The organism is Arthrobacter jiangjiafuii, from assembly GCF_018622995.1.
Classification (GTDB): domain Bacteria; phylum Actinomycetota; class Actinomycetes; order Actinomycetales; family Micrococcaceae; genus Arthrobacter_B; species Arthrobacter_B jiangjiafuii.
The window spans coordinates 223,866-277,631 of the sequence record NZ_CP076022.1 but is presented as its reverse complement, the minus strand read 5'-3'; the positions used below and the strand labels follow the sequence as shown (position 1 = coordinate 277,631).

66 protein-coding genes and 1 pseudogene (2 of these 67 running past the window's edge) are annotated in these 53,766 nt (G+C 62.5%); 58 read left to right on the top strand and 9 right to left on the bottom strand.

Going from position 1 to position 53,766, the window contains the following annotated elements; all coding sequences use genetic code 11:
• Positions 1 to 354, top strand: the end of a protein-coding gene (locus KKR91_RS01495; protein WP_210231450.1) for an SCO1664 family protein. Its footprint begins 414 nt before the window's first position; 354 of the gene's 768 nt are visible here — the last part of the coding sequence; its start codon lies off the left edge, out of view; its stop codon occupies positions 352 to 354.
• A gap of 10 nt (positions 355 to 364) precedes the next feature.
• On the opposite strand, the gene KKR91_RS01490 is transcribed toward KKR91_RS01495, so the two are convergent.
• Entirely contained in the window at positions 365 to 1,099 is a 735-nt protein-coding gene (locus KKR91_RS01490) for a GntR family transcriptional regulator (RefSeq protein WP_237687562.1), read from the bottom strand.
• Between the two features lie 157 nt (positions 1,100 to 1,256).
• Here KKR91_RS01490 and KKR91_RS01485 point away from each other — a divergent pair, with 157 nt between their 5' ends.
• The 7 genes from KKR91_RS01485 (at position 1,257) to KKR91_RS01455 (ending at position 8,165) form a co-directional block, all read left to right on the top strand.
• Positions 1,257 to 2,414: a TIGR03364 family FAD-dependent oxidoreductase gene (locus KKR91_RS01485; protein WP_210231451.1), complete on the top strand. Its 1,158-nt coding sequence runs from the start codon at positions 1,257 to 1,259 to the stop codon at positions 2,412 to 2,414.
• A gap of 11 nt (positions 2,415 to 2,425) precedes the next feature.
• A complete protein-coding gene (locus KKR91_RS01480) occupies positions 2,426 to 3,160 on the top strand; it encodes a phosphonatase-like hydrolase (RefSeq protein ID WP_210231452.1) in 735 nt (244 codons plus the stop codon).
• Between the two features lie 32 nt (positions 3,161 to 3,192).
• Positions 3,193 to 4,392, top strand: coding sequence for an ABC transporter ATP-binding protein (locus KKR91_RS01475; RefSeq protein ID WP_210231453.1), 1,200 nt, complete (start codon positions 3,193 to 3,195; stop codon positions 4,390 to 4,392).
• Entirely contained in the window at positions 4,389 to 5,300 is a 912-nt protein-coding gene (locus KKR91_RS01470; protein ID WP_210231454.1) for a 2-aminoethylphosphonate ABC transporter permease subunit, read from the top strand. The genes KKR91_RS01475 and KKR91_RS01470 overlap by 4 nt, the downstream gene beginning before the upstream one ends.
• Positions 5,290 to 6,096 carry an ABC transporter permease gene (locus KKR91_RS01465; protein WP_210231455.1) on the top strand — a complete coding sequence of 269 codons (807 nt, stop codon included), beginning with the start codon at positions 5,290 to 5,292 and terminating at the stop codon, positions 6,094 to 6,096. The genes KKR91_RS01470 and KKR91_RS01465 overlap by 11 nt, the downstream gene beginning before the upstream one ends.
• A 74-nt stretch (positions 6,097 to 6,170) precedes the next feature.
• Entirely contained in the window at positions 6,171 to 7,250 is a 1,080-nt protein-coding gene (locus KKR91_RS01460; RefSeq protein WP_210231456.1) for a 2-aminoethylphosphonate ABC transporter substrate-binding protein, read from the top strand.
• Positions 7,251 to 7,505: 255 nt separating this feature from the next.
• Entirely contained in the window at positions 7,506 to 8,165 is a 660-nt protein-coding gene (locus tag KKR91_RS01455) for a TetR/AcrR family transcriptional regulator (protein ID WP_210231457.1), read from the top strand.
• A gap of 23 nt (positions 8,166 to 8,188) precedes the next feature.
• On the opposite strand, the gene KKR91_RS01450 is transcribed toward KKR91_RS01455, so the two are convergent.
• Complete coding sequence (locus KKR91_RS01450; RefSeq protein ID WP_210231458.1) at positions 8,189 to 8,992, bottom strand: alpha/beta hydrolase; 804 nt, start codon at positions 8,990 to 8,992, stop codon at positions 8,189 to 8,191.
• A gap of 65 nt (positions 8,993 to 9,057) precedes the next feature.
• Between KKR91_RS01450 and KKR91_RS01445 the strand changes: the two genes are divergently transcribed.
• Positions 9,058 to 10,443 (top strand): flavin-containing monooxygenase, encoded by a 1,386-nt coding sequence (locus KKR91_RS01445; protein WP_210231459.1) that lies wholly within the window; start codon positions 9,058 to 9,060, stop codon positions 10,441 to 10,443.
• A 1-nt stretch (position 10,444) separates the two neighbouring features.
• Positions 10,445 to 11,275, top strand: a complete 831-nt coding sequence (locus KKR91_RS01440) for an SDR family oxidoreductase (protein WP_210231460.1) — start codon at positions 10,445 to 10,447, stop codon at positions 11,273 to 11,275.
• An 85-nt stretch (positions 11,276 to 11,360) separates the two neighbouring features.
• Here the strand turns inward: KKR91_RS01440 and KKR91_RS01435 are convergent, their stop codons facing one another.
• Together KKR91_RS01435 and KKR91_RS01430 are read right to left on the bottom strand one after the other, a co-directional pair.
• Positions 11,361 to 11,963, bottom strand: coding sequence for a response regulator transcription factor (locus KKR91_RS01435; RefSeq protein WP_210231461.1), 603 nt, complete (start codon positions 11,961 to 11,963; stop codon positions 11,361 to 11,363).
• The gene (locus KKR91_RS01430) at positions 11,960 to 13,183 is read right to left on the bottom strand and encodes a sensor histidine kinase (RefSeq protein ID WP_210231462.1); all 1,224 of its coding nucleotides are present in this window, start codon (positions 13,181 to 13,183) and stop codon (positions 11,960 to 11,962) included. The genes KKR91_RS01435 and KKR91_RS01430 overlap by 4 nt, the downstream gene beginning before the upstream one ends.
• Positions 13,184 to 13,337: 154 nt before the next feature.
• On the opposite strand from KKR91_RS01430, the gene KKR91_RS01425 reads away from it, so the two are divergent.
• A complete protein-coding gene (locus tag KKR91_RS01425) occupies positions 13,338 to 13,895 on the top strand; it encodes a small multidrug efflux protein (protein WP_210231463.1) in 558 nt (185 codons plus the stop codon).
• Positions 13,896 to 14,380: 485 nt separating this feature from the next.
• On the opposite strand, the gene KKR91_RS01420 is transcribed toward KKR91_RS01425, so the two are convergent.
• The 3 genes from KKR91_RS01420 to KKR91_RS01410 all read right to left on the bottom strand — a co-directional run bounded on the left by KKR91_RS01420 (position 14,381) and on the right by KKR91_RS01410 (position 17,921).
• Positions 14,381 to 15,778: a P-loop ATPase, Sll1717 family gene (locus KKR91_RS01420; protein WP_210231464.1), complete on the bottom strand. Its 1,398-nt coding sequence runs from the start codon at positions 15,776 to 15,778 to the stop codon at positions 14,381 to 14,383.
• Between the two features lie 764 nt (positions 15,779 to 16,542).
• Positions 16,543 to 17,232, bottom strand: a complete 690-nt coding sequence (locus KKR91_RS01415) for a DUF3800 domain-containing protein (protein ID WP_210231465.1) — start codon at positions 17,230 to 17,232, stop codon at positions 16,543 to 16,545.
• Positions 17,229 to 17,921 carry a hypothetical protein gene (locus KKR91_RS01410; RefSeq protein ID WP_210231466.1) on the bottom strand — a complete coding sequence of 231 codons (693 nt, stop codon included), beginning with the start codon at positions 17,919 to 17,921 and terminating at the stop codon, positions 17,229 to 17,231. The genes KKR91_RS01415 and KKR91_RS01410 overlap by 4 nt, the downstream gene beginning before the upstream one ends.
• Positions 17,922 to 18,314: 393 nt before the next feature.
• Between KKR91_RS01410 and KKR91_RS01405 the strand changes: the two are divergent.
• Positions 18,315 to 18,802, top strand: a pseudogene (locus KKR91_RS01405) (protein kinase family protein); the annotation flags it as partial.
• Between the two features lie 321 nt (positions 18,803 to 19,123).
• Here KKR91_RS01405 and KKR91_RS01400 read toward each other — a convergent pair.
• A complete protein-coding gene (locus KKR91_RS01400) occupies positions 19,124 to 20,815 on the bottom strand; it encodes a hypothetical protein (protein ID WP_210231468.1) in 1,692 nt (563 codons plus the stop codon).
• 1,358 nt (positions 20,816 to 22,173) lie between these two features.
• Here KKR91_RS01400 and KKR91_RS01395 point away from each other — a divergent pair.
• The 9 genes from KKR91_RS01395 to KKR91_RS01355 all read left to right on the top strand — a co-directional run bounded on the left by KKR91_RS01395 (position 22,174) and on the right by KKR91_RS01355 (position 33,228).
• Entirely contained in the window at positions 22,174 to 23,070 is an 897-nt protein-coding gene (locus tag KKR91_RS01395; RefSeq protein WP_210231469.1) for a hypothetical protein, read from the top strand.
• A gap of 590 nt (positions 23,071 to 23,660) precedes the next feature.
• Positions 23,661 to 25,160, top strand: coding sequence for a DUF3375 domain-containing protein (locus KKR91_RS01390; RefSeq protein ID WP_210231470.1), 1,500 nt, complete (start codon positions 23,661 to 23,663; stop codon positions 25,158 to 25,160).
• Positions 25,157 to 25,924, top strand: coding sequence for a DUF4194 domain-containing protein (locus KKR91_RS01385; RefSeq protein ID WP_210231471.1), 768 nt, complete (start codon positions 25,157 to 25,159; stop codon positions 25,922 to 25,924). Before KKR91_RS01390 ends, KKR91_RS01385 begins: the two co-directional genes overlap by 4 nt.
• Positions 25,921 to 29,274, top strand: coding sequence for an ATP-binding protein (locus KKR91_RS01380; protein WP_210231472.1), 3,354 nt, complete (start codon positions 25,921 to 25,923; stop codon positions 29,272 to 29,274). The genes KKR91_RS01385 and KKR91_RS01380 overlap by 4 nt, the downstream gene beginning before the upstream one ends.
• A gap of 42 nt (positions 29,275 to 29,316) precedes the next feature.
• A complete protein-coding gene (locus KKR91_RS01375; protein WP_210231473.1) occupies positions 29,317 to 30,225 on the top strand; it encodes an oxygenase MpaB family protein in 909 nt (302 codons plus the stop codon).
• A gap of 196 nt (positions 30,226 to 30,421) precedes the next feature.
• Positions 30,422 to 31,111: a DsbA family protein gene (locus KKR91_RS01370; RefSeq protein ID WP_210231474.1), complete on the top strand. Its 690-nt coding sequence runs from the start codon at positions 30,422 to 30,424 to the stop codon at positions 31,109 to 31,111.
• Positions 31,112 to 31,247: 136 nt separating this feature from the next.
• Positions 31,248 to 32,321, top strand: a complete 1,074-nt coding sequence (locus tag KKR91_RS01365) for a phosphatase PAP2 family protein (RefSeq protein ID WP_210231475.1) — start codon at positions 31,248 to 31,250, stop codon at positions 32,319 to 32,321.
• A gap of 438 nt (positions 32,322 to 32,759) precedes the next feature.
• Positions 32,760 to 32,942: a hypothetical protein gene (locus tag KKR91_RS01360; protein ID WP_210231476.1), complete on the top strand. Its 183-nt coding sequence runs from the start codon at positions 32,760 to 32,762 to the stop codon at positions 32,940 to 32,942.
• Between the two features lie 136 nt (positions 32,943 to 33,078).
• Positions 33,079 to 33,228, top strand: coding sequence for a hypothetical protein (locus KKR91_RS01355; RefSeq protein WP_210231477.1), 150 nt, complete (start codon positions 33,079 to 33,081; stop codon positions 33,226 to 33,228).
• Positions 33,229 to 33,908: 680 nt separating this feature from the next.
• Here the strand turns inward: KKR91_RS01355 and KKR91_RS01345 are convergent.
• The gene (locus KKR91_RS01345; RefSeq protein WP_210231479.1) at positions 33,909 to 34,145 is read right to left on the bottom strand and encodes a helix-turn-helix domain-containing protein; all 237 of its coding nucleotides are present in this window, start codon (positions 34,143 to 34,145) and stop codon (positions 33,909 to 33,911) included.
• Positions 34,146 to 34,283: 138 nt separating this feature from the next.
• Here KKR91_RS01345 and KKR91_RS01340 point away from each other — a divergent pair, with 138 nt between their 5' ends.
• The 37 genes from KKR91_RS01340 to KKR91_RS01160 all read left to right on the top strand — a co-directional run.
• Positions 34,284 to 34,538, top strand: a complete 255-nt coding sequence (locus KKR91_RS01340) for a helix-turn-helix domain-containing protein (protein ID WP_210231480.1) — start codon at positions 34,284 to 34,286, stop codon at positions 34,536 to 34,538.
• A complete protein-coding gene (locus KKR91_RS01335; protein WP_210231481.1) occupies positions 34,535 to 34,774 on the top strand; it encodes a helix-turn-helix domain-containing protein in 240 nt (79 codons plus the stop codon). The genes KKR91_RS01340 and KKR91_RS01335 overlap by 4 nt, the downstream gene beginning before the upstream one ends.
• A 115-nt stretch (positions 34,775 to 34,889) precedes the next feature.
• A complete protein-coding gene (locus KKR91_RS01330; protein ID WP_210231482.1) occupies positions 34,890 to 35,126 on the top strand; it encodes a hypothetical protein in 237 nt (78 codons plus the stop codon).
• On the top strand, positions 35,123 to 35,413 hold the full coding sequence (locus tag KKR91_RS01325) for a hypothetical protein (RefSeq protein ID WP_210231483.1): 291 nt from the start codon (positions 35,123 to 35,125) through the stop codon (positions 35,411 to 35,413). Before KKR91_RS01330 ends, KKR91_RS01325 begins: the two co-directional genes overlap by 4 nt.
• Positions 35,410 to 35,661, top strand: a complete 252-nt coding sequence (locus tag KKR91_RS01320; protein WP_210231484.1) for a hypothetical protein — start codon at positions 35,410 to 35,412, stop codon at positions 35,659 to 35,661. Before KKR91_RS01325 ends, KKR91_RS01320 begins: the two co-directional genes overlap by 4 nt.
• A 337-nt stretch (positions 35,662 to 35,998) precedes the next feature.
• Positions 35,999 to 36,226 carry a hypothetical protein gene (locus KKR91_RS01315; RefSeq protein ID WP_210231485.1) on the top strand — a complete coding sequence of 76 codons (228 nt, stop codon included), beginning with the start codon at positions 35,999 to 36,001 and terminating at the stop codon, positions 36,224 to 36,226.
• A complete protein-coding gene (locus KKR91_RS01310; RefSeq protein WP_210231486.1) occupies positions 36,223 to 36,465 on the top strand; it encodes a hypothetical protein in 243 nt (80 codons plus the stop codon). The genes KKR91_RS01315 and KKR91_RS01310 overlap by 4 nt, the downstream gene beginning before the upstream one ends.
• A gap of 169 nt (positions 36,466 to 36,634) precedes the next feature.
• Positions 36,635 to 37,051, top strand: coding sequence for a hypothetical protein (locus KKR91_RS01305; protein WP_210231487.1), 417 nt, complete (start codon positions 36,635 to 36,637; stop codon positions 37,049 to 37,051).
• 94 nt (positions 37,052 to 37,145) lie between these two features.
• Positions 37,146 to 37,670, top strand: coding sequence for a hypothetical protein (locus KKR91_RS01300; protein ID WP_210231488.1), 525 nt, complete (start codon positions 37,146 to 37,148; stop codon positions 37,668 to 37,670).
• Between the two features lie 504 nt (positions 37,671 to 38,174).
• The gene (locus tag KKR91_RS01295; RefSeq protein WP_210231489.1) at positions 38,175 to 38,435 is read left to right on the top strand and encodes a hypothetical protein; all 261 of its coding nucleotides are present in this window, start codon (positions 38,175 to 38,177) and stop codon (positions 38,433 to 38,435) included.
• Complete coding sequence (locus KKR91_RS01290; RefSeq protein WP_210231490.1) at positions 38,432 to 38,629, top strand: hypothetical protein; 198 nt, start codon at positions 38,432 to 38,434, stop codon at positions 38,627 to 38,629. Before KKR91_RS01295 ends, KKR91_RS01290 begins: the two co-directional genes overlap by 4 nt.
• Position 38,630: 1 nt before the next feature.
• On the top strand, positions 38,631 to 38,924 hold the full coding sequence (locus tag KKR91_RS01285; protein WP_210231491.1) for a hypothetical protein: 294 nt from the start codon (positions 38,631 to 38,633) through the stop codon (positions 38,922 to 38,924).
• Positions 38,921 to 39,748: a PD-(D/E)XK nuclease-like domain-containing protein gene (locus tag KKR91_RS01280; protein WP_210231492.1), complete on the top strand. Its 828-nt coding sequence runs from the start codon at positions 38,921 to 38,923 to the stop codon at positions 39,746 to 39,748. Before KKR91_RS01285 ends, KKR91_RS01280 begins: the two co-directional genes overlap by 4 nt.
• Complete coding sequence (locus KKR91_RS01275) at positions 39,748 to 40,281, top strand: hypothetical protein (RefSeq protein WP_210231493.1); 534 nt, start codon at positions 39,748 to 39,750, stop codon at positions 40,279 to 40,281. Before KKR91_RS01280 ends, KKR91_RS01275 begins: the two co-directional genes overlap by 1 nt.
• A complete protein-coding gene (locus tag KKR91_RS01270) occupies positions 40,281 to 40,559 on the top strand; it encodes a DUF7352 domain-containing protein (protein ID WP_210231494.1) in 279 nt (92 codons plus the stop codon). Before KKR91_RS01275 ends, KKR91_RS01270 begins: the two co-directional genes overlap by 1 nt.
• The gene (locus KKR91_RS01265; protein WP_210231495.1) at positions 40,559 to 41,047 is read left to right on the top strand and encodes a single-stranded DNA-binding protein; all 489 of its coding nucleotides are present in this window, start codon (positions 40,559 to 40,561) and stop codon (positions 41,045 to 41,047) included. Before KKR91_RS01270 ends, KKR91_RS01265 begins: the two co-directional genes overlap by 1 nt.
• Positions 41,048 to 41,091: 44 nt before the next feature.
• Positions 41,092 to 41,469 (top strand): hypothetical protein, encoded by a 378-nt coding sequence (locus KKR91_RS01260; RefSeq protein WP_210231496.1) that lies wholly within the window; start codon positions 41,092 to 41,094, stop codon positions 41,467 to 41,469.
• Between the two features lie 108 nt (positions 41,470 to 41,577).
• Positions 41,578 to 41,808, top strand: coding sequence for a glutaredoxin-like protein NrdH (nrdH, locus tag KKR91_RS01255; protein WP_210231497.1), 231 nt, complete (start codon positions 41,578 to 41,580; stop codon positions 41,806 to 41,808).
• Between the two features lie 184 nt (positions 41,809 to 41,992).
• Positions 41,993 to 42,364, top strand: coding sequence for a helix-turn-helix domain-containing protein (locus tag KKR91_RS01250; protein WP_210231498.1), 372 nt, complete (start codon positions 41,993 to 41,995; stop codon positions 42,362 to 42,364).
• On the top strand, positions 42,361 to 42,666 hold the full coding sequence (locus KKR91_RS01245) for a hypothetical protein (RefSeq protein WP_210231499.1): 306 nt from the start codon (positions 42,361 to 42,363) through the stop codon (positions 42,664 to 42,666). The genes KKR91_RS01250 and KKR91_RS01245 overlap by 4 nt, the downstream gene beginning before the upstream one ends.
• 349 nt (positions 42,667 to 43,015) lie before the next feature.
• Positions 43,016 to 43,486, top strand: a complete 471-nt coding sequence (locus KKR91_RS01240) for a hypothetical protein (protein WP_210231500.1) — start codon at positions 43,016 to 43,018, stop codon at positions 43,484 to 43,486.
• Positions 43,483 to 43,911 carry a hypothetical protein gene (locus KKR91_RS01235; protein ID WP_210231501.1) on the top strand — a complete coding sequence of 143 codons (429 nt, stop codon included), beginning with the start codon at positions 43,483 to 43,485 and terminating at the stop codon, positions 43,909 to 43,911. The genes KKR91_RS01240 and KKR91_RS01235 overlap by 4 nt, the downstream gene beginning before the upstream one ends.
• 255 nt (positions 43,912 to 44,166) lie before the next feature.
• Entirely contained in the window at positions 44,167 to 44,535 is a 369-nt protein-coding gene (locus KKR91_RS01230; RefSeq protein ID WP_210231502.1) for a hypothetical protein, read from the top strand.
• Entirely contained in the window at positions 44,532 to 44,732 is a 201-nt protein-coding gene (locus KKR91_RS01225) for a hypothetical protein (RefSeq protein ID WP_210231503.1), read from the top strand. Before KKR91_RS01230 ends, KKR91_RS01225 begins: the two co-directional genes overlap by 4 nt.
• Complete coding sequence (locus KKR91_RS01220; RefSeq protein WP_210231504.1) at positions 44,729 to 44,983, top strand: hypothetical protein; 255 nt, start codon at positions 44,729 to 44,731, stop codon at positions 44,981 to 44,983. The genes KKR91_RS01225 and KKR91_RS01220 overlap by 4 nt, the downstream gene beginning before the upstream one ends.
• The gene (locus tag KKR91_RS01215; protein ID WP_210231505.1) at positions 44,980 to 45,192 is read left to right on the top strand and encodes a hypothetical protein; all 213 of its coding nucleotides are present in this window, start codon (positions 44,980 to 44,982) and stop codon (positions 45,190 to 45,192) included. Before KKR91_RS01220 ends, KKR91_RS01215 begins: the two co-directional genes overlap by 4 nt.
• On the top strand, positions 45,189 to 45,773 hold the full coding sequence (locus tag KKR91_RS01210) for a hypothetical protein (protein ID WP_210231506.1): 585 nt from the start codon (positions 45,189 to 45,191) through the stop codon (positions 45,771 to 45,773). Before KKR91_RS01215 ends, KKR91_RS01210 begins: the two co-directional genes overlap by 4 nt.
• A complete protein-coding gene (locus KKR91_RS01205; RefSeq protein WP_210231507.1) occupies positions 45,770 to 45,991 on the top strand; it encodes a hypothetical protein in 222 nt (73 codons plus the stop codon). Before KKR91_RS01210 ends, KKR91_RS01205 begins: the two co-directional genes overlap by 4 nt.
• Positions 45,992 to 47,456: 1,465 nt before the next feature.
• The gene (locus tag KKR91_RS01200; RefSeq protein WP_210231508.1) at positions 47,457 to 47,852 is read left to right on the top strand and encodes a hypothetical protein; all 396 of its coding nucleotides are present in this window, start codon (positions 47,457 to 47,459) and stop codon (positions 47,850 to 47,852) included.
• Positions 47,839 to 48,918, top strand: coding sequence for a terminase (locus KKR91_RS01195; protein ID WP_210231509.1), 1,080 nt, complete (start codon positions 47,839 to 47,841; stop codon positions 48,916 to 48,918). Before KKR91_RS01200 ends, KKR91_RS01195 begins: the two co-directional genes overlap by 14 nt.
• Complete coding sequence (locus KKR91_RS01190) at positions 48,878 to 49,498, top strand: terminase (protein ID WP_210231510.1); 621 nt, start codon at positions 48,878 to 48,880, stop codon at positions 49,496 to 49,498. The genes KKR91_RS01195 and KKR91_RS01190 overlap by 41 nt, the downstream gene beginning before the upstream one ends.
• A gap of 9 nt (positions 49,499 to 49,507) precedes the next feature.
• A complete protein-coding gene (locus KKR91_RS01185; RefSeq protein ID WP_210231511.1) occupies positions 49,508 to 50,878 on the top strand; it encodes a phage portal protein in 1,371 nt (456 codons plus the stop codon).
• A complete protein-coding gene (locus KKR91_RS01180) occupies positions 50,844 to 51,869 on the top strand; it encodes a hypothetical protein (protein WP_210231512.1) in 1,026 nt (341 codons plus the stop codon). The genes KKR91_RS01185 and KKR91_RS01180 overlap by 35 nt, the downstream gene beginning before the upstream one ends.
• A 69-nt stretch (positions 51,870 to 51,938) precedes the next feature.
• Positions 51,939 to 52,415, top strand: coding sequence for a hypothetical protein (locus KKR91_RS01175; protein ID WP_210231513.1), 477 nt, complete (start codon positions 51,939 to 51,941; stop codon positions 52,413 to 52,415).
• 28 nt (positions 52,416 to 52,443) lie between these two features.
• Positions 52,444 to 53,328 (top strand): phage major capsid protein, encoded by an 885-nt coding sequence (locus KKR91_RS01170; protein ID WP_210231514.1) that lies wholly within the window; start codon positions 52,444 to 52,446, stop codon positions 53,326 to 53,328.
• 3 nt (positions 53,329 to 53,331) lie between these two features.
• Positions 53,332 to 53,475: a hypothetical protein gene (locus KKR91_RS01165; RefSeq protein ID WP_210231515.1), complete on the top strand. Its 144-nt coding sequence runs from the start codon at positions 53,332 to 53,334 to the stop codon at positions 53,473 to 53,475.
• A gap of 14 nt (positions 53,476 to 53,489) precedes the next feature.
• Positions 53,490 to 53,766, top strand: partial view of a hypothetical protein gene (locus KKR91_RS01160; protein WP_210231516.1) — the 5' portion only. The gene runs 107 nt beyond the window's last position; only the first 277 of its 384 coding nucleotides appear in the window; the start codon lies at positions 53,490 to 53,492; the stop codon falls past the right edge of the window.

Genomic DNA, 53,766 nt, shown 5'->3' with positions numbered 1-53,766 from the left:
CGGATGGCGGTGTTCGACGTGCTCGTCAACAATGCCGACCGCAAGGGCGACCACATCCTCGCCATGGGCGACGGGCACCGGTTCGGCGTGGACCACGGGCTGACCTGCCACAGCGACCACAAGCTGCGGACGGTGCTGTGGGGCTGGATCGGCGAGGCGCTGAGCACCGAGGAACTCGCGGGGATCGACTGTGTTCTCTCCGGACTGGAGGGTGAACTGGGCCGGAACCTGGCGAAGCTGCTCACCGCCGAGGAGATTGCTTCACTTGCCGCGCGCTGCGCCCGGCTGCGCCGGGCCGGGAAGTTCCCCGCTCCGAGCGGCGACATGCCCGCGGTTCCTTGGCCGCTGTTCTAAGCGGGCCAGTCTACTTCGGCTGAATGAGGTGGGAGCCGTCGGCCTGGCGGCCGGAAGCATCGACGGTGAAACGGACGATGTCACTGCGGTAGCGGTCGTCGGAATACTCGAATGCGGTCCCGTTGGCGTCAACCGAGGTACGCCGCAGCCGCAGGATGGGAGAGCCGAGTTCAACCTCGAGCATGCGGGCGTCAACGTCGTTGGCTGCGACGGCGTCGATCTCATGGGTGACGCCGCTGAAACGATGCCCGCGGGAGGCGAGGTACTCCGTGATGGAGACGGTATCCAGGTCCACTTCAAACAGGAGCCGGCCAACATGTTCAATGAAGCTGGTGCGCTCGAGCATGGTCGGCACTCCGTCCAACATCCGCAGGCGCGTGAGATCGACTATCAACGTCCCCGGCTCGACATTCAGTGCCTGCGCAGTGACCGCATCCGCACGCCGTAGGCCCAGGGCTTCGGTACGGGCGCTCGGCTTGCGCCCGAAGCTCTCGGCCCAGCGCGTGAAGGGAATATACACGTCCGCGGCCTGCCGGGCCTTACGGGAGAGAACGCGGCTGGGCCGCCCGCGCGTCGTTTCGATCAGACCCTCCGCCCGCAGCGCGCCGAGTGCATTGCGGACCGGCCCGCGGGAGGACTTCCACTGCACGGCAAGTTCGCCTTCGGGCGGAAGCTCTGCCCCGGGCGGGAGCACGCCCGAGACTATCTGCTGCCGCAATGCGTCAGCGATCCGGTTGTACATCATCTCGGCCACATGTTCATACTACTGAGCTGCTCCGCCGCCGGACGGATCTCAGGTGTGTCGTAATGCCGGTAAACGTATATATACATCTGGTTAACAGCAGATTAATTCCTTCCAGATGTCTACCTAAGTGGGTGATGGGGCTGGCATCGTGGTCCGTATGAACCTTCCCCACCATTCTTCTCGCCGCTACGACGTCGTTGTTGTCGGAGCCGGCATCGTCGGTCTCGCCCACGCCTATGAAGGCCTGCGCCAGGGAGCACGCGTCCTGGTCATCGACCAGGCCACAGGCGTAACCGGCGCATCAGTGCGCAACTTCGGCCATGCCTGCCTCACTCCCCAGACTGGCATCGCGGCCGGCTTCGCCAATGAAGCCCGCAACCGGTGGCTGGAGCTTGCGGATCAGGTCGGATTCTTCGCCCGGGAGAGCGGCACCACGATCGTCGCCCGCCGGGAGGAAGAACTCGCCGTATTGCAGGAGTTCACCGCGGTTGCCGGACCGGAACACTCCCGCATGCTCACCGCAGACGAATTGCTCGCTAAGGTGCCCGTCGCCACGGAGGGAGTGCTCGGCGGCGCCTGGCTGCCGGCAGACCTGCAGGTTGATCCCCGCGAAGCGGCCCCTGAGATCGCTGCCTGGCTGGCAACGCAGGGAGTCGACTTCGCGTGGCGCACCCGTGTTGCCGCCGTCTCCTCCGGTCACGTGGAAACAACCCGGGGAACCATTGCTGCCGACATGATCGTTGTGGCCACGAACCACGACCTCGACCGGCTGTATCCGGAAATCGCGGAACGTATTGGCATCGTCCGCTGCCGCCTGCACATGCTCAAAGCAGCTCCGACGTTGCGGATGCCGCTGGCGACGCCGCTGCTGACCGGCTGGTCCTTGCTGCGTTACTCCGGTTTCGCCGCGCAACCATCCGCACCGGCACTGCGGGAACGCCTCGCACGGGAGCAGCCGGCAGGCATCTCTTATGACCTCAACCAGATGTACACCTCGCCACCGGACGGAAGCCTCATCGTCGGGGACACCCATGAACGCTCCATCGATTCTCCCCCGTTCCAGTCCGAGGCAGGCTTTGACCTGCTCATTGGGGAAACCAAAACACTCTTCGGACTCACCGACCTGCCGGTCCTGGAGCGCTGGCAGGGCGTATACGCATCCGCACCCACCCAGGAGTTTGTGCTCGAGGAACCGGCTCCCGGCGTGCACGTCGTCACCGTGGCCACCGGAATCGGAATGACCACCGCCCTGGGCATAGCCCCACACACCTTTGCCCGTTCCACAACCGCATCCGCAGTCCGCACACTCGTTTAGGAGAAACCCCCATGACCATCACCCTGCCCCGCTCCGCCCGGCTCAGCTCCAGTGCTGATGCAGCACCCATCACCCTCGCCGTGCTCGATATGGCCGGCACCACCATCACCGACGACGGACTCGTGGAGCAGGCATTCCTCGCCGCCAACGAGGCCGAACAGCTGGCCGCGGACGACGACGCACTGGAAGCAATGCTCGACTACGTCCGCGTCACGATGGGCTACTCGAAGATCGTTGTGTTCCGCCACCTCGCCGGCGGCAATGAAGACAAGGCACAGCGTGCCAATGCCGCCTTCGAAAGCGCCTACCGCCAGATCGTCGCGGACGGTGCTGCCGAAGAGATCCCCGGCGCAGCCGCTGCGATGGCCGCCCTGCGGAACGCAGGGGTCAAGATCGCCATGACCACCGGATTCGCCGTAGAGACACAAACCGCCCTCTTGGACTCACTGGGCTGGTCGGATATCGCCGATGTGACCCTCACCCCGGCCCAGGCCGGCCGCGGCCGCCCCTTCCCGGACATGGCCCTGGCCGCGCTGATCGCGACGGAAACCGAATCCGTGGCGAACATGATCGTTGTCGGAGACACCGCCAATGACATCCTCACCGGTGTGCGTTCCGGAGCTGCCGCCGCAATCGGCGTGCTGACTGGAGCCCACACTGAACAGCAGTTGAAAGACGCCGGCGCCACCCACATTCTCGCCTCCATCGCCGACCTGCCGGCGCTGCTTGGTATCGCCCTCCCCTGACCTGCACTTCTACACATTGAGGAGGACATTTCGTGATCACTAGCACCAGCACCACTCGCTCCCCGGGAATCGAATTCCGCAACGTTACCGTGCGTGGCAGCGGCGGCGTCGTCATTCTTGAGGACCTCACCCTTTCTGTAGGCCGCGGCGAAGTCGTCGCCCTGTTGGGCCCCTCCGGTGCCGGAAAAACCACGGCACTGCGCGCTGTCGCCGGGTTCGCTGAACCTTCCGCCGGGCAGATCCTGCTCTCCGGCAAGGATGTCACCCACTGCGAACCGCGGGAACGCGGCATCGGCATGGTCGTCCAAAACTACGCCCTCTTCCCGCACATGACCGTGGCTGAGAACGTCGCGTTCGGGCTCAAGACCCGCAAGATCCCGCGCCGCGAGATCGCCGTCCGCGTCGGCGAAGCCCTCGAAATGGTCGGTATGGCAGACAAAGCCGACCGGCACCCGCGCACTCTCTCCGGCGGCCAGCAGCAACGCATTGCCATTGCCCGCGCCCTCGCACCCCGCCCGGAAGTGCTCCTGTTCGATGAACCCCTCTCTGCCCTTGACGCACAACTACGGCAAGGCATGCTGGCTGAGCTCGGGCGGCTGCACCGGGAACTGCCCGACGTCACCATGCTGTACGTTACCCACGGGCAAAACGAAGCCCTCACCCTGGCCGACCGGATCGCAGTTATGGCAAATTCCCGGCTCGTCGAATACGGCACCGCCGAGAAGTTGTACCGAGATCCGGAGTTCGAATTCACCGCCCGCTTCCTGGGCTCCTCCAACGTGCTTCCCGTGACCATTTCCTCCGCCACCGAAGCGCTCCTGCCCGGACACCCGGAATTGTTGAAGATCGCTCCAACAGTCCAGGCTGCGGAACTCACCGCCAAGCTGTCACTGCGTCCACACCGGGTCATCCTGCTCGCGGCCGGTGAGCGCGCCGAGAACGAACTGGAAATGCAGGTCGAGGAAATCCAGTGGCGGGGATCGACCCACCTCATCGCGGGACGCGTTGCCGGGCAACCCTTCGCCGTCGAAGCCCTCGAACTCGCTGAGCTGCCGCACCCCGGCACCACCGTCCGCATCGGGTTTGCCGCCGCCGACGCCGTCATGCTTCGTGCCGAAACACGGAATTCCGAGGGTGTGGTGGTCGCGCTGCCCACCGGGTCAGACACTGCCGCGGACACCATGGCTACCGGGCACCCGGCGGGGCTCGGTTCATTGGCGGTCGCTTCATGACCACACTTGCCCCCGCACCGGCGGACGTAGCTGAAAGCGGTTCCCCCGCCTTCAACGCACCGGAGCAGAACAAACGACGACGCCGCACCGCCGCCATCCTGGTCGCGCTGCTCCCCCTGGCGCTGATGCTCGTGTTCACCGTTTATCCGGTGCTGTTGCTGCTCAGCAATTCCATTCACGATGATGCGGGGACCCTCACCCTCGCCACCTGGGACCGACTCTTCAGCAACCCCGTGTTCATCGACACCGTCTGGACGACCGTCCGAATCGCGTCGATCGTCGCGGTGCTCTGCGTCATTCTGGGAACGTTCCTGGCCATCGTGATGGTCTTTGTGCCGTTCCGCGGAACCGAATTCATCACCAACGCCCTCAACGTGTATCTGTCTTTTCCGTCCTTCCTGATTACGCTCGCCCTGGTGTTCGTGTGGGGAAACGTGGGCATGGTCAACGGCGCCCTCAGCGCCCTGAGCCTGCCGCCGGTCAGCCTCCTCAGCACCCAGTGGGGCGTCATCCTGGCCGAAGTCATCTACTTCACCCCCTTCGCCCTACGCCCCGCCCTGGCGGCCCTCCAGGTAATGGATACCAGCCAGGTCGAGGTCGCCGAAGCGCTCGGTGCGAAACCGTGGCGCATTGTCCGCCGGGTGATTCTCCCGGAGATCCTTCCCTCTATCCTCGCCGGCGGGTCCCTCGTGCTTCTGCGCGCCATGAACGAATTCGGCATCGTCCTGTTCACCGGAGCCAAAGGAGTTTCCACCCTGCCCACCCTCGTCTACGGCCAAGCCATCGGACGCGGCAATTACGGTGTCGCCGCCGTCGCCGCCGTCGTGAACATCGCCCTCTCGCTGGGCCTGTACATCCTGTACCGCCAGGTCACCGCCCGCACCCTCGGAGGCTCCCGTGCTCGTTAGAAACCGTGCCGCCCGCCTGCTCGTGCACACCGTCGCGATCGCGCTTCTGCTGGCAATGTTCGCGCTGCCCTTCCTCGTCATCATCCTCGGTGCCTTCGCCACCAGCTGGTCCGGTGTCCTCCCCTCCGGAGCGACGTTGGGTAACTTCGCCGCTGTGTTCACGGAATCCGCCACCGCCAACACCGTCACCGCCTCGCTCGTCACCGCCTTCGTCGCCACAGTCCTTGCACTGATCATTGCGACGACGGCGGCACTGGCCGCCCGCCGCACCCCCTGGCTCAAACGAATCATCGACACCGTCTTCCTGCTCCCCGTCGCGATTCCCTCCGTGGCCGTGGGGCTTGCCCTGCTGATGGCGTTTTCCTCCGGTCCGCTGCGCCTGAACGGCACGGTCTGGATCGTCGTCGTCGCACACACCGTACTCGTCGTCGCCCTCGCCTACCAGCCGATCTCCGCCGCCGTCGTCCGCCTGGATCCGGCGTTCGAAGAAGCCGCCTCAGCCCTCGGGGCCAGCCGCACCCGGATCATCGCCACGGTGGTGCTCCCCCTGCTGCGCCCCGCACTGGCCGGCGCCGCCGCGATGTGTATCGCCATGTCGATGGGCGAACTCACCGCAATGATGATGGTCGCCCCGCCGTCCTGGCGGACCATGCCGCTGCAGGTGTTTTCCTTCACCAGCCGGGGCATCCGCCTGTACGAAGGTGCTGCCCTCGCCGTTCTCCTGTTGCTGATCACCCTTATCGCGCTGCTGGTCCTGCAACGCATGGCCAACCGACGTACCGGAATTACCCGCTGAACGCGGCCCCGACCCCAATCCCCCACACCCCCACCACCACTGAACCGCCCTTCACCCAGAGAAAGCGATCCGTCATGGCCAACTTCCGCATCCAGGCCCGCCTTGCGCTCACCCTCGGCGCCAGTCTGTCCATCGCCACGCTCACCGGCTGCGCCGGATCCGCCACCGCCGACGGCACCCCGGCGTCCGGCGACAGCGACACCGTTACCGTGTACACCGCTGACGGCCTGAACGACGGCGACAACTCCTACTACGCCCAGGTCTTCGCCGCATTTACTGCCGAAACCGGCATCAAGGTGCAGGTTGTGGAAGGCGGTTCCGGGGAAGTCCTGCAACGCGTGAACCAAGAATCAAGCAACACACAGGCCGACCTGCTCGTCACCCTGCCGCCCTTCATCCAGATCGCCGATGAGGACGGGCTGCTCACCCCCTATCAGCCTGCCGGCACGGAGAACGTCCCCGCGGAGGACAAGGACGCGGACGGGGCCTACACAACGCTGGTCAACAACTACATCGGCTTCATCCACAACACTGCCGAAGCCGCCGATGCGCCCGAGTCATGGCAGGACCTTCTGGATCCCGCCTACCAGGGCAAACTCCAGTACTCCACCCCCGGCATCGCCGGTGACGGCACGGCCATGTTGATGCTCGCCCGTGAAGTCCTGGGTGCTGATAAGGCCTACACCTTCTTCGGCGAGCTGCAGAAGAATAACGTCGGGCCGTCCGACTCCACCGGCCAACTGGCCGCGAAGGTCGACAAGGGCGAACTGCTCATCGCCAACGGCGATGTGCAGATGAACTTCGCACAGAGCGCCACCATGCCCAACCTCGGCATCTTCTTCCTTAAGGGCGACGACGGCATCCCGACTACCCTCTCCGTCCCCTACACCGTCGGCCTGGTGGCCAACGCCCCGCACGAGGACGCCGCCAAGAAGCTGCTGGACTACCTCTACACAGACGATGCGCAGGCGCTGATCACCACCAGCGGCGGAGGCTTCCCCGCACGCACCGATATCACGCCTGCCGGTGACGTTGCCGAAGAGCTCGCAGCAATCATGGACGGAGTAACGGTCCTGCATCCCGACTGGGATGACATTGCAACCAACCTCGACGACTACATTGGCGAGTGGAACACGGTCACCGGGACGCTCTAGTCCTCCGAACCGCTAAGGGGTCGATTGCTCGGTGGAGCAGCCGACCCCTTTGCGTCTCACGGTTGCGGGTGCGGGCTCAGAGCAGCTGGCGCGCGTTGGCCCGGGCGAGATGTGAAGATGTCGTGCAGCCCTGGCATGCCACGCGGTGTCCCCCTTGTAGACCGGTCACCGAAGTGTACGACCACTTCTGGCGGGGACCGGCGAAGGACTCTGGGAGACTGGGGCTGACTGTGAGCGCAAGCGGGAGGACATTGGATGCCGACGACGACGTGGGAGCGGCTGCCGGAGGCCCGGCGTAACGCGGTGATCAGCGCGGCAGAGGATGAGTTCTCCCGGCACGGCTTCTCCGGGGGCAGCTTGAACGTCATTGCACGCGAGGCTGGTGTCGCCAAGGGCAGCCTGTTCCAGTACTTCCGCGACAAATCAGACCTGTACGCGTACCTGTCCGAGCGCGCCAGCGTCCGCATCCGGGCGGACATGGAGATGGCCATCCGGTCTCTCGACTGGAGCCACGGGTTCTTCGTCCCGCTCCGCGAGCTGGTGGTGCTGTGGGAGGAGTACTTCCATTCCCACCCCCTGGAGCTCGCGATGACGGTGGCGGTCAACGTGGAACCGGAGCGGTCCGCGCGGATGGCGGTCCGTCAGGTCGCCAATGAGCACTACGCCGCCGTTCTGCGGCCGCTGTTGGCCGGTGCTTCCAAGCGCGGTGACCTGCGGCCGCAGGCGGACCTGGAGGCTTTCCTCGCCCTGTTGCTGGTGTTGCTGCCCCACATCGCACTGGCCCCGCACAGCCCGGGCCTTGATCCGGTGCTGGGGTTGAGCAGCGCGGCCCGTCAGGAACGGCATTCCGCCGTCGAGCGTTTGGTCGCTGTGCTCGAGGCGGCGTTCGGTCCGCAACACCTCGACGCCGTCTGACCGTCCGCCCGATGCGGCGATGCTCAGCGCGGCGGCAGCTGGCCGAGCCAGCTCGTCATCGCATCGAAGGGTGCGCGCCACCCGCGGTCGAGCATCAGGTCGTGGCCCATGCCGGGGAAGGTGAGGACGGGGGCTGCGTAGCGCGATGCCGTGCGGCGCACGTCGGCCAGGGGCACGAGGGCATCGTCCGGGGTGGCAAGCACCAGCACCGGCGCGTCGCCGCGGGGCCGCGCTGCCGGCCGGTGCAGCAGGAGCTGGTACTGGACCAGCGGCGACTCCGGCCCGCACCGGTCGGCCAGCCGCTGGGCCTCGGGCCCGGGGAGCTGGTTGAACAGGTAGTCCGGGCGCAGCGGCAAGGACCTGCCGAGGCACAAGCGGGCCGCGTCTGCGGGGTGGCGGCGGGCAATCGCCAGGAGGGAACCCACGGCCGGATGGGCCGGCACGGGAGCCACCAGGACACCGGCCCGGGCGGCGTACCGCGCCAGTGCCAGCTGCACCACCAGCCCGCCCAGGGAGTGTCCGACCAGCACCGGCCGCCGGGGCAGGCTGGCCGCCGTGTGGACGACGTCGTCGACATAATGGCTCAGCCTGGCCGTCCGCAACGACCCTTGGCTGGCACCGTGTCCGCGCAGCGAGACCGCGTACGCCGGATGGCCGGCCGCGGCGGCAGCCTCCAGCCAGTGGGACCAGCACCAGGCTCCGTGTCCGAGCCCGTGCACGAACAATAGCGGTGCTTTCTCCGGCACACCGGGGGCCGGAAGGACGTGGTGCAGCTCCAGGCCGCGCGGACCGATGCTGCATGCCGGAGTGTTGATGTTGATCGTCACAGTCGGGGAGTCTACAGTGACACACATCACATGACCACCGGTCATATCCACAGCCTGGAGCGCCAATGACGACATTCCACAGCACGTCCTCCGCCGCCAACCTCAGCCGCAGCGACCGCGAGCGCGTGTGTGTCATCGGCGCCGGATCCTCCGGCATCACGGCGGCCAAGGTGCTCCACGAACGCGGACTCGGCTTCGACTGCTTCGAGCTTTCCGACCGGGTGGGCGGCAACTGGGTGTGGGGCAACAGCAACGGCGTGTCGGCGACGTACAAATCCCTGCACATCAACACCTCCCGCAGCCGGATGGAGTTCAGCGACTTTCCGATGCCCGAGGCCCTGCCCAACTTCGCCCGCCACGACCAGATCGCCGCGTACTTCGACGCCTACGTGGACCACTTCGGGTTCCGGGACAAGATCACCTTCAACACCGGCGTGGAGCAGGTGCACCCGCTCCCCCGCGGCGGTTTCGAGGTGCGGCTGAACAGCGGGGAGACCCGGTTCTACGGCTCGGTCATGGTCGCCAACGGCCACCACTGGGACCCCCGGATGCCGGAGCCCGCTTTCCCCGGCGCGGAGACCTTCACCGGCGAGCAGATGCACTCCCACGACTACAAGGACGAGCAGCAGCTCGTCGGCAAGAGGGTTGTGGTGCTCGGCATGGGCAACTCGGCCATGGACATCTCCACGGACGCCAGCTATCACGCGGCCGAGACCTACCTCTCCCACCGGCGGGGAGTGCACATCATTCCCAAGTACGTCTTCGGCAAGCCCTACGATGAGATCGCCGGGAACGAGAAGATCCCGTCCTGGGTCCGCTGGCCGGTTGCCCGGCTGCTCATGCGTGCGGCCACGGGTCCGATGTCGCGCTACGGCCTCCAGGAGCCCGACCATAAGTTCGCCCAGGCACACCCGACCATGTCCAGCCGGGTGCTCGACCGGCTGGCCCACGGCGCCGTGGTTCCGAAGCCAAACATCCAGCGGTTCGACGGCGACGACGTGGTCTTCGCGGACGGCAGCCGCGTCGCGGCCGACCTGGTGGTCTACTGCACCGGGTACAAGATCTCCTTCCCCTTCTTCGACCGTGACTTCCTTGACCCCGGCGGAGACAACGAGGTCAGGCTCTACAAGCGGATGTTCCACCCGACGGTGCCCGGGCTGTTCTTCATCGGACTCGTCCAGCCGCTCGGCGCGATCATGCCGATCTCCGAGCGGCAGTCCGAGCTCGCTGCCGACCATCTCCAGGGCCGCTACGCCCTGCCGGAACCGGCGGAGATGGACGCGGAGATTGACCGCCACCGGAAGGCGGTCGCCAAGAGGTACGTCACCAGCAAGCGGCACACCATCCAGGTGGATTTCGACGATTACATGCGGGTCCTGCGCAGCGAGCGCGAGGCCGGAGCACGGCGCGTCACCGCTGCGCAGGCCAACTCCCACCGCGTGGCGGCCTGAGATGGCCGGGAACAGTGAGCAGCATTCCGGCCGCGTCGCCGTCGTCACGGGCGCCGGCCGCGGCATCGGACACGCCACCGCCGCCCTTCTGCTGCGCAACGGATGGCGGGTCGGCGCCTTCGACATCGACACTCACGGCCTCGCCGAGCTCAAGGACATCGCTTCTGCCCACGGCACGACCGTCGTCACCGGACCGCTCGATGTCCGGGATGCCCAGCAGTGGCGCGATGCCCTGGCCTCCGTGTGCGAGGACCACTTGGACCTGCTGGTCAACAACGCCGGGCTGCTGGCTGCCGGGCCGTTCGTTGATACCGATCTTGAACGGCACCGGGCGCTCGTGGACGTCAACGTTCTCGGCACCATCAACGGTGCCCATACCGCGTTCCCGTACCTGAAGAAGGCTGACAGGCCGGTGCTGCTCAATCTGGGATCTGCCTCGGCCATTTACGGGCAGCCTGATCTTGCCACCTACTCGGCGACGAAGTTCGCTGTCCGCGGCCTCACCGAGGCACTGGAACTGGAATGGGCGGAACATGGCATTGCCGTGCTCGATCTATGGCCGCTGTTCGTCAACACCGGGATGGTCAAGGGCGTCAACATCGGAGCAATCCAGTCGTTCGGTGTGCGGCTGAACGAAACCGACGTTGCCGCAGCCGCTGTCGCCGCCGTGGATCGCAGCGTCAAGGCCCGCAACCGGAGGTGGCCCCGGAACGTCCACCGCGCCGTCGGGATCCAGGCCCGTGTCCTGGCTGCAACGGCCCAGATATCTCCGAACTGGGCCAACAGGCTCCTCACCGAGCGGCTCACCCGACGCCCGAACGCCCACTTATAGGTCCCGGCGACGCGGAACTCCTGGCAGAAGACTCCGGATGCTGCAGTGGTCCTCGTGGCTGAAAAACCTGCGCCTGGGGCGACGGTCAAATCCAGCCGCGCTCCTCCGCAAGGAGCACCGCTTGCTGCCGGGACTCCACCGCAAGCTTTCCTAGTACGGTCGAGATGTGGTTACGCACGGTGCCGGTAGCCAGTGACAGGGTGTGCGCGATCTGCCGCGTCGACTCCCCTTGCCGGGCCGCGCGCAGCACGTCCAACTCCCGGTCGGTCAACGGTGGGCGCTCGTCGCTCAGTGCGTCTGCTGCCACTTCCGGATCGACGTAGCGGCCACCGGCAGCAACGCGGCGGATGACGACAGCAACCTCATGGGCGCTGCGGGACTTCGGCATGAATCCCGCAGCACCCGACGCCAGCGCGCGCCGCAGGACCCCCGGCCGGGCATGGCGGGTGACAATCACGCACCGCGCGGCGATGGTTCGGTTCAACTGCTCCGTGACCTGAACGCCGTCGAGATGCGGCATTTCCAGGTCCAGCAGACAGATATCCGGCTTGAGCCGCACCGCTTCGCTCACCGCTTCCGCGCCGTCGGCGCATTCCGCCACAACCTCGATATCCGATTCGAGGCTCAGCAACGCCGCCAGAGCAGAGCGAATCATCCCCTCATCGTCCGCAAGCAGCACGCGGATCATTTGCTGTCCTTTCCGGGCGCAGGAACAGTGACAACCACGGTGAACGTTTCGTCTTCGCGCCGCACCTCGAGTTCGCCGCCCGCCCCGGCGGCCCGAAGCGCAATTCCGTCCAACCCGGAAGCATCCCGATCCGAAGCGTCACCGCAGGAAACTACCGCGCCGACGTCGTTGGAAATCTGGTACCGCCACCCTTCGTCCGCGCGGCTGAGGGACAGCTGCGCCCATCTGCCGCCGCCGTGGCGGAGCACATTGGTGGTGGTCTCACGGATGACCGGCCCCAATACCGACGCCGGTGCGAGCGACGTGTCGGGATCGGTCGTGAACTCAGCCTGGTGTCCGCCGGCCCTCAAAAGGTCCACGGCATTGGCCATCTCGTCGCGCAGGGGCACCGAGCGGAACCGTGCGGCAAGGTCCCGGGTGCCTTGGCTGGCACCGGCCACGCTGGCGCGGGCCGCACGCAGATGTTCCATCCCCGTCTCCGGGTCATGCGGCATGAGCCGCTCGGCCAGCTCCAGCTGCAGGGCGATGACCTGGAGGTGGTGTCCCTGCAGATCATGAACGTCGGTTGCGAGGCGCAGCCGCTCCTGGGTGGCCGCGAGCCTCGCCTCAGAGCCACGGGCCCGGTCGAGCGTGACGAGCACATCCCACCACCACAACGAGCTCACGGTGATAGCCGGGAGTGCCACGCCCACAAGGATCGCTTGGGGCCACACCGTGCCGCTGCTGTCTGCCAGCGTCAGCCGAAAATCAATCGCCGCAACCGCAACAAGCAGGCCGGTCGCCGCCAGCACCACGCGCAGGCGCACTCCCGGCGGCCAGTTCAGCAGCATGATTATTTGGATGACGGGCACGGCCGCCAGCACCCAAATCCCGGTCCCCATTCCCGCCGCGAGCCCGTATATCGCCGCCATCAGAAGCGGTGCGAGATGGCGGACGCTCATGATCGGTGCCGCATCGGTGCGATGGCGGTAGTCGAGCAGCGGCAGCAGCGTCGCTGCCGTCCACAGCAATCCGGCGGCACCCACTCCTGCGGCCGCTGCTCCGCCGGATCCCCCATCAACAAGAACGGCCACCGTGAAGAAAACCATGAGGAGCTCGAAAATCAGGATCGACGTGGCCGTGAAAGTCCAGGTGGCGCTGATGCTCCGGGTCAACCGCAGGGAGCCGCGGGCTTCCGCGGCGGCGGATACGGTGGCGGCGTGCTCGGGCGGACTGCTCATCGGCACAGCTTATCGGCATGACATAAGTCATGGAGGTGACGTGCGGATCGCACGGAAACCAGTGCCTTCGGGCCACTTACTGCGGCATCTCCCAACGGGTGAACTGGAGACATGGCCGGGGAAATGCCCCGCGCCGCACTGACAGGAGCACACCATGAGCCTTATCGAGACCTTCCAGAACCTTGCCGCAGAGGTGCCGGAACTGCTCCAGCCGGTCGTGGTTGCGGCAGCTGGCGCGGTCCCCTTCATCGAGGGTGAGGGCGCTGCGACGATCGGGCTCCTCGGCGGCCTTTATCCGGTGGCCGCGGCGGCTGCCGCGATGATCGGCAACTTCCTGTGCGTGGCGCTGTTGGTGCTGCTCAGCTCAGGAGCGCGCGACGCCGTCCTTACCCGTTCCCGGACGAAGGCTCGGGCTGAGCGCGATGCGGTGGCCGGCACCGGGCCCTCCGCCGGCGCAGCGACCATCTACGCCGTGAACGAGGACCGGATGTCCCCGCGCAGGGCCAAGTTCCAGCGCGCCTATGAGCGTTTCGGTGTTCCCGGGGTGAGCCTGCTCGGACCGCTCCTGTTGCCCACCCAGTTCACGGCCACCATGCTCGTTGCCACCGGCATCGGCAAGGCACGCATCCTGGTCTGGCAGGCGATCGCAATCTTCGGCTGGACAACAGCCACCACAATCATCATCAGCCGCGTCCTGGCTGCTGTGAGCTGACCGGTCAGCCGGGCAGGCTGTGCTCCGCCGGCCGCGCGCGGCCGGCACCACCAGTTACACCCGTCCGGCTAGACCACACGTCAGCGCACCGCCGTCCACCCGCACCGCTGCACCGCTCATCACTGCCGCTGACCGTACTGTGGGGTTGGACCGGCGAGGCGCGGAGCGCCGAGGAACTCGCCGGTATCGACGGTGTTCTCTCGGGGCTGGAAGGTGAGTTGGGCCAGAATCTGGCAAAGCTGCTCACCGCAGAGGAAATTGCTTCGCTGGCCGCGCGTTGCGCTTGGCTACGTCAGTTCGGGGAGTTTCCGGCTCCGAGGGGTGGGATGCCGGCGGTGCTCTGGCCGCGCCAAGGGAAGCCGTTCACGTTTGGCACATCGTCCTCCCCGCCTGTTCGGCGGGGGCTATCGCACGATCCGCTGTGACACCGGAAGCCCCCGTACCAGGCGTTTCCCGAGCAATTGTATGATTTCCCCGACTGGGAATTATGCGTCTATAATTCCCAGTTCTTTGAGGAGCGCAGGATGCACACTTATATCACCGGTTTCATCGATCTTAAGTGACCGATCATTATACCGGTAAGCGGTTTTTTGATTGGCCCGAAGAACACCGATCGCCGAAGCTTCAAACAAGAGTTCACGAACACGGTGAATGTTATCGGAGGCAATTCCGCTACTCAATGCGGCCGCATTCCAGGCATCGAGGGCCACCTTCCTGCGTTCAAGAGCCTTCATCGCGTTTACCACCGCCTCCATATCTTCGACATGTTCGGAAATCTCGTCCCGAAGTTCATCAAGGATGTGCTCGCTGTATCTAGCTTCGGCATCGTATATATCTGATTTCTCAATACGCTCGTGGCCGTTCGCGATTGCGACCTCTAGGGCAAATACCGCAAAGGCAACAACATCCCTCGGGCGCCCCATAACTCGTTTGAGCATGTAGTTCTGGGCAGATGTTCCTTGGCGCATTCTTTCGGTGGTGAAAATCGTTTCCCACCCCTGCCCCTCAGGCAAGTCAGCCGTCTTATGTATACGTTCCTCAATTACCTGCGCCAAGGCTTCGTTATCCCAATCGAGGGTGACGGTGTCCTGCATGAACTTGTTCTTATCGTTGAACTTTAGGCGCTCCCACAAATCCGTCCGCAGGAACACGATTGCGGGGGCAGCGCCGGACTGTTTCAAGTCATCGGCAAGCTGTCGCGCTGCTCGCGCAGCCCCACCGATGAGTTTGAGGGAATCTTCAGAACCGTCCCATGCGTCGTCCAGACGGTCAACAAGAACCGTGATTGGACGCAACTTTACGGCCGAAGCTAGCAAGTCCTGCAGTTGGTTCACAAGTTCGCGCGTTGACGCTTCAAAGGGTTTCATCTCCTTCGAGTCGACGCTGTAACCACCGAGGTCCAATACCCCGCCGACCGATGGCAAAGTGATATTTCGGACTCTGGAAAGCCAGCCAAGGATAGCCCGGATGGGAGCCTTATCTGGTCCGGTGCCCAACTTGCGGAGCAGACGCTTGCCTTTCCACCTGAGCAGGAACGGCATCGACGGGTAGCTTTGGCTGAACATTGCAATGACGAAGGCGAACCTCCACGACTCAGTGTAGGCAAAAGATGCTTCCACCCCTTCGTCGCGAAGAGCCCTATGCGCCTTGAACACATAATCCTTGAGATCAAGTTCAACGACGGTTCGGTTCGCGTTCGATGCTACGTATCGGAAAAGAGCACTCTTGCCGGCACCTTTACGACCAAGGACTAGGTATTTCCCTTGAAGGGCCTTACCAGCAGTGCCGACAGTGATGAAGTAGTCGAGCAGCTTGTCGTCTTTTTCGGCGTCGATGCGCCCGAAATCCACTCGATCTAGTGGCCGCGCAAGTGAAGTAGTCATAACTAGAAGGTATCGGACCGTGCGTGAGTATCGAAACTGACACATAACATTTGTTTGGCAAGTGGCTGGGCTATCCATAATTCGATCGTCGACCGAGGCGTTCCTGGCTCGCTTCCGGAGTCGAACACTCCCATATTGCACCGATGAGAACAAAGGCACGTACGCTTACGTCCGAGTGATTGAGTAACACTCCCCTGACGGCGATGCTTCGATTACCGTTAAGCGCTAGTTGCCAACGCACCCGATCTCAGTAAGCCGCCATGATACGGAAGGGCGGCCACATCCCTCCCATGGGTGACGGCACCGGTGCGGCGTGGCCAACGGGCTGACCTTCCACAGCGAGCACAAACTGCGGACTGGGTGATGCGTTGCGCACCGAGGAACTCGCGGGCATCGATCGGGTTCTCGAAGGACTGCAGGGCGAGCTGGACCCGCTGCCGGAGGAGCTGCATACCTCACGGAGGAAGCCATGTCGCTGCTGCGCCCGGTCGCATTCATGGGGTCGGTTTCCGGCTCCGAGCAGTGACATGCCTGCGGCGCCCTGGCCGTTGTTCTGTGTGGTGCAAAGATTTCTTCACTCAAGCAAGCTCAGAGCAGCTGGTTTAGGGCAAGCTGTACTCACAGAGAGTACCTCCCCGAAAGCGCCGACATAGCTTGCGTTTGCAGACCTATGGCGTGGACATGTTGTGTATAGTAGAAGAGCGGACCCGCCCCACACTCGTGGACCAGCGGGTCTTGCTGTTTAACAGAAAACTTTTCAGTCCCTAGATTTCTTGGGGCCCGAGATGACAATCTCGTGGCGCCAGGTAGTCTTCGTACCAGTCCCACGCGAACTTGTTGCCGTCATGTCGATTGAGGTGGGTGAAGACGACATACGCGACAAGATCGGCCATCTGCACCCACTGGGAACGTCGAGAATCGTGGAACATTGGGTCCTCAATGATGTATCGACTATCCAGTGGCAGGGAACGATGCGCATTGAAGTAAGTCGGGTCGGACCCGTCGCCATCCATGCTGAGGAAGGCATAGGTATCGTCTGCCCGGTGCTCATCGTTTAGCTGTCGCAGAAGTTCTTCGTACACCTTGCCGCGCTCCAGGGAGTACTCCCGCCCTTTAGCATTTGTCCGACGGTACACCGATCCGATCCGGATATCGTCGCAGTCCCTGAGAACGGTAAGGCAGTCACGGGCAATGGCCCGCCCCAAGGTCTTCCACTCCGTCCGGCTGGCATGGTCGCGGGTAGAGACACGGTCTCGGCCATTGATGAACTTGGTGGCATGAAGTTCCTCGGCAGGAGGGACGGCGTGCTCTCGGTAGAGTGACTTCCGAAGCTCGAGGATAGCCCTCAACGCGTAACGCCAGCGCTCGGGCGAACACTCGATCCATCCGTAAACGATCAGGCCACTGTCAACTGATCCGGAGTCGTCGATGTAAATGAGACGGGAAATGGTCATCGGGCCGAGACCTCCTTGGTGTTCTTTGTGGAAGTTTTGGCGATCCGACTCTGGAGTTCGCCGGCTGCGCGCTTCCTGAGAGCCACGCGTGCCTCGTACCCGAAATCTCCCGTAAGGGAGTACCACATGCGAACCGTCCAGCCCGTCGGGGATAGAGGGGCTTTGAGCTTTTCGATCCGCCGGTGTAGTAGCCCGATTGTCTGGAGTTCTTTCAGCCCCTTCTTTACGGTTTGCGGTTTTAGCCCGTACCACTCATCGCAGTTTTCGTAAGTCAGCCATGTTTCCGCCTTCGCATTTGTCTCTTTGGCGACGATCAACAGCATTGCCAAAGCCGGAAGGCTGAGATGGGCAAAGTGCTCGTCAAGCCAAAAGCTGTCCGGAAGTACAAAGTAGGCGTTCCAGCGGTCGGTTCGCCCGCGGGGCGGATCATATGGAACCGCTGCATCCTCCCTCCGAGGAACGACCCGCAGCAGACGTTCCTCACGTTTCTTCTCGACGAGTCCCAGGTCTGCTAGGTCCCCCCAAGCCCGAGAGAGCGACGAGGCAGTCCAAGTCAGCCCCTTACTGGTCGTTAGAGCCCTGATCCAGACATCCCCTTGCAGGGGATCGCGACGTTCGGCGAGCCAAGGCCAGCTGGCCAGGAGCAGCATGTAAAGAACGAGGGCACGATGCTTGCGCTGGCTAACCATGCGGGAAAGAGTGGACGCGCGGGGGGCGCCTGTGTCGGGCAATTGCACGAGTACATGCCGGATCTGGGCATACCCTCGCGCAGAAAGTCGAAGCATTTCCATACGAGTTTCGCTAGGCGAGACTGCCCCGTTGTCTGTTTGCATAGGACGATACTCCCACATTAAGCAGCGATCGTTCTCAAGAAACGCTGTCTGCCGTTTGCCGTTTCGCACCAGATAATGCGATACGCCTGCGATACGCCCATTCGATACTCAATGCGACACACGATTCGATACACCGTTAAGGCCGATTTCCGAACCCACGCGGGGACAGCGCATCAGTTCGGACCTTGCTTGCGATGTGAAAAGTCCGCTATACCACTTCATGGGTTTTCAGTACTGGAGATCGCGGGCTGGCAGGAGACGGACCCCAAGCAGAACGCCGTGGACCTGGTGCCGCCGGGCTCCGTGCCGGAAACCGGCTGGAGAGAGGTCCTCGAGGGTCAGGGCGACAGCGGGCGGATAGTTGCCTCATTTGCGAGGACTAGACGGCGCTGCGGCGGATGGCGCCGTTCGACGTCCTGGTCAACGATGCCGACCGCAAGGGCGACCACGCCCTGGCCATGGCCGACGGGCATCGGTACGGCATGGACCACGGGCTCACCTTCCACAGTGACCACAAGCTGCGGACGGTGCTGTGGGGCTGGATCGGCGAGGCGTTAGGCACCGAGGAACGCGCGGGCGACGACCGTGTTCACGAAGGACTGCAGGGTAAGCTGGGCCGGAATCTGGCGGACCTGCTCACTGCCAAGGAAATCTTCGCTCGCCGTGGGCTGCGCCTGGAACGGCGGATTCCAGCTCCGAGCGGCGAAATGCCCGCGGCACCCTGGCCGCTGTTCTAATTCAGTTTGCCCCGGGCCCACCATTCGGCAATCGCGGTTGCATCCTGATCCAGTCTGCGAATCCGGCGTTGTGGTTCTCGAGCATCAGACTCAAGCGCATCCGATAGACGTAACACAGATCCCCGACGTATTCCGGGCGGCTACCGGGCTGCCTGACTGGCGAGGATGCTTGTATCCGGAATGGGTCGCAATCAACCATCTTCGACGTCTATCTCGCACTGGTCAGTTGTCGGGCGAATCAGAAAGATCTCCTTGTAGACCAAGTCCCTTCGGGTTTGAGTAGTTCACCCCGCTCATCGACGCGGGAGCCTTGATAAATTGTCACCTCACAAAGTCACTCTTATCACGCATGACTCCTTGGAGTGGCATCAAATGATAGGTCTCTTGCCATTCGCCCTTGAGCTCGGCATCCACAACTGTCCCATCCTCAACCTGAGCAGATATTGGGAAGACGGTTGCACCCTCCTGCATTGATAGCGCGCCACTCCGTAACTCCTGCACTGGATCCAAGGCTCCTTGAGCGAGAGTTACTGCAACTTTCACCGCTTTGCGATTACCCCAATCGCTCGCAACCCAATAGTGTTGGTCCTGCGAGATAAAGATTATGTAATACGTACTCGTGCTGATATCCGGGTGGCGGGCATCCCTCTGATCCTGAATGCACAGGATTTGAGTGTCGTACCATCGGGAGAAGGTCTCATCCCACTGAACTTCGTTTCGGTCCCTCTCGATCTCTCGCACGGCTCGTGTGTATCTGTCACGCCTCCTGAGGCCCTCAGACCCCAGCATGGTTAGGGCAGTCCGGGAATACTTCCTCAGGTTTCCGCTGTGCGTCACTCGATCACCTAGGAACGTCACGAGAGCGTTCAGGGCGTCGATCGATTTCTGAGCCTGTTCCATCGATGGCCTGTAGCCGGCGTGGACGACTCGATGGCGAATGGAAGCTATGTCTTTGTTCCAATCGTGGATTGCACCAGGTTTGGTGGTGTCCCAGTTTCCGCCCAGCTTTGAAGGTAGGACGGTCTTTATCCTCGTATCAAGGCTTGGCACCCACGTATCAGCGCTCGTTTCAGGAGTGAGGCATTCTTCCCATTGGAGGTGGGCCAGCAGCACATTGATGAGCGATTCGGCCGCGACCGACATCATGACCACACACTCTCTTGTGTTGCCCTGTCGCAGGGCAACAGTTCCCTGCCGGTAGAGGTCCAGGTATCGAGTCAGGGGCGACCTGGTAGTGACCCCCTTGCTCACCTTATTCATCTCATCTTCGCCCAGATCGTTCATCACTCCGATCCGGCTCGGCAAGTTCCCAGTGAGAAAAGTCTTCGGCTCAACTTGAGCATTCTCGCTCAGCTCATTCATGGTTCGCAGCGAGACCAAAAAGACCGGTGACAACATCTCGCGCACTACCAAAGTCACCGCTTCACGCGTGGCTCCATAATAGGCCAACTGGAAAGATCGGACTGCCTCCAACGCGGTATCCAGTGCTTTGTTAACAATTTCATCGGTGACTGAAGCTTTATCCCTAATTCTAAATGATTCCCGCTCGCTACCAATCGCAATATCTAAAGTGACTGAGTCCAAGGATACAGAGACCTCGGCCACCGAGCTGAAGAAATTGCATTCTTCGGCATCTTTTTCTGGCGTTTCTTGTTTGAGAGGCACCATTGGTGTGAAAGTCTCGAACATTTTTGTCAGTAACGGCAGGTCGGAGGCTTCATCCAAACTAACGGCGTGTCTGCGGAACACTATAGAGGAACTGAGCAGGGCGGCTCCGACCAGGTTCAAGTATTTGGAGTTGCTTCGCTCCTCATCAGTACGTGGAGGTACGTCCTCGAACGACCGCAACCACTTGCTCACGTCGGCGCCCAAGGGCCTGTATGTGGGGAAGTAGGAATTTTCTGGGAAGCGGAGAAACTCGGGTAATAGTATGAAGAATGTAGCCACGATGTCATCAGAGTCGATGAGCAAATCGGGGCCGTTGCTCTCTACCTTTTGCCACTGCCTGGTCATGGGCCCCATCCTAGGCCCACACAGAACAGGAAGTGATTTTGTGCGCACATCCGCCGCCGGACCTCGACTAGCTTCCGTTCGTCCTATTGGTAGCTACTGGTCGTTGCGAGGGCTGCGGTTATCCGCGAGGTGAGAACGTGGGCATGAAGACGTTGGTGCCAGTCCTTCTCGAGCAGGTACCCTGCCATGTCGAGGTGCTTGCGTTCCTGGGGGAGGGAAGTCGCCTCACCCTTACACGTAGCCCGCGACAGCTTCCTCGGATTTCTTGCCGGCGACTGCAGCTTATTCGGTTCAAAGGCTCCAGGGAGGCAGTGCGTTGTCGACGGGTGAGCTGCCAGACGTTTGCGTTCGCGCTCCCCAACCATAATGGTGTAGAGGACGATACATACCCAACCAGCGACAAGTCGGCATAGCGTGCGCCGAGCCAGTCCCGTAAACACCGCCCCGCCGGATGACCGGACCTGCACCGATCACGGACCCACCGGCACAAACACGGAACGACCCGGTTTACTCCAGTCCCGGGCAGCAGTGCGCGACGGGGACACCCTAGTGATCACCAAACCTGACCTCTTCACCCCGTACCCGTCCGCCGACTATTGTTCAACGCTGGCCGAGGCGCCAACAGCCGACTCCGCGGCAAGCAACCCAACTCTCCAAGAGCCAGGAAGCCCACCAGGTCTCCCTGTACGAGGGAGAACAGAACAGCGCCGCGGGCCTCCAGTACGCTGCACCGCATTGTCCCCCGCATATTGCAATTCGTACTTACAGAAGAAATCTCAATGCCCGCACCCATCCCATCCACTGCTTTGAGGGCGTATACCCTGCATCGCGGAGGGCACAACCGTGTGAGGGTGAATAAGGGGTGAGGCTGCTGCTTCTGTTAACCCTTGGCAAACATGACATCGCGGCTAAAACCATCCCTCCGCCAGCATGATTTCTGCCGACTCGGACTGCATTCATGTTTCTACGGAAACATGACGTAGGAGTTTGTACTAAATTTACACGGTGGTTCCAAGTCGGAATCGTCTCGCTCCCCGCTATGGAGGTATATTTTGACACCCGTCCCGTCACGCCGGTTAACAGCCGAATTCTCCGATCGCGAAAGTGCCGCTAGGTGGACCGCCAAGAGCCTCTCTAATGGGCAGCTTGCAGGTCAGGGCCTGAACAGTCTCATAACACTGGTCACTGAATATCACGCGTTAGAAGATGCGGATATCTACATGAATACAATGCACCTGGAGTACGAAGTACACGAGAATAACCAATTGGAAATCTCTCCTCTCGAGCAGCAACTAGTGGAACTCCGATTCACAGTCCGGTGCAGTTCGGCAGCGCGTTTCCTAGAAGGAATAGATGGAGTGCATATCTCCGGCAGCGATGCCAGCACATGGACACTCCGGAAGTCCTACTGGGTGAGTGCGAGCGAGTATGAACCCGAGACTCTTGCTGATTATCGAAGCCGGTGGGATAAAGAGATTGCAGAGGCAGTGAGACTACACGACGGATGGGTTGCGGAACATCACGCGAGGATGAAGCAAGATGTTCGTAAGATTATTGAAACTAGACAGCAAATAGCATTGTCAATAAATCAGGATGCTCAGAGTCTCAACATTCCGCTGACCCCTTCACCAACAGCCGTAAATATTCCGGTCAAACCGAAGACTCTCCATTTAGTTGAAGTGGAAGCCCGGGCTGGCACAGGTGAGACTCCGCGCAAACTGGCTGACGAAATCGCCAACCAACTTGTAGAGACTCTTCGTTCTTTCGCTGCCGCCCTCGAACGACAGCACAAAGTATCAGCGCACCTGCTTCGGGAAGGTGAAGAGTCGCTTCGCGACATCTTATTATTCATTCTCAATGCACAGTGGCAGGGCCAAGTCACAGGGGAAACCTTTGTAGGCAATGGAAAGACTGATCTACTCTTTAGATACAAGGATGTTAATGCATTTATCGGTGAGTGCAAGATTTGGGCAGGCTCTCACCTGTTTAGCGAAGCCATTGACCAACTATTGGGGTACACCGTCTGGAGTGACACTAGAGCCGGACTAATTCTGTTTATTCGAGGCATAAAGGATGTTCAAGGTATTGTAAAGAAAGCTGAAGACTGCATAGTCGGACATCAGAACTTTATATGTAAAGACATTTCTAAGAACGAGTATGTTGTCCACTCCAAACACGATCCTAAAAAGCACATCAGAGTTTCCCTCATACCCGTACACATTCCCAGCAATAACCCTCTCCCTGTCGGGTTGTGACTACAGCTACCGCTGAGTGCCCATTAGGCGTCGACGCAGGCGAATCGATCAGCGGGCTAGCCGGGCACCCATTGAAGTATTTTGAGTGTTCGAAAAACTTCTAATTGAAGTTACAGCTAATGTCCTCGATATTCACCGTCGCCCTGAATCGACAACCGGTCGCCCGGGGCGCTCCCGAACTTCGGTGATATGAAGTTTGTACGGCAACGGGCATGTGGGACCACCCGAACTCGAATGGAACTCGGGCAATCGATACAATCTCCGATGGATGCAACCCGAGATGTTGAGGGGCGGGAAGCCGGTCAAACGCCGATAACGCATGACAACTAGCCGAGTGCTCGTCTAGGTCGTTGGGAGCCGTCTGGACCCTCGATACTTCCTGGCTAGGCTAAGGGCTTGGACCCTGGATGAATCCGTGCAACTGCCATTACCGAGGTACAGGACTTTACTGAGGCGCCCGTTTCATAACCCTCGCCGCGCACGCGCCCCCTCAGCCGCGCCCTCCCTCCCTCCAAATGCCGGGTTCCGGCCCTCCGACAGCTAAAATCGACAAGGCCCGTTTGTCCTGTTCCCTGGCCGGAAAGCGCAGTATGTCCTTCATCGAAAACACGGTTGCCCGCTGGGCGGAACTGCAGCGGCTCCAAGCCACTCCGGGCTGGAAACTCACCACGGCCAACCCCTGGGTGCTGGCCCTGTTCCGGGAGGCCTTCGGGCGCACCCGGCCGCGGATTCCGCTCGAGGAATTCCACAAAATGACCGACGGGTTCCTGCGCCAGCTGCGGATCTCCGGCGTCAGCCTGCGCGAGGACTGGACCGGCAAGAACTACGCCGATGACTGGGTCACCCGCCGCTTCCTGGCCCGCCCCCGCGTGGACGGCCGCTTCGTCTACGAACTCACCGAATCCTCCGTGCGCTTCCTGTCCTATCTGGACGGCAACACCTCGGACAAGACCAGCCTGAACTCCTCCCGGCTGGCCACTCTGCTCTCCCGAGTGGAAAACCTGGCCCACGAAACCAACCCGGACCCCGCTGCGCGCATCGCCGTCCTTAAAGAAGAGGTCGCGCGCCGCGAGGAGATGATCCGCGCTCTCGAAGCCGGCGACGCCCCGGCCCCGGTGGACGGCGACACCGCCGTCGAAGCCGCGCAGGACATCCTGGACCTCGCCGCCGCGCTGCCCGCCGATTTCAAGCGGATGCGCGACGGGCTGGAGAAGATGCTGCATGCCCTGCGCCAGGAAATGGTGGAATCCAACGCCGCCAAGGGCCTGACCATGGGCGAAATCCTCGAGGCGGACCGCAAGCTGCGCAACACCAGCGAAGGCCGCACGTACGAGGGCTTCACCGCGTTCCTGAACGACGCCGACCAGCAGGACCGCTTCCGGCACGCCATCGCCGAGGTGCTGGAACGGGACTTCGCCGAGGACATGCCCGCCGAAGACCGGCAGGGCCTGCACCGGCTGATCAGCGACATGCGCGCCCAGGCCACCGAAATCCACCGCATCTACGGCCGGCTCTCCGAGTCCATGCACACCTACGTGCAGAGCGACGAGTACCGCGAATCGGTCCAGCTGCGCCAGCTGATCCGCACCGCCGAGACCGCCATCCACAAGGCACCGCGCAGCCGCCGCCGCACTGCCGTCGTCCCGGCACCGCTGCTGCACGGCGCCGCCTTCGAATCCCTGGGCATGGTGCACCTGTTCAACCCCGAAGACCACGCGCCGCCGCCCAAGCTGCCGGCACCGCCGTCGTTCTCCGAAGCGGACATCCACCGCTCCATCCGCACACCCAAGGCCAACCGCCGGGCCCTGCGCGACGCCGTCACCCGGGCCGCCGCCGCCAGCGGAACCGCGACGGTGGGCGAGGTCTTCGCCCAGCTCGCCCCGGAGGACCGGCACCTGAACAGCATCCGCGCCCTGCTCTCGGCCGCGCTCGAGGCCGGCGCGGAGGACTTCTCCCCCGCCTCCAACGGCGGCAGCACCCCCACCGGGCTGGCCACCCGCCCCGAATCCATCACCTTCACCCAGATCGACGGCAGCGAGCGCACCGCGCTGCTGCCCGCCGTCGCCGTCGCGAAAGCCCCCCAGCCATGAGTGAAACCAGCGCATTCCCGGACTCCCCCGCCACGGAGACGGACGAGACCTACCCGGAAAACACGTACGGAGACGCACCCGCACCCCGGGACGTCCTCGTGGACGGACCCGAACTGTTCCCCGGCGACACCGGAACCCTGCCGCTGAAACTGCGCCAAGCCCTGATCCGGCTGCTGCGCGGCCCGTACCTGGACGCCGCCAGCTCCGACAACGTCTACAACACGGTGGTGGACAACCAGGACGAGCTGCGCACCCGGCTCAGCGAACTGTTCCTGACCCTGGTCATCGACGAGGACCGCAAGGTCGCCCTGCTGCGCCCGGTGGACATGCCCGAACCGCACACCGCAGTGCTGCAGCGCCAGCGCGAAATGACCCGCGAGGAAACCCTGCTGCTGCTGCGCATGCGCCTGCTGCTGGACCGGCACACCGGCACCGGCAACGACGCCGTGATTGCCCGCACCGACATCGTCGAAATCATCGAAGGCTACGTCGATCCCGGCCAGCGCGACGCCAAGCAGGTCGAAGACCTCGCCGACGCCGCCATCCGCAAGCTGGTGCAGGAACGGCGGCTGCTGCTGCCCACCGAGGTCGACAACGTCTGGGTCATTTCCGGCGCCCTGCCGCTGGCCCTGCCGTACGAGCACATCGGCGACATTGTCACCTTCATGCAGGCCCTGACGGACGCCGCCGGCGAACAGCCCGAACTGCCCGACCCCGAACTGCCGGAACCGGCCACAGCCAACGACGGCGAGGACATCGCGTGAGCATCGAAACCACCCTTCCCATGGGCGACCTGATCAACCCCGGCCAGAACCGGCTCTCCTCCGTACAGATCGTGAACTGGGGAACGTTCGACGGCGCGCACACCATCTACGTGGACCGCGCCGGAACCCTGCTCACCGGTGACTCCGGCGTGGGCAAGTCCACCATCTTCGACGCCATGCTCCAGGTCATGGATGCCCGGCCGAAAATGAACGAGGCGGCGCAGAACAACGGCGGGTCCCTGGCCGAGGAAAAGCGCACCGCGTTCTCCTACATGCGCGGCCGGCTGGGCACCCAGGGCTCCGGCAACGGCACAGGGCCCGACGACGGCGGCACAGCGGGTGCCGACGGCACCGCCTACCAGCGCCCCGGCGCCACCTGGTCCGCCGTCTGCCTGACCTTCGACAACGGACTGGGGCAGATCACCTCGCTGTCCGTGCTGATGGACCTGCCTGCCAACGGCACCGAACACCACGTGGGCCGCTTCTACGCGGTGCATAACCGGCCGCTGGATATCCGCGCCCTGGAAACCGAGATGCGCGGCCGCTTCACCAAGGGCAGCCTCGAGGCGCTGCTGCCCGGCGCCGGGATCTACGATTCGCACAAGGCCTTCGCCGAACGCTTCCGCACCGCCCTGGGTGTGGAGGATGAGAAGGCCTTCGGCCTGCTGCGCATCCTGCAGACCGGCAAGGGCCTGGGCGGGACGGTCAACGACTTCTTCCGCACCAACGTGCTGGACACGCCCAAGACCCTGGCCGCCGCCGATGAGGCGGTGGAGGACTTCAGCCACCTGCGCAGCATCCGCCGGCAGCTCGAACGCGCCCGCCAGCAGCGCGACCACCTGGCCGACGTCCCGGACCTGCACCGGCTCTTCACCAGCACCGACGCCGAGCTGCGGCACAACCGCGCCCTCGCCAAGGACGGCCTGCCCGCGTACCGGCAGCGCCTCACGCTGGCGAGCCACGAGCGCGACGTCGCCCGGTTCACCGCCGCGGCCGACGCCGGAACCCGGGACCTGGCCGCCGCGGAAAGCCGCCGCTCGGACCTGAAGAAGAAGATGGACGCCCTGGCTGCCCGGTACAGCGCGGAGGGCGGCGGCACCATCGCCACGCTCGAGCGTGAACTGGCCGCCGCCGTCGTGCAGCTGAACTCCCGCGTGGCGCTGGAGGAAACCGCCCGCGGCGAGCTGGCTGCCGCCGGGATCGACGTCGACTTCTCCCCCGCCGGGCTGGTCACCGCCCGCAGCCGCGCCGCCGAGCTGGTGAAGTCCCTGACCCTGGAGGTGGAGGCCGCCCGCGAACGCAGTTCCGATGCGCACGGCCAGGCCTGGCAGCTCAAGGGCGCCATCGCCAAGCTGGAAAACGACATTGGCTCCTTCCGCCGCCGCACCTCCAACATCCGCCAGGATTCCCTGGACCAGCGCGCCCGGATCTGCGCGGCCACCGGCCTGGACGAGGCGGACCTGCCGTTCGCCGCGGAACTGATCGATCTGGAACCGGAGCAGCAGCAGTGGCGGCCCGCCGCCGAGCGCACGCTGCGCTCCCTCGCCACCGCCCTGCTGGTGCCCGGCGAGCACATGCGCGCGGTCACCCGCTACCTTTCCGAGACCAACCTCAACGGTTTCCTGCGCTGCATCGACGTCAGCGTTCCGGTGGACGGGCCGTCCGAGCCGGGTCCGCGGGACCTGATCACCAAGCTCGTCACCCAGGATTCCGAAATGGGCCGCTGGGTGGCCCGCAAGATCACCGCGCACTATGACTTTGTCTGTGTGGAGGATCCGGACGAGCTCGCCGGGCTCTCCCGCGGCGTGAGCCTGGGCGGCGCGGTCAAGCGCAACTCCTCCACCACGGAGAAGGATGACCGGCACGCGAAGGCCTCGGACAACGTCCTGGGCTTTGACAACAAGGACACCGTGGCCGCGCTCGGCAACGAGCTGCTGGCCCTGCGGGACCGCTACAGCGAGGCGGATTCCCGCTCCCAGGCGCAGGCGCAGACGCAGGCCGAGCTGGTCAGCCGGCTCGCCGCCGTCCGCCGGGTCGCCGCAGACGCGCGCTCCTTCGAGGAGCTCTCCGCTTCAGCGCAGCGCGACGCCGTTGCTGCCGCCACCGACGCACTGGATTCCGCCCGGGACGCCAATACCGACCTGGAGCAGATCCGTTTCGAGCTGGACACCGCCGAACTGGACCACACCGCGTCGATCGAGAAGATCGGCGTGCTCAAGGGCGACCTGGCCCGCATCAGGGAACAGCTCGCCGGTGCCACCGAGCGCCGGGACACTCTGGCCGCCAAGGCGCTGGGCATTCTGGATGCCGGGTTGCAGGAGGCGCTGGAGGAACTCTTCGCCCCCTTCGGCGAGATCACCGACGTCGTGCGCCTGCAGGAGGCCGCAGCGGAAGTGGAGCGCAGCCTGATCACCGAGGGCGCCCGGCTGGAAAAGACGCTGCTGGAAACCAAGAACCGGCTCGAGCGGACCTTCGAGACGTTCACCGACAAGTGGGGGTCGGACTTCGGCACCTCGGTGGACGCCGCCGGCGCCTACGCCGAGCGGTTCGAGAGCATCATCTCCGAGGGCCTGCCGCAGCACGAAACCGAGTTCCGGGAATACTTCAACAACCGCACCTACGAGCGGTTCAGCGACCTGCTCGCGCTGCTGGACGAGGAACGGCGCAGCATCTCCTCACGCCTGCTGCCGCTGAATTCGGTGCTGCAGCGGGTGGAATACCATGTGGACAGCCACCTGGAGATCGAGGTCAAGACCACGGTTCCCGACGCCGCGCACAAGTTCCGCACCGAGCTGAAGAACGCGCTGCCGATGATGGGGATGCGGCAGAACAAGGCGGACATGGACGCCCGCTACTCAGCGCTCGAGGCGCTGGTGGACCGGCTGAAGGATCCGGAGGAGCGCCGCTGGCGGGCCGAGGTCCTGGATGTCCGCTCGCACGTGACCATCACCTGCACGCACCGCCTCGCCAACGGCCAGGCGTACACCAACCTGCAGGCGTCGCTGATGTCCGGCGGCGAGGGCCAGCGGTTCACCGCGTTCATCATGGCCTCGGCGCTGGCCTACCAGCTGGGCATCGTGTCCCAGGGCTTCAGCACCTACGGCACGGTGATGATGGATGAGGCGTTTGTGAAGTCGTCCCTGTCCTTCGCCGAGGCGTCCATCAACGCCCTGCACGAGTTCGGCTTCCAGCTGCTGCTCGCGGCTCCCGAGGACAAGGTGGACCTGTCCCGCTTCCTGGGCTCGGTCACCGAAATCCTGCGCGACGACGCCGTCAACCGCTCCGGTGTGCTGGAACGGGAGATCCGCCGCGGCTCCGTCTCGCAGCCGGTGAACATCCTGCTGCGCTAATCAGGTGTGGCGCGGCGGCGCTCCGGGCTGTTGACTGGTGGGGTGCTAAAAATCCTGGAGACCTGGCGCCGCCAGCTGGTCGGTACGTTCAGCAACAATGCCACCGAGATTCCGCAGTGGGAGCTGGACCTGGCCAAGGGCGACGACGTCGGGCACTTCGGCCCGGAGTCCGCCGTCTGGGCGGTGCACGGGTCCATGACCCCGATCATCGCCGGCATCCGTGCCCTGCTGCTGCAGGCCCTGCATCCGGGGGCGATGGCCGGGGTCCACGACTTCTCCGACTACAAGGCCGATCCGCTGGGCCGGCTGGCCGGAACCATTCGCTGGATCTTCACCGTCACCTACGGGGACACGGGGGCGGCGCGTTCCGGGTCGGAGTGGGTGCTGCGCCTGCATGAGCGCGTCCACGGGACCTATGAGGATGCCGCCGGCGTCGAACGCCCCTACTCGGCGAATGATCCGGAGATCGCCCGCTGGGTGCATCTGGCGTTCACCGACGCGTTCCTGAGTTCGCATCAGCGCTTCGGCGGTCCGATTCCGGGCGGGCCCGACGCCTACGTTGCCGAGTGGGCGGTGGCCGGTGAGCTGATGCGCATCGCCGATCCGCCGCGCTCGGAGGCGGAGCTGCGCGCCCAGATGGCAGCGTACGACGGCGAGCTGCGGCACAGCGAGTACGTCGCCGAGGCGGTGCGCTTCCTCCGCCGTCCGCCGCTGCCGCGCTCCCAGCTGCCCGGATACCGGATCCTGTTTGCCGGCGCGGTGGCCTCGCTGGAGCCGCGGCACCGCGAGCTGCTTGGGCTGAAGGCGCCGCATCTGGGACCGGTCCCGGTGCCGATGAGGTTTCCCGTGAAACTGGTGCTCGGCGTCATCCGGCTGGGGCTGGGGCCGATGGGTCCGAGTGAGAAGTCCGCCCGGGCGCGGATCGCCCGGCTGGCCGCTGCCACTGGCTAGTGTGGGGGCACGGCGGCCGGCCACCCGCCCGCTGCCCGGCCCGTTGCGCCGGCCACATACCCGCTGGACGAAGATCACGCGGCACACCGCTTCCAGTCCCCCGGAACCCGGTGAAACCATTAAAAGGAAAGCCAACTGCACACCAGTACCTGGTGCGTGCCGCCGCGCGCGCCTCAAGCACTTCCGAAAGGAGACTATGCGCAGGGTTGTACCCTCACTGCTCATCGCCGGCCTGCTTGTTGGCGGCGGCGTGGTTTCCTGCGGGACGTCGTCGGACTCCCCAGCACCCTCCCCAACGCCGGAAACCACAGCCAGCGCTCCGGCGGCAACACCAATACCGGCCGACAGCCTGGAAAAGGTGGCTCCCGCTGACGCGCGGGCCATCACCGACCCCGCAGATCCCCAGGCGACGCTGGTTCTGTTCACTGATTACCAGTGCCCATACTGCGCCAAGATGGATACCTTGATCCAGCAGGCCAAGAACGACTACGGCGACTCCGTCCGCATCGTCGTCCGGAACTATCCCCTCCCCAAGCACCAGAACGCCGGGACATCGGCCCGGGCGGTGGAGGCAGCCGCTGAACAGGGGAAGCTGGAAGAGATGGCCGCAGCCGTCTTCGAGCATCAGCAGGACTGGAAGAACCAGGAGGACGTGGAAGACCTCTTTGTCTCCTACGCCGGTGACCTGGGCCTGGATACGGAGCAGTTCCGCGCCGACTACAACTCCGATGCAATCAAGGACCGGGTGGCCAGGGACCTGCAGGACTCCCAGGACCTCCAGCTGCCGGGCACTCCTTCACTGGTGCTCGACAACCAGGTGCTCATGCTGGACTCCATGGATTACAGCGCCATCCAGGAGCAGCTGGACCATGCCCTGGGCTCCTGAGCCGCAGGGGAAATTCTTTCCCCCGAGGACGCCGGCACACCACACGTTCCACGCCCTCACCAATGTGATGGAAAGCATACTGACGATTGCCCCTTTTCCGCATAGTGCGGGGCTGATCGTGGGATAAAAAGAGTGGATGACTAACGAAGCCGGGCTTGCCCGCTCTGCCTGGCACCGCCTTTTCGGCGTACCCCTGATCATCTCCCTCGCCTTCACCGTGCTCATGGTGGTTGTGGCCTTCGCGGCCGACCTCCCGGTGCGGGATCCCGACGGTTTCCTCGGCCCGAGCTACGTGCGGCTTCCCCTGATCGTGCTCCTGATGATCGCGGCCGACGTCGCTCCCCGGGTTATGGTGCAGCGGCCGGGGCTGCGCGGGTTGGGTTCGGCTGTGGCCGGGGTGCTGCGCTCCCGGTGGGCGGGACCGCGCCTGGCGGTGGCTGCCGCAGGCCTGAGCACGTTCTATCTGGCGTACCTCTCCTACCGGAACCTCAAGAGTTTCCTGCCCTTCCTGCAGGACCACCTGACGGACTCCGTGTTGGAGAACTCGGACCGGTGGCTGGCGGGCGGCGCCTATCCGGCCGATCTGCTGCAGGGCCTGCTGGGCACCGGCATCAGCGCGGAGGTGCTGTCCGCCGTCTATATGCTCTACATGGTCTTTGTGCCGGCGTCGCTCGCAGCCGCACTGGTGTGGTCGGATAACCTGCAGCGCGGCGCCTGGTACGCCACAGCGCTGTCCTTCAACTGGATCCTGGGCACGGTCAGCTATTACGCCCTGCCCTCACTCGGCCCGATCTACGCCGAGCCGTCCCCCTTCGCGGACCTGCCGGAGACCGCCGTTTCGGGGCTACAGGACACCCTGTACGAGAACCGGGTGGAAGTCCTCGCCAATCCGTTTGCTACGGAGAACGTGCATGGCATTGCCGCCTTCGCGTCGCTGCATGTCTCAGTGGTCTTTACGGCAGCGCTCTTCGCGCACCTGACGCGGATGCCCAGCGTGGTGCGCTGGCTCCTCTGGGTCTATGTCGCCCTCACTGCGCTGGCCACCGTGTACTTCGGCTGGCACTACATCCTGGATGCAGTGGCGGGGCTGGCCATCGGCGCCGTGTCGATCTGGCTGGGCTCCCGGGCGACGGGCGTACGACGTCGGGCGGTTGCCGGGCCTGTTGCAGGGTCTGTGGATGAGCCGGAGCTGGTGGCCGCCGGGTCCTAGCGACGTACTCAGGCCAGGGACGCAACCAGTCTGGGCATCCGCTCGAGCCCGCGGCCGAGTCCGACGCCTTAACGAAACAAGCCCCACCGGCCGGATAAATCCGGCTGGTGGGGCTTGAGTGGCGGAGGATGGGGGATTTGAACCCCCGCGAGAGCCCGCAGAATCTAGGGAAATCCGCGAGATTCCGGGGATTTTTCAGCGACTAAACGCACTGGCGACACTCTCAAACGCTCTATTCGTTGACGGCGTCAACGAGGGTTTTCCGCCACGGCCCCTAATCCCGAGCCCCTATGTGACATCCATGCGTCATGTCTGATGCGGCGAATTAGGCGACTCCCGCCACAATTTCCCCCATCTGCCCTTTGGGTGTTGACAGGGTGTCATGACACCCTGTAGTGTCTTATCTATCGGAACAAGCCGAAGACGAAAGGCAAGAAAATGATCGCCGTAGAGAACCTCGAAGCCGGAATGATGATCCTCCTCGAAGGCCGCAAGAAAGCCGTAGAAGTTCTCATGGTCGACAACCACGCCAACCCGAACCGCTACCAGATCGGCCACTACGGTAAGGGATTCGCAGTCACCGGCATGGAAGCCGGAACCCTCGTCCAGCTGGTCGGCTAATGAGCGGGGCGGAAGCCCTCGCCATCGCGAGGGCCGCGGTCCCGTATTTTCGGGCACAATGGGAGGCCAACCCCAATTGGTACACACAATCCCGCCTGGACGACGCAGAGCGGGACCTGTCAACACGAGAGAAGCAATGAGCAAGGGAACCGCCCGGCGCACAGTCCGTATCGAAGACGAACTATGGGACGCCGCAAAGACCAAGGCTGAGGCCGAAGGAACGGACCTCTCCAACATCATTCGGGGCGCGCTCCGGGGCTACCTAGAAGAGCCCGCACAAGACTAGACGGCCCCCGCTTTCGAGTGGGGGCTTTTATGCGTTCACACCCGACGCACAATGCTCCTCCATCGACCTAAGGACGGTAGCAAGGAACGGGCACAGCTCCTGCTTGAGGGCCGCACATATCGGTTCAATGTCATTCAGCGTAAACGGCGCCTCATCCAGAAGACGCCGGGAGACATAACTCTGAGACATCCCGGCCTCCTCCGCTAAGCGTGCGCCGCTCATTCTCTCCCGCGCCATGGCAGCCCGAATCTCCGCTGATGTGGCGCGTGCTAATGGCCCAGGAGGCCCCTGTTTACCTGTAGGCATCCGCTGATAATACACATCCTTGGGGCTGATAGCCCATAAGGTTTCCGGCCTCATGTTGATTGCAAATCACACCCATAAATACAAGCCCCAAAGCCTGCTGATCTTTCTATGCAATATGGGGTAGGTTGCTAGGATGTAGGCGGCGCAGATCCTTTGGGGGGCGATGCACGCACCGGCCCGTCAGTGGCATATTGTATGGTCGGACGTATCGAACAAGTATTCGAACGATGGGGTCTCAATGGGGAATAGAAAAAATCCGCACCCAAAAAAGGTGCGGACTGTACGTGACCTGGCGCGTCTTGCTGATGAGATAGGCGTTCAGCCCTCTATTCTGCTGTGGCTCGAAAGCCTCACCCTCTGCGAGGTGAAAGGCATTACAGGCGCGCTTCGGCCTGCTGCATCAGTTCCTTTGCCGGCTTCCCCAGAACCTCAGCCATCTTAAAGAAGGTCTGCATGGGAATACTGCGGTGCCCCTTCATATAGCGGTTGAGGGTAGCCGGCGTAATCTCTACGGCCGCCGCGAAGTCCTGCTGGGTCATGTCGCGGGCAGCGAGCTCAACACGGAGTTGAGTGATGACTGCTGCTTCGAGGCGGTCGCCGTATGTGTTCATGTAGGGAACTTTAACTGGTTACGGTCACATGCACAACCAAGTGGATAAGCGGCTTATACGAGTGGGGCACAACACTCGGACAACACGCTTGTAATTTCAGGGGTTGCACTTATCCAATCGAGCAAGTACGCTCGCCGTATGAACAAGTCACCAGGGGCACCGCCGCCCACAGAAGATGCCCAGATCGCCCACAAGATCACCAACGCACTGATCATCCGCGGAGTCAGCATCAACCGCCTCGCAGATGAAACAGGAATCAGCTACCCCACACTCCGCCGAAGCTTGAAAGGCGGACGAAGTCTCAGCTTCAACGAATTCGGGCGCATCGCCCACGCACTAGAAGTCCAGCCGTCCCACCTCCTCCCCGACACACTCCGGGAGGTGGCAGCGTGAAACTGGCAGATGAAGACGAAAAGCTCATCACCTCAGCGGAACTAGCAGCCAGGTTCCAGGTCTCCACAGAAACCGTCCACCGCATGTGCCGCACAAACAAGTGGCCGCACGTCAAGGTCGGCAGGCTCTACCGGTTCACACAAGAGCAGTACGAAACCATCGTCACTCCCCCGGCACCCAAACAGCAGCCCCGCACGCAGCGCCAACGCATCACCCAGCTCCTCAGCTCAGTCTAAACACCGCACCACCCGCCGCAGCGAAACCGCCGGCAACCTCCGCCCGCCTCTAGGGCAAACATCCCCGCATCACCCCTTCTGTCTTTCGAGACTCAAGTTTCCTAGGGAGAACTCTGTGTTCCTCAGATTCGTAGACCGTGCCGCGCCGAAAAACGACATCCGCGACGCACTCCTATATACAGCCGAGCAAAACGGTGAGCCGCTATCGAAGGCCCGCGCCGACAAGCTGGCGAACAAGTTCAAGACCGGCCAGTTCGATCCCGACCTGGCCCGCTTCATCCAGTACTCCGATCCAGTAGGCGAGACAGCCGCCAAGAACGTAGACCGCGAACGAATGGAGATAGCCGCATGAGCACCCCGATGGCCCTCACTGATTTGGACTGGAGCCAAGACGCAGTAGCTACCATCCTCGGTCTGGCTCGCGCACAGTCCACGTTCTCCGCGGATGACCTGACCCGCGACATGAGGAAGCCGCCGCATCCCAATATGGCCGGCGCAGCATTCTCGGCAGCCCGCAAACTCGGCTACATCGAACCGACCGGATTCCGACTCTCCACGAACCCGACCCGCCGCCACGGCGTCATCCGCACATGGCAGGCAACCCCACTACTCGCAGCAATCGCCAGGAGGCAGCAATGAGCAACACCGACCTGATCGCAGAAGCCCGTCGCAACGCCCCGTTCAGTGAGGATGAGTCGCTGATTATGCGCCTCGTCAACGCGCTCGAAGCCAAGCCCACCATCGGCTACGTCGTTGTGAACAAGTACAACGTTCCCCTGATGGTCAACTTCCCCTCACGTGCAGCCGCAGAGGATTACGCACGTGAAAGCGGCGCACTCGTAAGCCAACACTTCCGCGTCGCTGAGATAACGGACCCGACCCGATGACCGGCCACACAGTCCAGGCACTCACACAGGCACTCATCGAAGCCGAAGCGGTACTCACGGTCGCGGAAGGTGGGACGGCATGAGCGCTGCCTCGATCTTGTGCGGCGAGTGCCTTGGTCACGGAGACGTGTTCATTTGGGGGGCAATCGGTATATCGAAGGTCTCCTGCAGCAGGTGTCAAGGTAGCGGCACTGTGCCGGCATCCCTGCCACACGAGGCCGCCCAGTGACCGACCGCCACCTTGAACCGCCCGAGCCCCGCGATTACGACGCAGAAGACGCAGAAGCGGACACCCGATACAACGACGACGCCGACGCATGGCGCAAAGGAGAATGACATGAAGCACGCAAACCCGACCATCTGGCCCGCCGTAGAGAAGACGGAGCCGGCGCACAGTCTGGGATGGACGGCGAGTTCAATCTTCGCTGACCAGTGGCCGAGCCTCGCCGCACTGTGGCCCGAAGCTTGCACACCCTGCCCACACACCCCCGGCAAGCACGCCAAGCCGTTCGGCAAGCATCACCCCGCCACAACCGTCGCGCCGAACCTGGACGTGGCGGCATGAAAATCTATCTGATCTGGGCCGTCGTGGAGAACGAAAACGATGCCCCGTGGCTGGTGGCGGCATGGGATGAGTACTGCATGGACAGCAACTCTGAGGGGTGGATGGAAGAACTCGCCAAGGCACGCAGCGAGTACGGCGCAGGAAACATCCGAGTCACCACCACCCTTGCGGTGGACTACGACAAGGTTGTCCGGGCGTTTGAACCTGCGGACGTAACGCCGGATGTGATCGAGACATGACCGGCTGGAACCTCGTCACGGTCATGCAATCCCCGAGCGTGAACCTGCCGGATGAAGTCACCGGCCCCGCTCGCACAGTCCTCCTGCAAATGGGCTGGACACCACCACCCGAAGCATCCGAAACCCAAGACCCCACTGAGGGTCTTTTTTTCTGCCCCGAGGAGACCACGTGAACAGCACCGACCGACTGACCCGCGCACAAGTTGACCTCGCCGTCCGCCACCTCACCGGCCGGTTCTACGACGAACATGGCGCAGGCGACGACGCCGACGACGAACAGTTCAAGGACTTCGCACGCAAACTCGCCTGGCAGATCAGCGGCGACAACACGCCGAACTTCCGCGCACACCTGCTGGAGATGCTGCAGGCCTTCCGCAACTTCGATGGCATCGGCATGGGCGACCTGCCGCTGTCCATGCTCCGTGATTGCGAATCCGACCTGAACGAATCCACGACCAAGGCCATCGGCGCCGCGGGTCTGCCCGGCGGATACATCAACCGCTACGTCGGCAAGCAGCCCGCGAACTACCCCGTCCACGCCGCCCGCTTCAACGCAATGGCCCAAGCAGGAAGGGTCAACCGATGATCCCCGACAGTGTCGTCCTCCTCATGCTCGCCGCAACCATCCTCCTCGCCCCCATCTACTACGGGCGAACCACAACCACGAAAGAAGAGAACGAATGAGCGACTACATATACAAGAACAGCACGGACAGGCTGGAGATTAACTCGGCAGCAATGCGTGAAGACGAGTGCTTCATGGCGGTCATAGAGAAGGGGACTTCGGCCGGCATCTTCATCCCGAATGCCGACGTTCCGACCGTGGCCCTCGAACTCCTCAACGCCGCCGGACAGGAAAGCGTCCTCGTGCCGAAAGCGTACGAGGAAGTGGAGCAGTTGGGTGATGAGATCACCTGCGGCAGTGGCCCCGAAGCTGCACACGCCAGGATGGCGATGAATCCGAACTGGCTACGCAATGGCGCGGCGAACATGATCGCCCTTGCCGAGTACATCGAATCTGCCGCCACCCGGGAAGCTGCCGAGAAGGCCGAAGCTGAGGCCGCAGAGAAGAAGCTGCAGGAGCGACGGGATGCACTCTTGCGGGACTTTAGGGCGGGCGGAGCCTGGGATTACACATCCGAACTCGCACAGCTGGCCATTGACCGCATCATCGAACTCGAAGACAAGCTGGCCTCCCGTGATTGATCCCGCCCTGCTCGACGTCGAGTGCCCGCTGTGTGATGCCGGACCCCTGGAGCCATGCACGGTCGGTGGTCGCTTCATGGAATCCACGGTGCACCTGCCGCGACGTGTTCGCGCTGACGTGCCGCTGGTTGCCGAGGAACCCGAACCACCAACACCCCGGCAACCAAGGACACGCAAGACACCAAGACCACCCAAGCCGCGCAAGACCCGCACCACCCGCCCACGCCAACCCCTCACGCACTGCCGCCGAGGACACGAATACAACGAGACGAACACCTACCACCACGCCAGCGGAACCAGGCGATGCCGGACCTGCGACACCGACGCCAAACGCCGAATCAGGGAAGCCAACGGTGCAACACCACGCGGCCCACTAACCCACTGCAAACACGGCCACGAATACACGGCCGACAACACAGCCACACAAGCGAACGGCACGCGCATCTGCCGCACCTGCAAACGCGCACGAGAAAACCGCGCCAACAAGAAAAGGAGAGCCAAGGTATGAGCAACGCACTGGAAGAAATCAAGATACGAGTGGCCGACTGCCAGACGTACCACTTCGGAATGGGGGTAGCAGACAAGCTCGCCCACGAAGACGCCCCCAAGCTGATCGCCGCACTGGAAGCGGTGGAGTCCGTTATTGCCGAGCATGAGGCCCGCACGCCATTCCCGGACGCCGACAAGATCGACAAGGCGTATTCGCTCGGCAAGCGACACGCATACGACCGCGTTCGCTATGAAATCACGGAGGCCCTGCAGTGAGTGCCATCGAGTTCATACACGCCGACATTCCCGACCAGCACATGGACCCCGACGACGACGTCTGCGAAGGGTGCGACGACGAAGACTGCGGCGCCTGCGACGGGGAATGCTGCGACTCCTGCGTGGATGCCGACTACGAAGAAGACCCGGACGACCAACGCGACCGGGAATACGCATACGAAGACGAGGACTGACATGAATAAGCACTACGAAGCAGCAGCGGGCTTCATTGACGAGGCCACGGATGCCTCTGTCTGGAGCATCGAACAGCAGCCAACAGTTGCATCTATGGCAATCGCTGAAGCCACCCTGGCCCTCGCCTACGAACAGCGCACTGCGAACCTGATCGCCATGCTTGGGCAGGTCGAAGAGCAGACGTACGAATGGCTCAAGAGGGCCCAAGATGTCCCGAACTCAGACGAGGCCAAACAACTCGCTCGATACAAATCAATCGGCCAGCAGGTCAAAGAAAGGCTGAACCTCGCATGACCTACTCACCCGGCATCTACGCCGACATCAGCAACCGCGACTACCACGCGGATCCAGCCCTAGGCTCGACCAGCTTGAAGACGCTCGCACTCAAAACCCCGGCGCATTACCAGCACGACAAGGCGCACCCGAAAAGCTCCGACGCCTTCACCCTTGGCACCGCGGCACACTCGCTGATCCTAGAGGGCGACACTTCCAACATCGTCATCGTGGACGCCGCGAACTGGCTCACGAAGGCCGCGAAGGAAGCGAAGGCTGAGGCACTGGCAGTGGGCAAACAGCCGTTGCTCACAAAGGAGATGGCGCAAATCGAGGCCATGCGCGACTCGGTAATGCTGCACGAGGTTGCGGGCCTGCACTTCATCGGACATAAAGCTGAGCAGTCGATCTTCTGGGAGGAAGACGGGCTCATGCTCAAGTGCCGCCCGGACGCATGGAAGCCCGGCACCATCGTGGACTTGAAGACGACAGTGGATGCTTCCCCGAACAGCTTCAGCAAGACCGCCTTCGACTTCGGGTACTTCATGAGCGCGGCCCACTATATCGACGGTGTGAAAGCTGCGACCGGCGAAGACGTGAAGTTTGTGTTTGTCAACGTCGAGAAGACCGCACCTTACCTGGTCAGCGTCGTGGAGCTCGATGACTACACGCTGGACTGTGGCCGCCAAATGCTCGACCGCGCCAAACGCATCTACCGCGAATGCACCGAGACCGGCAAATGGCCTGGATACCCCGCCGTCGAACCGGTCGGACTGCCCGCATACGCAAACTACCAACTCGATGACCTACTGGGAATCAATCAAGAAATGGACATCTCCCTCTAATGGACCTCACAGCAACCATCGCCCCACGCAGCGACCAGATCAACGCCGACGACCTCATCTCCGGGCCTATCACCGTCACCATCAAGGAAGTAGCCGCGGGCAGTGCAGAACAGCCCGTAGACGTACACCTGGTGGAGTTCCCGGGCCGCGCATACCGACCCTCCAAGAGTATGCGCCGCGTCATGGTCAGCGCATGGGGGCCCGAAGCATCCACCTACGCCGGACGCCGCCTCACCCTCGTCCGCAACCCCGAAATCACATTCGGCAGGGACAAGGTAGGCGGCATCGAAATCGCAGCCATGTCCCACATTGAGAAGCCGCACACCGTGGCACTCACCGCAACCCGAGGCAAGCGCAAGAACTTCACCGCGCAGGTGCTGACCGAAGCCGCACCCACCATCCCCGCCGAAGTCATCGCCACCACCGAGAAAGCCAAGGTGGACGGCAACCTGCCCGAATACGCCGAATACCTCAAAGGGCAGAACGCACCCGCGTACGTCCTCGAATACGTCAACCAGCAGATGGAGAAGTGATGAGTCACCAGCGCGTATATAAGTTGGCCTTCCTGCCCGGGGTAACTGAGATGGGGGTCAACCTCTCGCCATCGGCCGAGGTGATCCACTTTGCGGCACAAGATAACAACCTCTGCCTCTGGTACATCGACCGCGACGACGCAGATGGGCGTAAACCCCGGGCGTTCAGCATCCGGGGCACCGGGCATGACATCGAGGACACCGCCACTTACATCGACACGGCATTCCTCGGGGCGTACGTCTTCCACCTATTCGAAACCACACAGGAGAACAACTAATGAGCGTCCCCACAATCAGCGACATTGCAGGCGTCACCGCACAGCCTGAACTCAAGTTCACGAACAGCGGCAAGGCAGTCCTGAATATGCGCCTCGCCTTCAATGACTCCAAGTACGACGAGCAGCAGTCCAAATGGGTGAACACGCGGACGTTCTACGTTGACGGCACCGCATGGGAGCAGACAGCCGAACGCGTTGCCGAATGGTTGGCACAGGGCGATCAGGTATACGTGACCGGGCGCCTCGAAACCCAGCAGTGGGAAGACAAGGATGGGCAGAAGCGATCCAAGCCGATCCTGAACGTCCAGGCAATCCGCAAACTCGCACCCGCCGCCAAGCCACAGCAGAACACCCAGCAGTCCGCGCCCGCACAGCAGGGGCAGTGGGGTGGACAGCAGACAGCACCCGCCGCGGATCCGTGGTCAGCGCCGAGTGGACAGCAGAGCGCATGGGGCAACGGTCCCGACTCGCAGGATCCGCCGTTCTAGGCAACACCCCGCACTAACCCACCAACCACCAGAAGGAAACCACCATGAGCATCCCCGAAGACTTCCCGATCAAGACCGAAGTAGTGGACAGCGGCACCATCGAAGGCATCCCGTGGGTTTCATCTCGCGCACCGCTCTATGAGGCAGTGAATGGATACGTCCGACTCCCCGATGGACACCCGTGGCTTGAGGTTGAGCACGGCTACGAAATCGAGAACAACATCCCCTGGGGTGAAATCACCTTCCAGCGAGGCAATTGGATCGGATTCGATTCGCTCCACTCCGGCCAGTATTGGCCCGGAGAGCGCTCACGAATGAGCGTCTACGACACCGAAATGACCGCAGGGATGGTAGTCGAGTGGACGAAGCAGCTGGCACAAGAAGCGCATGACTATATCGCCAATGGAACGTACAGCATCTAGGCGTAACCCCACCCCGCACCAAGACCCGAACAGGGTCTTTTTTTATGCCCAAACCGCGGTGCCCGGACATGTTTCCGGGCGCCGCTCATGTCTCACAAAGGACTTGCAATGACCGTAACGATCTACACGACACCCTCCTGCCAGCAATGCAACATGACGAAACGCTGGCTCACCACGCACTCGGTCCCGTTCGAAACCGTGGACCTCACCCAGTCACCCGAAGCCGTCGACATGGTCAAAGCACTCGGCTACAGGGCCGCACCCATCGTCATGGCGGGCACTGATCACTGGACCGGATTCCGCCCCGACCTCCTCGCACCCCTGGCCAACGCCGCATGAAGCAAGACCTATGTTGCTGGGCCTGTCGTACCCCCTACGGCTGCAGAAACACCCACTGTGACCATCACCGCGAATTCGAAAAGCAAGACGAAGCCAACGCAAAAGCACGACGCACCCACAGAGATCCCACGGCCGAGAAAGCCATCTACAGGGCCGACCGATCACGCAAAGGAAAGGCACGGTAATGCCAGCACGCAAGAAAGTGGACCGCGACGAATTCGCCCGCCTCCACAAAGCAGGACTCACGCAGAAAGAACTCGCGGAACACTTCGGCGTCAACCCCGCCACCCTCTGGCGGATCCAAAAGGAGCTCGGACTCAGTGGCGGACATCAACCCCTACCCGCCGAACGCCGAGAACGGATCCAGGCCATGGTCAACGACGGCTGGCCATGGGCGGAAATCAAACGCACAGAAGGCGCACACCGAGACACGATGCTGCGCTACTTCCCCGGCACCCAATGGACGCCGGCACAAGCCAACGAACACAGGGTTGGCACCAAGAACGCCCGAAAGCGCGGCGCCGCAATCAAGCAAGCCAACAGGAGAGCAGTATGACCACCTTCCGCGCCGTCTGGCCGATCACCGACCCCGGCATGAACTCGGCAGACCTCATCCGTGAAGCAGCCCACGACCTCCCCAGCGTTGCCGCACGCCACCGGGTGCGCATCACCGGCACCGCGCACTTCCAAGTCCGCAACGGCCGCAACGTACAGGGATCACAGGGCGCCGCATACGTCGTCGTCTGCAATGTGCCCGCCGAAGCTGTGAGCCGGGCCGAGTACGGGCATGTGGCGCTGGTGGAAGACCCCAAAACCCTAGAAGGAGGTGAGTCCAATAGCGTGGTTCAAAGTCGATGACGGCTTGCACTCGTCACGAAAAATTCTGTCCATCCCGAAGCGGGCAAGGTTCGCCGCGGTCGGCTTGTGGACTCTTGCGGGCTCCTGGTCTGCCGATCAACTCACTGACGGATTGATCCCCGACTACATGTTGGAGGTGTGGGGCGCACCGCCTTCCGCACCGCAATCTTTGGTGGACGCGGGACTTTGGGAGCGCGAGTCCGGCGCGTATCTCTTCCGCAACTGGCACGAGTACCAGCCGAGCAAGCAAGACGTAGACGCTGAACGGAGCGCGAGTCGGGAACGAATGAGGGAGTTGCGAGCCAAACGTAAACGCCCAAAACCGCCAGAACAAAGGGAAGCAGAGGGCATGTTCAACCGAACACACCCGAACGGTTCGGAAAATGTTCGCAACCCCGACCCGACCCGACCCGACCCAGTACCGACCCGACCCCTTATAAGAGAAGACGCAAAGCCCCCCGTCGCTGACGCTCCGGCCCCAGCGACGCCGCCCGGCTTCGATGAATTCTGGTCCCAGTACCCCATCAAGCGGGACAAGAAGAAAGCGCTCGTCGCCTACAAGAAAGCCTTGAAGGATGCGGACGCTCAGCAGATACGTGACGGCGCCAAACGCTACCGGGAAGACCCGAACCGCGACGAAGCATTCACGAAGCACCCGACCACCTGGCTCAACGCAGGCGGCTGGGAAGACGAACCACTGCCCGCACGGTCACGCACCGGATCCGAGCAGCGCCTAGCCGTTGGGTTCGACCTGACGCAGCGGGCAATGGCTCGCAGTACCGAATCGAACGTCTTCCCATTCAAGGAGCTTGGACGATGACACCCCAAGAGTGTGCGGTCATCATGACGTACGCGAACCAGTTGGATCCTCGGATTCAGTTGAATGACCCGACGTTGGATGTATGGCTGACCGCTACGGCGAACCTGTCCGTGGAGGAAGCCAAGTGGGGCATCAAGGACTACTACGCGAATGCGAACCCGAACGACAACCGGGGCACGCAACCGTTGCAGCCGGCGACTCTGCGTTATCGGGTGTCTCAGGCACGGGAGCGGCACCAGGCGAAAGCTGCAGCGATTGAAGCCGCCCCCCGCGTCAAGAACCCGAACAACTACCGGGCCCGCAATCCGGAGCTCTGGGAGCAGCTTGTGGCGGAGGGCCGCGACAAGCACCGGGCCGACCTGCGATCCCGCGGCATCACACCGCACGCTGAGTCCTGCCCTGACTGCTCACGGCCGTCCAGATGACCGGGAACCCCAACCCACCCAAACGAACCCCGCACACAGGCACACAACGCCGGAACGGAATGACCGAATGAGCTACATCAAACGCAAGCGAGACCAACGGGAGTATGAGCTGCGGAGAATGCTCGACCAATTCGCCCGGATGCCGCAAAGGATCGTGATGCCACTGCCGGTGCTGCCGGAGAGCTACGAGCCGAGCCGGGACCACATATGGACTGTGCCCGAACCTGCAACCTTCATGCCGATCAGGGGTGGACGATGACCCTCACCCTGACGATCCCGGCACCGGCACAGTTCATCAACCTGAACCAGCGCATGCACTGGGCACCGAAAGCGGAACTCACTCGCAAATGGCGAAACGCGGCCCACGTCGCCGCACACAATGCTGGCTTCCCGACCAGCCTTGAACGGGTCCGCATCGTCGCCCACATCCACAAGACCACCAACCGCGAATACGACGCCCACAACCTCATGCCAACGCTCAAGGCGTGTGTCGATGGGCTCGTGACCGATTACGGGCTGACCGTGGACGACACGAACCGGCATGTCATTGGCCCTGATATTCGACAAGGCGACAAGCGAGCAAGCCCCGCCATCACACTCACCATCACCCAGGAGGACGCATGAAAGCCGAAGACTTCCAGCGCACGGCAGCGAAGGCTCAACTCAACCTCAACCTTGGGGATCCGATAGCCATCATTCACATCTACCGCGGCAACACCTTCATTAAGGGTGGCGACAGCAAGCGGGACCGTGAAGCCATCTCCGAAACACTTATCCGTTGCTCCCTTGACGAACTGGATGACCGAAAGAAGGACGCATGAAAACCCGCCACGCCCGCCTAATTCGCAAGGGCATCCTCGCAGCCCGTGACCCGGAACTCAGCCAATACGTGCACCTCGCGCCGCGACTCGTCAGGGAAGCCGCACGACGAGAAACGGACAACATCGAATGGCGGGAGATGCGCGACCGCCTCACCGCATGGAATCACATGCCGCAGCGAGTTGTCGCGGGCATTGACCCCGCAGTGATCAACGCCGAACAAGCCGAACACATTAGGAGGTTCTACGCATGAGCAAAGACCCCAGCACATACGCCGGCGAATTCATCTGCGCTTTCTGCGGATCCGGCTGGCCCAACTGTGCAGTAACCAATCCCGCAACCGGCGAGAAATACACACACGCCGAGACCTGCCAGAAGTACTACGATGCGCGGCCCGAAGATGCCGAGGCATATGCAATGCACCCCGAGTGCGAGAAGCGACTCATGGAGGATGACAAGTGAACGACTGCACCACAATGGACTGCGGCAACTTCACGGACCAATACATCTGCAACCAGTGTGTGAGTGACCTGCAGGCATGGATCGACAAGGCGCACAAGTACGCGCCCGAACTTGATGTCACCATCGCCAAACTCGACGTACTCCGGCACGCAGGCAGCACCGGTGGAGGAGGCGGGAAAGCAGGATCCGCGGCACCCATCAACCTCGACGCCGTGCAACTACAGCAGAACCTTTACAGCGTGGACCGAGACGCCAAGGTGTACGCGCTGGATCAGTTCGCGGCCGGTATCGCCTGGACCATCCAAGACTGGGTGACGAAAGCCGAACTGCTGATTAGCGGACCCGAAGAGGAAAGGGTGGACCATGCTGCGAACAAAGCCAAAGTCATCGAAGCAGCACCACCAATGCCCACACGGCAACTCGTCAAATGGTTGCGCACCGAAGTGAAGATCAGCGTCAAACCGAAAGACATTCGCAACTGGGCAATGCGCGGGAAACTACGAGCCGTTGAACGCGAACCACTACCCACCTACTGGCCGCACGAAATCATCGAACTACACACCGGAAGGATCAAAGCATGAAACTCTCAACGATCTGGAGCACCCCCGCAATGGCTCTCACAGAACGCCTCAACCGCACCGCAGAGTGGGCGGCACAAGTCGCCGCCGCACGAATCCCCAAGCGTGTCCGATACTGGGTATTCATCCAGGTTGGCAGCAAAGCAATGCTGCCGAATGAGGTAGTCCCCGAGGTGAGGTTTATGGACTTGCTCAAACGCGCAGAAGGAGGACCGAAATAGGCTTTTAATATCGGCCGAACTCGTGTAAAGTGACTCAAAGCGGGGGAGAACTGTCACCGCATCCAAGCACCCAGCCAAACGGCAGGTGCTTTTTTTGTGCCCTTTTGCGGCACCCCACAAACCGGAAGACGACCACCGTTCCCCCATGCGGTGGTCGTCTTTCTATGCAACCCACATTCTTGACGGCGGAAACCCCTCGGCCAACAACAGGTTCCGCGAGGCGAGCGAGTACGCCGTCAAACAGTTTCAAGGAGGCGCGATGGAGACCTGCCCCAACTGCGATGGCCCAGCCAACGCGCTCATCGCCCGCCTGCACTGCAAGTCCCAGACCTGCACATGGAACACCTGCCGATGCGGTGCACGCTACGACCGTGACGGCGAGAACTACTACGTCGGGCAGCAGCAGCCCTAAAGGTTTCCGACGATTCGCTACCGCCGGATGGAAGAAGCAGTCCTGACAAACCAGGAGGTGCTTATCTCCCGCGCCAGGGTTACGGCGCACGGCCTGCCGTCGTGATGACGTTGCCAACCCCCAATACTTCGGGTCACGTCCTCGGCTGTGGGGCGGATATAAACGACCAATGACTTGGTGCCCGATGCACACGTACCTGACTGACCGGCATCGGAGGTCAGGGAAACGCGGCCAAGAACTGATGCAGGAAGCGCCATGGCATAGAGACCAGCGCACGGCCTGAACGTTCGCCCCCAACGAGAGGGGGCTGCAACCGCAGACTTTATTGGAGGTAGCCCATGCCCCGTGCAAAGCGCATCTGTGGTCGGCCAGACTGCCCCAAGCCAGTAGCCAAGCGGTACTGCATCGAGCATGACGCCGAGTATGAAGCCAAGCGGGGCAACGCCAACAAGCGCGGCTACGGCAGCAAGCACCAGCGTGCACGCCGAGACATGGCACCCGAAGTCGCAGCAGGCAGGACAGCGTGCGCACGATGCGGACAACCCATCGAGCCCGGCCAAGACTGGCACCTCGACCACACCGACGACCGGGCCGGATACATCGGGCCAAGTCACGCACACTGCAACACCAGCGCGGCAGGCAAGCGGTCGCACGAGGTCTGACACAAAGGCTTTGTACCACCACAACCCCCGAGCGAGTGAGTGTCAAGGGTGACACAAAGGGTGTTTATGTACCAAACATTGACCCAACCGACCCCCGGAACCCCAGGGGGGAGGGCCCAAAGGCGGAAAACGAAATGACCGCCGGGGAGGTGGCTTCATTGCGCGGAGGGTTCAAATGTTTCCGGGCCGGCGCTTTTCCGGCCTGTTTCGTGCTCGACTGATTGCTCGTTTGGAGGTTCCGATGGCTAGTGGTGGTTCACGTAATCGTTCGGGACCCCAGGCGGATCCTCGGTCTGCTCGGTCTGATGCTCGTGGCATCCAGTACAACGCGCTTCCTTCTGAGGGGCGCATGGCTCCTCCTCCTGCTCCGTGGCCGTTGTCGGATCCGCAGGTGTTCATTGAGGGCATCGAGAATGGCCGGCCGGTGAAGCAGCTGGACTCTGTGGCTTCTGAGGAGCGCAAGGAATCCGAGCTGGCTCTCTGGGATCAGGTTTGGACTTACCCGCAGGCTTGCGCTTGGGAGCGTGAGCGGTGGCGCTGGAACATCGTCGCCATGTGGGTTCGGACGTTCCTGACGGCTTCTGGACCGGAGGCGAAGGCGGCGGACAAGACGGCGCTGCATAGGTTTGGGGATCAACTGGGGCTTACTCCGGCTGGTCTTCGTGAGAATGGCTGGGCGATTGCCCGCGACGAGCTGGCTGACAGGCGTTCCGATCCGGAGCCTGCCGCACCCTCTACCGGGAAGCGTGAGCGCCGGATGAGGGCGGTTGGGGATGGTGACGGATAACGGTCTTGGGGTCATTGACTTCCCGACGCTGGGTGACCTTCTGGATGCCTGGTATGAGGCGCATTGCACGCTGCCGGACACGATTGGTATCCGGCGCCCGTATAGGCAGTCGGATTGGCAGTTCTATTGCACGGCGAACCATTACCGGGTGAAGGAAACGGCTGTGTGGCGGCCGGAGAATCCCCTTCTGGCGGCTGCGTTCCATTACCGGCGTTCGTTGGTGGTGGCGCCGCAGAAGACGGGTAAGGGGCCTTGGTCTGCGGCTGTGACTGCTGGTGAGGCTGCCGGCCCGACCATGTTTTGTGGGTGGGCGAAGGCTGGGGATGCGTACCTGTGCTCGGATAATGGCTGCGAGTGTGGCTTTGAGTTCGAGTATGAGGTTGGCGAGCCGATGGGGCGACGTCGTCCTGGACCACTGATCCAACTCCTGGCGTCCTCTGAGGCGCAGGCCGGCAACGTATATGGCCCGCTGTCCACGATGGTCATGGAGGGCCCGCTGACGGAGCTTATGGCTATCCGTGAGGGTTTCATTCGTGTGCTGGATGGTGATGGTGGGCCGAAGTCGAACCGCATTGATGTGGTGTCGTCGTCGGCTAAGTCTCGCCTTGGTCAGCCGATTACTTTCGCGAATCAGGACGAGGTTGGTCTCTATACCAAATCGAACAAGCTGATCGAGGTTGCGGAAACGCAGCGTCGAGGTCTTGCCGGCATGGGTGGCCGGTCGATTGCTACGACTAACGCTTGGGATCCTTCCGAGAATTCGTATGCGCAGCAGTCGTTCGAGTCGCAGTCTGAGGACATCTTCAAGTTCTTCCGCCAACCGCCATCTGATCTGTCGTACCGAAATAAGCGTGAGCGCCGGAAGATCCATGCGTATGTCTATTCGGGCTCGCCTTGGGTGAATCTGGACGACATTGAGGCTGAGGCTGCTGACCTTCTGCAGACGGATCCGGCGCAGGCTGAACGATTCTTCGGAAACCGGCTGGTTTCTGGTGCTGGCTCCTGGATGAAGGACGGTGTTTGGGATGCTGCCTACGCAGGCGAAATGGCTGCCAAATCCGCCTGATGGGACTGCGATCTGCCTCGGTTTCGACGGGTCGGAAAACAACGACTTCACTGCCATCCAGGCGGAGACGATTGACGGTTTCACGTTCACGCCGCGGTATGGGCCGGATCAAAATCCGACGATTTGGAATCCGGCCGAGTGGGGCGATCAAATACCCCGCTCTGAGGTCCATGCAGCGGTCGATGAACTGTTCGCCCGCTATAAGGTCCAACGCTTCTATTGTGACCCGCAGGACTGGCGCTCCGAGATTGGTGACTGGTCATTGGCGCACGGTGAGGACCACGTTTTCGAGTGGGCCACGAACCGTATCGGCAAGATGTTCGATGAGATCAAGCGGTTCGAGATTGATCTGAAAGAGCGCCGCCTGACACATGACGGTTGCCCGATTGCCACCTTGCATTTTGCCAATGCCCGTAAGGCTGCTCGCCCGGGACAGAAGTACATCCTCATCAAGCCGGCCGATCACCAGAAGATCGACGCCGCGATGGCCCGGATTCTCGCTCACACTGCCGCCTCGGATGCTCGCACTGATGGCTGGACGACTGAAACAACCGATAACCGAGTTTTTGTGTTCCGTTAGGGGGCCCGCATGGCTTTGACGCCTGAAATTACCGCTCTCTTTGCGAAGCATGAGGAGTTGGCTACGTCTTTGAGTGGCCGCGATAAGGAAATGCTGGACTTTTATAAAGGCCTGCAGAAGCTGCGCCACATGGGCCTTGCTGTTCCGCCTGATCTGCGGGACTTTGAGGCGGTCCTGAACTGGTGCCGCGTGGCGGTGGATAGTATCGCGCAGCGGCAGAAGGTGAAGTCGTTCATCCTGCCTGGTCAGGCTGAGGCGGATAACGTCCTGCAGGAGAATTGGGCGGCGAACAACCTCGATTCCGAGTCTGCCCTCCTGCATAAGGATGTGCTGATTTATGGGCGCGGCTTTGTGTGCGTCGGGACCAATGAGGAGGATCCCGAACACCCACTGGTGACGGTTGAGTCGCCCCGTGAGCTGACGGCGTTGGTTGATGCGCGTTACCGGCGCATCAGCTCTGCTTTGCGCCTCTATGGCGGCACTGCGGAGGCCCCGGAGGCTACTCTGGCGACCCTTTACCTGCCGGACTCGACGGTTTGGTATGCGAAGGGCTCGGACGGCTGGGAAGAGACGGACCGCGACGATCACGAGCTTGGCCGTGTGCCGATTGTGATGTTCCTGAACCGTCGCCTGACGGGTGAGTGGTCCGGTGAGTCGGAGATGACCGACGTCATTCCGCACGTTGAGATTGTGTCCCGGCAGTTGACGAATATGCAGGTGGCCGGCGAGACCATCGCCATTCCGAAGCGTTGGGCTGTTGGCATGTCGAAGGGCGACTTTGCGGACTCGGCTGGCGAACCGTTGCCGGTGTGGCAGGCGTACATGGGCGCGATCTGGGCCAGTGGGAACAAGGATGCCAAGTTCGGGCAGTTTGATGGCGCCGATTTGAAGAACTTCCACGACACTATCGCCATGGAGGCCGCGAATGTGTCCTCTGTGACTGGTTTGCCGCTGCGGTATTTGGGGCAGAACAGTGTGAATCCGGCCGCTGAGGGTGCTATTCGGGCTGATGAGTCGCGCCTGGTGCTGAATGTTGAGGATAAGAACTCGACTATCGGTGATGGTTGGGCGTGGGTTCAGGGCATTGTGGAGCGATTCCGCACTGGTCAGTGGCCGTTGGCGAACCAGATTAAGACTGAATGGTTCGATCCGGGCACTCCGACGTTCGCGCAGAAGGCTGACGCTCTCACTAAGCTCCACGGCGGCGGGCCGATCCTGTCCCGTGAGGGCACGTGGGACGAGTTGGGCTTCTCTGAGCCTCGCAAGGCGAAGGAGCGGGCTTACTGGGATGCCGAGAACTCGGATCCGTACTTGGCGAGCTTGGCTGATAAGGATGTGGCTGCTGATGCCGTTGCAATCCCTGCCCCAGTCGGCAACTGAGTACGCAAACACCCAGCGGAAGGAAATCCTGGCCGCGTTGGCGCTGGTTCAGCGGCAGTGGCGGCGCATGGGGGATAATTTCGACGCTTCGTACGCCCTGATTGAGCCGAAGTTGCTGGAGGCGACGTTCACGGCTCAGGAGCGGGTTGCGGCGGGGGCGTTGGCTTACATCCCGGATGTCATGGCTGAATCCGGGCTGGAGGGTCCGCGGACTCCGCTCTATGAGGCGACTCCGAAGGCGTTTGTTGGCACGGCGGGCAGTGGCTTGCCGGTGGCAACGCTGCTGTATGAGTCCGTGATCCATGCGAAGACTGCTGTGGGTAATGGCTCCACGGTGGCTCAGGCGTTGGATTCCTCCAGTAAGTGGCTGACAAGCGCGACGGGCACGCTGCTTTCTGATACGGGCAGGTCGGCTGAGAAGGTGGCCGGCAGCGCCCGTGCGGTGAAGTTGTGGACACGGATGCTGGAGCCGCCGTCGTGCGGCCGTTGCGTGATCCTGGCCGGCAAGACGTCCCGTTCGTCGGAGGCGTTCCTGCGTCACCCTAAGTGTGACTGCCGGAACATTCCCTCCAGTGAGTCCACGGCTGACGACGTGCGCGTGGATCCGCGGGCCTACTTCGATTCCCTCGACCCGGCAGGGCAGGCGAAGCTCATGGGCTCGCAGGCTAACGCTCAGGCCATGCGCGATGGGGCTGACCTGAATCAGATCATCAACGCCTACCGCCGCAAGGGTGCCGTGTCCACTGCTCAGGTCAACGGGCGGAACATCAAGTTCACCCGTGAGGGTACGACTCGCCGCGGTTATGCCTACTCCCAGATGAGCAAGGCCGAGTACGTGAAGGCGCAGGGGCAGTTGAGGCAGCGTGCTGGCAACTCGAACCGCTACCAAGAACGGTTGAAGGCGCCTCGGATGATGCCCGAAACGATTTATGCCACCGCGAAAGACCAGGCGGACGCTAAGCGGCTCCTGAGTCTCTACGGGTGGATCTAACAACAAGTTTCCCGCTGGTGCGATGCCTGTGGGGTCACGATCCGCGATGGATCACACGGAAGGAAAACAATGTCGGAAGCATTGCAGGAAGCCGGTGTCGAAGTGGCGCCGGAAGATGAAGCTGGGACACCAGAGACCCCCGAGCTTGGGGACGCCGGCAAGAAAGCGATCCAGTCTGAGCGCGAGGCTCGAAAGATTGCTGACAAGCGGGCCGACGATCTGGCTGCCGAGCTGAAAGCCATCAAGGACGCACAGTTGTCCGATGTGGAGCGTGCCAAGCAGTCGGCTGCTGAGTCTGCCGCCGAACTGGAAAGGCTGCGCACTGAGAATATCCGCGCATCAGTGGCGCTCACCAAGGGTGTCCCTGCGGATCTTATCGAATTCCTGACAGGCAAAACGGAGGAAGAAGTGACCGCGAAGGCTGATCTGCTCCTTGCCCGCCTCAATGCTCCGAAGACCCCCAAGGCCGACCCGTCTCAGGGTCCGGCCGGCAGCACCCCGAAGCTTTCCACGGCGCAGCAGTTCGCTGACGCCTGGAAAGACTAAAACCTACTTCCCTTGAAAGGGGATCCCCATGGCTGGCATTGACGTCAACCGTAGTACCTCCGGCATTGTTCTGACTCCGGAGCAGTCCGCTGAAATCTGGTCCGCCGCTGAGTACGCGTCTGCTGTTATGCAGCTCGCGCAGAAGGTGGACCTGCCCGGCTCGGGCGTTTCCGTGCCGATCATCACCGGTGAGCCCGAGGCTGACTGGGTGAATGAGACGGACGAGAAGCCTGTCTCCCGCCCGACGTTCGACAACAAGATCATGACCCCGTACACGGCGGCCGTCATCGTCCCGTTCTCGAACCAATTCAAGCGCGACAAGGCTGGTCTCTACAACGAGATTGTCCGCAAGCTTCCGCAGGCACTGGCCCGCAAGTTCGATGCCACCGTGTTCGGCCTGCAGTCGGGTGCTCCGGGCTCGAACTTCGACACGCTGGGCGGCGCCCCGCAGGTCGGCATTGGCGGGGACACTTACGCCGGCCTCGTCGCTGCGGATCAGTCCGTTGCGGCTGGCGGCGGCATCCTGAACGGCTGGGCACTGTCCCCGCAGGCCCGCGGCCTCCTGCTGGGCGCCGTGGACTCCACGGGCCGCCCGCTGTTCACCGGTGGCGTGGCCGAGGGGAATGTCCCGACACTGCTCGGGGCTCCCACTGCTGTCACTAAGGGTGTGTACGCGGCCGGCGCTGATGGCGCTGCCCGTCTGGGCTTCGCCGGCGACTGGACCTCGGCTCATTACGGTGTGGTCGAGAACATCCAGCTCGACATCTCCGATCAGGCAACCATCACTGATGGCGCCGAGCAGCTCAACCTGTGGCAGCGGAACATGTTCGCTGTTCGCGTTGAGTTCGAGGTGGGTTTCCGTGTCCGCGACATCGCCCACTTCGCTCAGCTGACCAACGCCACCCAGGCGTAACCCGTGGCTAAGTTGACCACCCCGAACTCTACCGCCGTCGTTGACGTGCCGGATGAGCTCGTGGCGCGATACGTGGCCGACGGGTGGCTGGAGGAGAAGCCCAAGGCGGCTCCGAAGGCTGCACCGAAGCGCGACAAAGACAAGTAGGAGGGTGTGCGGCTATGACGTACGCAACTGTTGAAGATGTGGTGGCCCGTTATGGCCGCACCCTGACTGCCGGCGAATCGGGACAGGTTGGCGAGTGGTTGGCGGATTTGTCCTCTGATGTTCGTGTGCGGATCCCTGATGTTGAGGCCCGCATGCTGTTGTCTGAGGATTATGCCCGGCTGGTGGTTCGGGTGATCGCTGAAACGATTGGCTCGAAGTTGCGGAACCCTGAGGGGTTGCGGCAGCGGACGGTCAGCATTGACGACTATTCGGAGACGAAGACCGTTGATG

What these genes read in the sequence shown, in the direction of transcription:
- KKR91_RS01365 (WP_210231475.1), top strand. Translation starts at nt 31,248, where the DNA reads ATGACTAACGAAGCCGGGCTTGCCCGCTCTGCCTGGCACCGCCTTTTC.
- KKR91_RS01215 (WP_210231505.1), top strand. Translation starts at nt 44,980, where the DNA reads ATGAGCAAAGACCCCAGCACATACGCCGGCGAATTCATCTGCGCTTTC.
- KKR91_RS01310 (WP_210231486.1), top strand. Translation starts at nt 36,223, where the DNA reads ATGAAAATCTATCTGATCTGGGCCGTCGTGGAGAACGAAAACGATGCC.
- KKR91_RS01435 (WP_210231461.1), bottom strand. Translation starts at nt 11,963, where the DNA reads ATGATCCGCGTGCTGCTTGCGGACGATGAGGGGATGATTCGCTCTGCT.
- KKR91_RS01190 (WP_210231510.1), top strand. Translation starts at nt 48,878, where the DNA reads ATGCTGCCTACGCAGGCGAAATGGCTGCCAAATCCGCCTGATGGGACT.
- KKR91_RS01175 (WP_210231513.1), top strand. Translation starts at nt 51,939, where the DNA reads ATGTCGGAAGCATTGCAGGAAGCCGGTGTCGAAGTGGCGCCGGAAGAT.
- KKR91_RS01445 (WP_210231459.1), top strand. Translation starts at nt 9,058, where the DNA reads ATGACGACATTCCACAGCACGTCCTCCGCCGCCAACCTCAGCCGCAGC.
- KKR91_RS01485 (WP_210231451.1), top strand. Translation starts at nt 1,257, where the DNA reads ATGAACCTTCCCCACCATTCTTCTCGCCGCTACGACGTCGTTGTTGTC.
- KKR91_RS01320 (WP_210231484.1), top strand. Translation starts at nt 35,410, where the DNA reads ATGAGCAACACCGACCTGATCGCAGAAGCCCGTCGCAACGCCCCGTTC.
- KKR91_RS01205 (WP_210231507.1), top strand. Translation starts at nt 45,770, where the DNA reads ATGAAACTCTCAACGATCTGGAGCACCCCCGCAATGGCTCTCACAGAA.
- KKR91_RS01295 (WP_210231489.1), top strand. Translation starts at nt 38,175, where the DNA reads ATGAGCAACGCACTGGAAGAAATCAAGATACGAGTGGCCGACTGCCAG.
- KKR91_RS01195 (WP_210231509.1), top strand. Translation starts at nt 47,839, where the DNA reads ATGGTGACGGATAACGGTCTTGGGGTCATTGACTTCCCGACGCTGGGT.
- nrdH (WP_210231497.1), top strand. Translation starts at nt 41,578, where the DNA reads ATGACCGTAACGATCTACACGACACCCTCCTGCCAGCAATGCAACATG.
- KKR91_RS01185 (WP_210231511.1), top strand. Translation starts at nt 49,508, where the DNA reads ATGGCTTTGACGCCTGAAATTACCGCTCTCTTTGCGAAGCATGAGGAG.
- KKR91_RS01250 (WP_210231498.1), top strand. Translation starts at nt 41,993, where the DNA reads ATGCCAGCACGCAAGAAAGTGGACCGCGACGAATTCGCCCGCCTCCAC.
- KKR91_RS01460 (WP_210231456.1), top strand. Translation starts at nt 6,171, where the DNA reads ATGGCCAACTTCCGCATCCAGGCCCGCCTTGCGCTCACCCTCGGCGCC.
- KKR91_RS01260 (WP_210231496.1), top strand. Translation starts at nt 41,092, where the DNA reads ATGAGCATCCCCGAAGACTTCCCGATCAAGACCGAAGTAGTGGACAGC.
- KKR91_RS01325 (WP_210231483.1), top strand. Translation starts at nt 35,123, where the DNA reads ATGAGCACCCCGATGGCCCTCACTGATTTGGACTGGAGCCAAGACGCA.
- KKR91_RS01360 (WP_210231476.1), top strand. Translation starts at nt 32,760, where the DNA reads ATGATCGCCGTAGAGAACCTCGAAGCCGGAATGATGATCCTCCTCGAA.
- KKR91_RS01240 (WP_210231500.1), top strand. Translation starts at nt 43,016, where the DNA reads ATGTTCAACCGAACACACCCGAACGGTTCGGAAAATGTTCGCAACCCC.
- KKR91_RS01280 (WP_210231492.1), top strand. Translation starts at nt 38,921, where the DNA reads ATGACCTACTCACCCGGCATCTACGCCGACATCAGCAACCGCGACTAC.
- KKR91_RS01455 (WP_210231457.1), top strand. Translation starts at nt 7,506, where the DNA reads ATGCCGACGACGACGTGGGAGCGGCTGCCGGAGGCCCGGCGTAACGCG.
- KKR91_RS01220 (WP_210231504.1), top strand. Translation starts at nt 44,729, where the DNA reads ATGAAAACCCGCCACGCCCGCCTAATTCGCAAGGGCATCCTCGCAGCC.
- KKR91_RS01385 (WP_210231471.1), top strand. Translation starts at nt 25,157, where the DNA reads ATGAGTGAAACCAGCGCATTCCCGGACTCCCCCGCCACGGAGACGGAC.
- KKR91_RS01170 (WP_210231514.1), top strand. Translation starts at nt 52,444, where the DNA reads ATGGCTGGCATTGACGTCAACCGTAGTACCTCCGGCATTGTTCTGACT.
- KKR91_RS01345 (WP_210231479.1), bottom strand. Translation starts at nt 34,145, where the DNA reads ATGAACACATACGGCGACCGCCTCGAAGCAGCAGTCATCACTCAACTC.
- KKR91_RS01410 (WP_210231466.1), bottom strand. Translation starts at nt 17,921, where the DNA reads ATGGTTAGCCAGCGCAAGCATCGTGCCCTCGTTCTTTACATGCTGCTC.
- KKR91_RS01370 (WP_210231474.1), top strand. Translation starts at nt 30,422, where the DNA reads ATGCGCAGGGTTGTACCCTCACTGCTCATCGCCGGCCTGCTTGTTGGC.
- KKR91_RS01470 (WP_210231454.1), top strand. Translation starts at nt 4,389, where the DNA reads ATGACCACACTTGCCCCCGCACCGGCGGACGTAGCTGAAAGCGGTTCC.
- KKR91_RS01285 (WP_210231491.1), top strand. Translation starts at nt 38,631, where the DNA reads ATGAATAAGCACTACGAAGCAGCAGCGGGCTTCATTGACGAGGCCACG.
- KKR91_RS01480 (WP_210231452.1), top strand. Translation starts at nt 2,426, where the DNA reads ATGACCATCACCCTGCCCCGCTCCGCCCGGCTCAGCTCCAGTGCTGAT.
- KKR91_RS01275 (WP_210231493.1), top strand. Translation starts at nt 39,748, where the DNA reads ATGGACCTCACAGCAACCATCGCCCCACGCAGCGACCAGATCAACGCC.
- KKR91_RS01315 (WP_210231485.1), top strand. Translation starts at nt 35,999, where the DNA reads ATGAAGCACGCAAACCCGACCATCTGGCCCGCCGTAGAGAAGACGGAG.
- KKR91_RS01235 (WP_210231501.1), top strand. Translation starts at nt 43,483, where the DNA reads ATGACACCCCAAGAGTGTGCGGTCATCATGACGTACGCGAACCAGTTG.
- KKR91_RS01340 (WP_210231480.1), top strand. Translation starts at nt 34,284, where the DNA reads ATGAACAAGTCACCAGGGGCACCGCCGCCCACAGAAGATGCCCAGATC.
- KKR91_RS01225 (WP_210231503.1), top strand. Translation starts at nt 44,532, where the DNA reads ATGAAAGCCGAAGACTTCCAGCGCACGGCAGCGAAGGCTCAACTCAAC.
- KKR91_RS01230 (WP_210231502.1), top strand. Translation starts at nt 44,167, where the DNA reads ATGACCCTCACCCTGACGATCCCGGCACCGGCACAGTTCATCAACCTG.
- KKR91_RS01490 (WP_237687562.1), bottom strand. Translation starts at nt 1,099, where the DNA reads ATGATGTACAACCGGATCGCTGACGCATTGCGGCAGCAGATAGTCTCG.
- KKR91_RS01390 (WP_210231470.1), top strand. Translation starts at nt 23,661, where the DNA reads ATGTCCTTCATCGAAAACACGGTTGCCCGCTGGGCGGAACTGCAGCGG.
- KKR91_RS01425 (WP_210231463.1), top strand. Translation starts at nt 13,338, where the DNA reads ATGAGCCTTATCGAGACCTTCCAGAACCTTGCCGCAGAGGTGCCGGAA.
- KKR91_RS01180 (WP_210231512.1), top strand. Translation starts at nt 50,844, where the DNA reads ATGCCGTTGCAATCCCTGCCCCAGTCGGCAACTGAGTACGCAAACACC.
- KKR91_RS01430 (WP_210231462.1), bottom strand. Translation starts at nt 13,183, where the DNA reads ATGAGCAGTCCGCCCGAGCACGCCGCCACCGTATCCGCCGCCGCGGAA.
- KKR91_RS01355 (WP_210231477.1), top strand. Translation starts at nt 33,079, where the DNA reads ATGAGCAAGGGAACCGCCCGGCGCACAGTCCGTATCGAAGACGAACTA.
- KKR91_RS01270 (WP_210231494.1), top strand. Translation starts at nt 40,281, where the DNA reads ATGAGTCACCAGCGCGTATATAAGTTGGCCTTCCTGCCCGGGGTAACT.
- KKR91_RS01265 (WP_210231495.1), top strand. Translation starts at nt 40,559, where the DNA reads ATGAGCGTCCCCACAATCAGCGACATTGCAGGCGTCACCGCACAGCCT.
- KKR91_RS01420 (WP_210231464.1), bottom strand. Translation starts at nt 15,778, where the DNA reads ATGACTACTTCACTTGCGCGGCCACTAGATCGAGTGGATTTCGGGCGC.
- KKR91_RS01300 (WP_210231488.1), top strand. Translation starts at nt 37,146, where the DNA reads ATGAGCGACTACATATACAAGAACAGCACGGACAGGCTGGAGATTAAC.
- KKR91_RS01415 (WP_210231465.1), bottom strand. Translation starts at nt 17,232, where the DNA reads ATGACCATTTCCCGTCTCATTTACATCGACGACTCCGGATCAGTTGAC.
- KKR91_RS01440 (WP_210231460.1), top strand. Translation starts at nt 10,445, where the DNA reads ATGGCCGGGAACAGTGAGCAGCATTCCGGCCGCGTCGCCGTCGTCACG.
- KKR91_RS01245 (WP_210231499.1), top strand. Translation starts at nt 42,361, where the DNA reads ATGACCACCTTCCGCGCCGTCTGGCCGATCACCGACCCCGGCATGAAC.
- KKR91_RS01400 (WP_210231468.1), bottom strand. Translation starts at nt 20,815, where the DNA reads ATGACCAGGCAGTGGCAAAAGGTAGAGAGCAACGGCCCCGATTTGCTC.